General features: G+C 71.2%; 45 protein-coding genes (1 of these 45 running past the window's edge). 17 read left to right on the forward strand and 28 right to left on the reverse strand.

All coding sequences use genetic code 11. The features are described from left to right. Positions 1 to 356: 356 nt before the first annotated feature. From ACF09C_RS15650 to thyX, 3 genes are all read right to left on the reverse strand, one after another. Positions 357 to 2,042 (reverse strand): ribonuclease J, encoded by a 1,686-nt coding sequence (locus tag ACF09C_RS15650; protein WP_392092018.1) that lies wholly within the window; start codon positions 2,040 to 2,042, stop codon positions 357 to 359. A 120-nt stretch (positions 2,043 to 2,162) separates the two neighbouring features. Continuing rightward, positions 2,163 to 3,062, reverse strand: coding sequence for a 4-hydroxy-tetrahydrodipicolinate synthase (gene dapA / locus ACF09C_RS15655; RefSeq protein WP_392092019.1), 900 nt, complete (start codon positions 3,060 to 3,062; stop codon positions 2,163 to 2,165). A gap of 178 nt (positions 3,063 to 3,240) precedes the next feature. Further along, a complete protein-coding gene (gene thyX / locus ACF09C_RS15660) occupies positions 3,241 to 3,990 on the reverse strand; it encodes an FAD-dependent thymidylate synthase (protein WP_392092020.1) in 750 nt (249 codons plus the stop codon). A gap of 198 nt (positions 3,991 to 4,188) precedes the next feature. On the opposite strand from thyX, the gene ACF09C_RS15665 reads away from it, so the two are divergent. Both ACF09C_RS15665 and ACF09C_RS15670 read left to right on the forward strand, forming a co-directional pair. After that, positions 4,189 to 4,428, forward strand: a complete 240-nt coding sequence (locus ACF09C_RS15665; RefSeq protein ID WP_362426828.1) for a hypothetical protein — start codon at positions 4,189 to 4,191, stop codon at positions 4,426 to 4,428. Between the two features lie 95 nt (positions 4,429 to 4,523). Then, positions 4,524 to 5,087, forward strand: coding sequence for a hypothetical protein (locus tag ACF09C_RS15670; protein ID WP_392092021.1), 564 nt, complete (start codon positions 4,524 to 4,526; stop codon positions 5,085 to 5,087). On the opposite strand, the gene ACF09C_RS15675 is transcribed toward ACF09C_RS15670, so the two are convergent. The 6 genes from ACF09C_RS15675 to eccD form a co-directional block, all read right to left on the reverse strand. After that, complete coding sequence (locus ACF09C_RS15675; protein ID WP_392092022.1) at positions 5,077 to 5,529, reverse strand: hypothetical protein; 453 nt, start codon at positions 5,527 to 5,529, stop codon at positions 5,077 to 5,079. The two genes, ACF09C_RS15670 and ACF09C_RS15675, sit on opposite strands and share 11 nt — an antisense overlap. A 5-nt stretch (positions 5,530 to 5,534) precedes the next feature. Further along, a complete protein-coding gene (dapB, locus tag ACF09C_RS15680) occupies positions 5,535 to 6,287 on the reverse strand; it encodes a 4-hydroxy-tetrahydrodipicolinate reductase (protein ID WP_392092023.1) in 753 nt (250 codons plus the stop codon). Between the two features lie 17 nt (positions 6,288 to 6,304). Further along, positions 6,305 to 7,684, reverse strand: coding sequence for a M16 family metallopeptidase (locus tag ACF09C_RS15685; protein WP_392092024.1), 1,380 nt, complete (start codon positions 7,682 to 7,684; stop codon positions 6,305 to 6,307). Next, complete coding sequence (locus tag ACF09C_RS15690) at positions 7,681 to 9,903, reverse strand: polyribonucleotide nucleotidyltransferase (RefSeq protein ID WP_392092025.1); 2,223 nt, start codon at positions 9,901 to 9,903, stop codon at positions 7,681 to 7,683. The genes ACF09C_RS15685 and ACF09C_RS15690 overlap by 4 nt, the downstream gene beginning before the upstream one ends. Before the next feature lie 281 nt (positions 9,904 to 10,184). Further along, the gene (gene rpsO, locus ACF09C_RS15695) at positions 10,185 to 10,475 is read right to left on the reverse strand and encodes a 30S ribosomal protein S15 (protein WP_147979976.1); all 291 of its coding nucleotides are present in this window, start codon (positions 10,473 to 10,475) and stop codon (positions 10,185 to 10,187) included. A 225-nt stretch (positions 10,476 to 10,700) separates the two neighbouring features. Continuing rightward, positions 10,701 to 12,176 carry a type VII secretion integral membrane protein EccD gene (gene eccD, locus ACF09C_RS15700; RefSeq protein WP_392092026.1) on the reverse strand — a complete coding sequence of 492 codons (1,476 nt, stop codon included), beginning with the start codon at positions 12,174 to 12,176 and terminating at the stop codon, positions 10,701 to 10,703. Between the two features lie 171 nt (positions 12,177 to 12,347). On the opposite strand from eccD, the gene eccCa reads away from it, so the two are divergent. From eccCa to ACF09C_RS15725, 5 genes are all read left to right on the forward strand, one after another. Next, positions 12,348 to 16,301, forward strand: coding sequence for a type VII secretion protein EccCa (gene eccCa, locus ACF09C_RS15705; protein ID WP_392092027.1), 3,954 nt, complete (start codon positions 12,348 to 12,350; stop codon positions 16,299 to 16,301). 161 nt (positions 16,302 to 16,462) lie between these two features. After that, entirely contained in the window at positions 16,463 to 17,122 is a 660-nt protein-coding gene (locus ACF09C_RS15710; protein WP_392092028.1) for a hypothetical protein, read from the forward strand. An 81-nt stretch (positions 17,123 to 17,203) separates the two neighbouring features. Further along, the gene (locus ACF09C_RS15715) at positions 17,204 to 17,641 is read left to right on the forward strand and encodes a hypothetical protein (protein ID WP_392092029.1); all 438 of its coding nucleotides are present in this window, start codon (positions 17,204 to 17,206) and stop codon (positions 17,639 to 17,641) included. 46 nt (positions 17,642 to 17,687) lie between these two features. Further along, on the forward strand, positions 17,688 to 20,030 hold the full coding sequence (locus tag ACF09C_RS15720; RefSeq protein ID WP_392092030.1) for a hypothetical protein: 2,343 nt from the start codon (positions 17,688 to 17,690) through the stop codon (positions 20,028 to 20,030). A gap of 72 nt (positions 20,031 to 20,102) precedes the next feature. Beyond that, positions 20,103 to 21,050 carry a hypothetical protein gene (locus tag ACF09C_RS15725; RefSeq protein WP_392092031.1) on the forward strand — a complete coding sequence of 316 codons (948 nt, stop codon included), beginning with the start codon at positions 20,103 to 20,105 and terminating at the stop codon, positions 21,048 to 21,050. 79 nt (positions 21,051 to 21,129) lie between these two features. Here ACF09C_RS15725 and ACF09C_RS15730 read toward each other — a convergent pair whose 3' ends face one another. Genes ACF09C_RS15730 through ACF09C_RS15740 form a run of 3 tightly spaced genes read right to left on the reverse strand, consistent with a single transcriptional unit; the run spans position 21,130 to position 26,386 of the window. Beyond that, entirely contained in the window at positions 21,130 to 23,232 is a 2,103-nt protein-coding gene (locus ACF09C_RS15730) for a protein kinase (RefSeq protein ID WP_392092032.1), read from the reverse strand. A gap of 29 nt (positions 23,233 to 23,261) precedes the next feature. Further along, complete coding sequence (locus ACF09C_RS15735) at positions 23,262 to 25,457, reverse strand: PQQ-binding-like beta-propeller repeat protein (RefSeq protein ID WP_392092033.1); 2,196 nt, start codon at positions 25,455 to 25,457, stop codon at positions 23,262 to 23,264. 5 nt (positions 25,458 to 25,462) lie between these two features. Beyond that, entirely contained in the window at positions 25,463 to 26,386 is a 924-nt protein-coding gene (locus tag ACF09C_RS15740; protein WP_392092034.1) for a serine/threonine protein kinase, read from the reverse strand. A gap of 302 nt (positions 26,387 to 26,688) precedes the next feature. Between ACF09C_RS15740 and ACF09C_RS15745 the strand changes: the two genes are divergently transcribed. After that, positions 26,689 to 26,922, forward strand: a complete 234-nt coding sequence (locus tag ACF09C_RS15745) for a DUF397 domain-containing protein (RefSeq protein WP_362426872.1) — start codon at positions 26,689 to 26,691, stop codon at positions 26,920 to 26,922. Positions 26,923 to 27,012: 90 nt separating this feature from the next. On the opposite strand, the gene ACF09C_RS15750 is transcribed toward ACF09C_RS15745, so the two are convergent. The 7 genes from ACF09C_RS15750 to eccB form a co-directional block, all read right to left on the reverse strand. Then, on the reverse strand, positions 27,013 to 27,321 hold the full coding sequence (locus ACF09C_RS15750) for a WXG100 family type VII secretion target (protein WP_392092035.1): 309 nt from the start codon (positions 27,319 to 27,321) through the stop codon (positions 27,013 to 27,015). Between the two features lie 16 nt (positions 27,322 to 27,337). Continuing rightward, a complete protein-coding gene (locus ACF09C_RS15755) occupies positions 27,338 to 27,664 on the reverse strand; it encodes a WXG100 family type VII secretion target (protein WP_362426878.1) in 327 nt (108 codons plus the stop codon). A gap of 63 nt (positions 27,665 to 27,727) precedes the next feature. After that, positions 27,728 to 28,906 (reverse strand): S8 family serine peptidase, encoded by a 1,179-nt coding sequence (locus ACF09C_RS15760; RefSeq protein WP_392092036.1) that lies wholly within the window; start codon positions 28,904 to 28,906, stop codon positions 27,728 to 27,730. 85 nt (positions 28,907 to 28,991) lie between these two features. Then, the gene (locus ACF09C_RS15765) at positions 28,992 to 30,302 is read right to left on the reverse strand and encodes a hypothetical protein (protein ID WP_392092037.1); all 1,311 of its coding nucleotides are present in this window, start codon (positions 30,300 to 30,302) and stop codon (positions 28,992 to 28,994) included. 20 nt (positions 30,303 to 30,322) lie between these two features. Continuing rightward, positions 30,323 to 30,730: a hypothetical protein gene (locus tag ACF09C_RS15770; RefSeq protein WP_392092038.1), complete on the reverse strand. Its 408-nt coding sequence runs from the start codon at positions 30,728 to 30,730 to the stop codon at positions 30,323 to 30,325. A gap of 141 nt (positions 30,731 to 30,871) precedes the next feature. Beyond that, positions 30,872 to 32,125 carry a type VII secretion-associated serine protease mycosin gene (gene mycP, locus ACF09C_RS15775; RefSeq protein WP_392092039.1) on the reverse strand — a complete coding sequence of 418 codons (1,254 nt, stop codon included), beginning with the start codon at positions 32,123 to 32,125 and terminating at the stop codon, positions 30,872 to 30,874. 10 nt (positions 32,126 to 32,135) lie between these two features. Beyond that, the gene (gene eccB, locus ACF09C_RS15780; RefSeq protein ID WP_392092040.1) at positions 32,136 to 33,692 is read right to left on the reverse strand and encodes a type VII secretion protein EccB; all 1,557 of its coding nucleotides are present in this window, start codon (positions 33,690 to 33,692) and stop codon (positions 32,136 to 32,138) included. A gap of 192 nt (positions 33,693 to 33,884) precedes the next feature. On the opposite strand from eccB, the gene eccE reads away from it, so the two are divergent. The 8 genes from eccE (at position 33,885) to ACF09C_RS15820 (ending at position 45,662) form a co-directional block, all read left to right on the forward strand. Then, entirely contained in the window at positions 33,885 to 35,213 is a 1,329-nt protein-coding gene (gene eccE / locus ACF09C_RS15785) for a type VII secretion protein EccE (RefSeq protein ID WP_392092041.1), read from the forward strand. 245 nt (positions 35,214 to 35,458) lie between these two features. Further along, positions 35,459 to 36,139 carry a hypothetical protein gene (locus ACF09C_RS15790; RefSeq protein WP_392092389.1) on the forward strand — a complete coding sequence of 227 codons (681 nt, stop codon included), beginning with the start codon at positions 35,459 to 35,461 and terminating at the stop codon, positions 36,137 to 36,139. Positions 36,140 to 36,364: 225 nt separating this feature from the next. Further along, complete coding sequence (locus ACF09C_RS15795; RefSeq protein WP_392092042.1) at positions 36,365 to 39,592, forward strand: SCO5717 family growth-regulating ATPase; 3,228 nt, start codon at positions 36,365 to 36,367, stop codon at positions 39,590 to 39,592. Positions 39,593 to 39,770: 178 nt separating this feature from the next. After that, complete coding sequence (locus ACF09C_RS15800; protein WP_392092390.1) at positions 39,771 to 41,648, forward strand: ABC transporter substrate-binding protein; 1,878 nt, start codon at positions 39,771 to 39,773, stop codon at positions 41,646 to 41,648. A 12-nt stretch (positions 41,649 to 41,660) separates the two neighbouring features. Further along, positions 41,661 to 42,725 carry an ABC transporter permease gene (locus ACF09C_RS15805; protein ID WP_392092043.1) on the forward strand — a complete coding sequence of 355 codons (1,065 nt, stop codon included), beginning with the start codon at positions 41,661 to 41,663 and terminating at the stop codon, positions 42,723 to 42,725. Then, positions 42,722 to 43,627 carry an ABC transporter permease gene (locus tag ACF09C_RS15810; RefSeq protein WP_392092044.1) on the forward strand — a complete coding sequence of 302 codons (906 nt, stop codon included), beginning with the start codon at positions 42,722 to 42,724 and terminating at the stop codon, positions 43,625 to 43,627. The genes ACF09C_RS15805 and ACF09C_RS15810 overlap by 4 nt, the downstream gene beginning before the upstream one ends. Beyond that, positions 43,624 to 44,592: an ABC transporter ATP-binding protein gene (locus ACF09C_RS15815; RefSeq protein WP_392092045.1), complete on the forward strand. Its 969-nt coding sequence runs from the start codon at positions 43,624 to 43,626 to the stop codon at positions 44,590 to 44,592. The genes ACF09C_RS15810 and ACF09C_RS15815 overlap by 4 nt, the downstream gene beginning before the upstream one ends. Continuing rightward, positions 44,589 to 45,662 (forward strand): oligopeptide/dipeptide ABC transporter ATP-binding protein, encoded by a 1,074-nt coding sequence (locus ACF09C_RS15820; RefSeq protein ID WP_392092046.1) that lies wholly within the window; start codon positions 44,589 to 44,591, stop codon positions 45,660 to 45,662. Before ACF09C_RS15815 ends, ACF09C_RS15820 begins: the two co-directional genes overlap by 4 nt. Positions 45,663 to 45,720: 58 nt before the next feature. Here ACF09C_RS15820 and ACF09C_RS15825 read toward each other — a convergent pair whose 3' ends face one another. From ACF09C_RS15825 to rimP, 9 genes are all read right to left on the reverse strand, one after another. Then, on the reverse strand, positions 45,721 to 46,677 hold the full coding sequence (locus ACF09C_RS15825) for a bifunctional riboflavin kinase/FAD synthetase (RefSeq protein ID WP_392092047.1): 957 nt from the start codon (positions 46,675 to 46,677) through the stop codon (positions 45,721 to 45,723). A 31-nt stretch (positions 46,678 to 46,708) separates the two neighbouring features. Beyond that, a complete protein-coding gene (locus tag ACF09C_RS15830; RefSeq protein ID WP_392092048.1) occupies positions 46,709 to 50,335 on the reverse strand; it encodes a trypsin-like peptidase domain-containing protein in 3,627 nt (1,208 codons plus the stop codon). A 224-nt stretch (positions 50,336 to 50,559) separates the two neighbouring features. Then, on the reverse strand, positions 50,560 to 51,459 hold the full coding sequence (gene truB, locus ACF09C_RS15835) for a tRNA pseudouridine(55) synthase TruB (protein ID WP_392092049.1): 900 nt from the start codon (positions 51,457 to 51,459) through the stop codon (positions 50,560 to 50,562). Continuing rightward, positions 51,459 to 51,908, reverse strand: coding sequence for a 30S ribosome-binding factor RbfA (gene rbfA / locus ACF09C_RS15840; RefSeq protein ID WP_361603499.1), 450 nt, complete (start codon positions 51,906 to 51,908; stop codon positions 51,459 to 51,461). Before rbfA ends, truB begins: the two co-directional genes overlap by 1 nt. A 29-nt stretch (positions 51,909 to 51,937) precedes the next feature. Next, positions 51,938 to 52,231, reverse strand: a complete 294-nt coding sequence (locus ACF09C_RS15845; protein WP_362415579.1) for a DUF503 domain-containing protein — start codon at positions 52,229 to 52,231, stop codon at positions 51,938 to 51,940. A gap of 141 nt (positions 52,232 to 52,372) precedes the next feature. After that, entirely contained in the window at positions 52,373 to 55,471 is a 3,099-nt protein-coding gene (gene infB, locus ACF09C_RS15850) for a translation initiation factor IF-2 (RefSeq protein ID WP_392092050.1), read from the reverse strand. A 147-nt stretch (positions 55,472 to 55,618) separates the two neighbouring features. Continuing rightward, entirely contained in the window at positions 55,619 to 55,897 is a 279-nt protein-coding gene (locus tag ACF09C_RS15855; protein ID WP_392092391.1) for a YlxR family protein, read from the reverse strand. A gap of 137 nt (positions 55,898 to 56,034) precedes the next feature. Further along, complete coding sequence (gene nusA, locus ACF09C_RS15860; RefSeq protein WP_392092051.1) at positions 56,035 to 57,042, reverse strand: transcription termination factor NusA; 1,008 nt, start codon at positions 57,040 to 57,042, stop codon at positions 56,035 to 56,037. A gap of 2 nt (positions 57,043 to 57,044) precedes the next feature. Next, a complete protein-coding gene (rimP, locus tag ACF09C_RS15865) occupies positions 57,045 to 57,542 on the reverse strand; it encodes a ribosome maturation factor RimP (RefSeq protein WP_392092052.1) in 498 nt (165 codons plus the stop codon). 122 nt (positions 57,543 to 57,664) lie between these two features. On the opposite strand from rimP, the gene ACF09C_RS15870 reads away from it, so the two are divergent. Further along, a protein-coding gene (locus ACF09C_RS15870; RefSeq protein WP_392092053.1) for a hypothetical protein crosses the window boundary here: on the forward strand, positions 57,665 to 57,671 show its 5' end (the start). Its footprint extends 758 nt past the window's final position; only the first 7 of its 765 coding nucleotides appear in the window; its start codon is at positions 57,665 to 57,667; its stop codon lies beyond the right edge, outside the window.

The following is a 57,671-nucleotide window of genomic DNA, read 5'->3' on the forward strand; positions in this document are numbered from 1 at the left end:
GTTGATTTTTGGCACGCTGTTGAGTTCTCAAGGAACGGACGCTTCCTTTGTACTCACCCTCTCGGGCTTTCCTCCGGGCTTTTCCCTTCGGTCTTACGTTTCCGACTCTATCAGATCTTTCCGATCCGATTTCCTCGGTGCTTTCCAGCTTCTCGGTTTTTCCCGATCTGCTTTCCGGCGTTGATCCGACTTTATCAGAAGTTCTGAGTCGGATTTCCCGCCCCGTCCGGTCGGCCTATCGGGCACACAGAGGTGCCGGGCTTCCCTTGCTGGCGGAGACGTAAACGTACTGGAGCGGGGCGCCCCGATGCAAATCGAGGTGCCCCGCTCTCAGTTGGCGCTGGTCAGGAGGTCGTTCAGACCTCTACGACGACCGGGAGGATCATCGGGCGCCGGCGGTAGGTGTCGGAGACCCACTTGCCGATCGAGCGGCGGATCAGCTGCTGGAGCTGGTGGGGCTCGACCACGCCGTCCTGGAACGACTTGTTCAGGGCCTGCTCGACCTTCGGGATCACCGCGTCGAACGCGGAGTCCTCGATGCCGGAACCGCGGGCGTGCACGTTCGGGCCGCCCACGATCTTGCCCGTCGAGGAGTCCACCACCACGAAGACCGAGATGATGCCCTCCTCGCCGAGGATGCGGCGGTCCTTCAGGTGGGTCTCGGTGACGTCGCCGACCGAGAGGCCGTCGACGTAGACGTAGCCCGCCTGGACCTTGCCCACGATCCTGGCCTTGCCGTCCACCAGGTCGACGACGACGCCGTCCTCGGCGATGACGATGTGGTCCTTGGGGATACCCGTCATCGCGCCGAGCTCGGCGTTGGCACGCAGGTGGCGCCATTCGCCGTGGACCGGCATCAGGTTCTTCGGGCGGCAGATGTTGTAGAAGTACAGCAGCTCGCCGGCCGAGGCGTGGCCCGAGACGTGGACCTTGGCGTTGCCCTTGTGGATGACGTTGGCGCCCCAGCGGGTCAGGCCGTTGATCACGCGGTAGACCGCGTTCTCGTTGCCCGGGATGAGCGAGGACGCCAGGATCACGGTGTCGCCCTGGACGATCCGGATCTGGTGGTCGCGGTTGGCCATCCGGGAGAGGGCCGCCATCGGCTCGCCCTGGGAACCCGTGCAGACCAGCACGACCTCGTCGTCAGGGAGGTCGTCCAGGGTCTTCACGTCCACGACCAGGCCGGCCGGAACGCGGAGGTAGCCCAGGTCGCGGGCGATGCCCATGTTGCGGACCATCGAGCGGCCGACGAAGGCCACGCGGCGGCCGTATTCGTGGGCCGCGTCGAGGATCTGCTGGATGCGGTGCACGTGGCTGGCGAAGCTGGCCACGATGATGCGCTTCTGGGCGTTGGCGAAGACGTTCCGCAGGACGTTGGAGATGTCCTTCTCCGGCGGGACGAAGCCCGGGACCTCGGCGTTCGTCGAGTCGGACAGCAGGAGGTCGATGCCCTCCTCGCTGAGCCGCGCGAAGGCGTGCAGGTCGGTCAGCCGGCCGTCCATCGGGAGCTGGTCCATCTTGAAGTCGCCGGTCGCGACGGCCATGCCCGCAGGGGTGCGGATGGCGACCGCGAGGGCGTCGGGGATGGAGTGGTTGACGGCGACGAACTCGCAGTCGAAGGGGCCCAGCGCCTCCCGGTCGCCTTCCTTCACCTCGAGGGTGTAAGGGCGGATCCGGTGCTCCTGGAGCTTCGCCTCGATGAGGGCGAGGGTCAGCTTGGAGCCGATGAGCGGGATGTCCGGCTTCAGCCGGAGCAGGTACGGGACGGCGCCGATGTGGTCCTCGTGGCCGTGCGTGAGCACGATGCCCTCGACCTGGTCGAGGCGGTCCTTGATGATGGTGAAGTCGGGCAGGATCAGGTCGATGCCGGGCTGCTCCTCCTCGGGGAAGAGGACGCCGCAGTCGACGACGAGCAGACGGCCGTCGAACTCGAAGACCGTCATGTTGCGGCCGATCTCACCGAGCCCGCCGAGCGGGATGACGCGCAGGCCGCCCTTGGGCAGCTTCGGCGGGGCGCCGAGTTCAGGATGCGGATGACTCAAAAGACTCTCCTCACCACACACGCCACGTACCGCTTGGGCACGTGGCGCGCATGACATTCGTGCACTTGCTGTTGTCAGTCGATCGTTGGTCGATCGGATATTCAGTTGTGAAGTCTGTGGTTACAGCTCTACCCCGCCGGCGGCGAGATCGATCTTGAGCTGGGCGGTCTCGTCCGCCGAGAGCTCCACGAGAGGCAGCCGCAGGGGGCCGGCCGGGAGGCCCTGGAGGGCGAGGGCGGCCTTGGTGGTCATGACGCCCTGGGTGCGGAACATGCCGGTGTAGATCGGCAGGAGCCGCTGGTGGATCTCGGTGGCCTTCTGGACCTCACCGTTCAGGTGGGCGTCGAGGAGGGCGCGGAGTTCCGGGGTCACCACGTGGCCGACGACGGAGACGAAGCCGCAGGCGCCCACGGAGAGCAGCGGCAGGTTGAGCATGTCGTCGCCGGAGTACCAGGCGAGGCCCGAGCGGGCGATGGCCCAGCTGGCGCGGCCGAGGTCGCCCTTGGCGTCCTTGTTGGCGACGATCCGGGGGTGCTCGGCAAGCCGGACGATCGTCTCGGTGTCGATCGGGACGCCGCTGCGGCCGGGGATGTCGTAGAGCATCACCGGGAGCTCGGTGGCGTCGGCGATGGCCGAGAAGTGCCGGTACAGGCCCTCCTGCGGGGGCTTGTTGTAGTACGGCGTGACGGCGAGCAGGCCGTGCGCGCCGTCACGTTCGGCCGTGCGGGCGAGCTCGATGGAGTGGTGGGTGTCGTTGGTGCCGATGCCGGCAACGACGTGCGCGCGGTCGCCGACCGCCTCCAGTACCGCCCGTACCAGCTCCGATTTCTCCGCGTCGCTGGTGGTCGGGGACTCGCCGGTGGTGCCGTTGATGACGAGGCCGTCGTTGCCCGCGTCCACCAGATGGGCGGCGAGTCGCTGGGCACCGTCGAGGTCGAGTGCGCCGTCAGCCGTGAAGGGCGTGACCATGGCGGTGAGGACCCGCCCGAAGGGGGTCTGCGGAGTGGAGATCGGAGCCATGGGTAACACGCTACTCGCTGCTCATCGCCCGGTGTCCCCTCGGGGGACGTGAGAAAGGGAGCCCGGCACTGCCTGCTCGGGGGTTCAAGCAGTGCCGGGTCCGTTTGATCAGCCTAGATGAACTTCGTGAAACGTCGCAATACGGACACTTCGCGTGACTAGGTCGTACATCTGTGCTTTATGGGGCCACACGGCCGTTCTTGTTGAAGGCGGCGTGGGTCAGCGGCATGAGCTCGGCCCAGTGCTGCTCCATCTTCTCGCCGACCATCTCGATCTCCCGCTGCGGGAAGGACGGCACCTTGGCCAGCTCGTGCTGGGTGCGCAGGCCGAGGAAGTGCATCAGCGAGCGTGCGTTGCACGTGGCGTACATCGAGGAGAAAAGACCGACGGGCAGGACCGAGCGGGCGACCTCGCGGGCGACACCGGCGGCGAGCATCTCCTGGTACGCCTCGTACGCCTGGACGTACGAGTCCTCCATGACGCGGCCGGTCAGCTGCTGCTGGGCCTCGGTGCCCTCGACGAAGACGTACTTGCCGGGGCGGCCCTCCTGGACGAGCTTCCGGGAGGCGTCGGGGACGTAGAAGACCGGCTCCAGCTCCCTGTAGCGACCCGATTCCTCGTTGTACGACCAGCCGACGCGGTGCCGCATGAACTCGCGGAACACGAAGATCGGGGCGCTGATGAAGAAGGTCATCGAGTTGTGCTCGAAGGGGCTGCCGTGGCGGTCCCGCATCAGGTAGTTGATGAGCCCCTTGGACCGCTCGGGGTCCTTCTGCAGCTCGTCGAGCGACTGCTCCCCCGCGGTGGAGACGCGGGCCGCCCACAGCACGTCCGAGTCGGCGGCGCTGTGCTTCACCAGTTCGACGGTGACGTCGCTGCGGAAGCTGGGCTTGAGGTCTGCGGCGTCTGTTGAGGGGGTGTCGGTCACCGGCGGGTCCTTCCGAAGTGCGTCGCTCGGGCGGCGCCCACTCTACGGGGAGTCACTGACAGCGCAGTCCGTCGCCTGCTCCCCCACCCACCCGGACGACTTTCTTTGGCCAATTCGGGGAAATCGGGCACCGAATGGTGACTTCGCTCGTCTCTCACTGTGACACCGCGCACCACGACCCCAAGGAGAGTGGCCCCCATGTTTGGCCGGCGAGAGGCTGTCCCGTTCGCGTTCGTCGCAGAGGCCGACCGCTTCCGCAGTAACGTCACTCCGCCGCCGAGGGAGCGCCTCACCGTCTCCGAGGTCGTGGGCCGTACGCTGGTCGGGCTGACCGTCGTGGCCGGTCTCGTCGGCTCGTTGCTCTTCGGGATGCCGTCCATGCAGTCCGGCGGAGCCGACGGCCATCGGCAGCAGTCCGAGGCCTCCGACGGCCGCTGAGCAGTTCGGCCCCCCTGAGGTGGCCAGGTCGAGACCACCTGGGTAGCCTCACCGGGCACAGCCCCTTCGAGCGTGCTTGTGAGTGAGGATCAGTCGTGCCCCTGCCCTTTCTGACGGCCGACCGCGCTTTTGACGCCACCGACGACGTCGCGCTGCCGTTCGACGACCACGACGAGTGGCGTCGGCCCTACCGCCCCGGCCCGTGGCGCGTGGGCGCCTCGGCGCTCGCGCTGCTGGTCGCGTCGTTCGTGCTGTTCGCCGCGGTCATCATCACCGCCGCCGGGGCGGTGAGCGGCGCCGCCGTCACGTTCGGCCTGGCCGCTCTCATCATCGGCTCCGCGCTGCGGATGCTGCGGGTGGGCACCTGGGTCAGCCGGCACGGTGTGCGCCGGGTCGGCTTCTTCTCCACCTCCACCGTGGCGTGGGCCCGGGTGACGCATGTGCGCACGACGCAGCAGCCGGTGCGGTGGTTGGGGCTGCCCCGCACGGTGCAGGGTCAGGCGCTGGTGCTCGGGCGGCAGGGCGGTGAGCAGCTCAACCTGCTCACCGACCACAACGCCGACTTCCTCTCCCGCGTCGAGGCGTTCGACCGCGCGGCCGACACCGTCGAGGCGTGGAACGCCGAGTACGGCGTCGCCCCGGTGCCGGCTACGCGCTGACCGGGCGGCCGGCGTGCAGCGCGATCGCGCGCTGCATCGCCTTGCGGGCCCGCGGGGTGTCGCGGGCGTCGTGATACGCGACCGCGAGCCGGAACCAGCAGCGCCAGTCCTCGGGAGAGTCCTCGGTCTCGGCACGTCGCTTCGCGAAGACCTCGTCGGCCGAGTCACGGTCGATCCGGCCACCGGCCGTGCGCTTCAACTCGTCGACCGGCAGGCCGCCTTCGGCCTCCAGCTCGCGCGCGAGCCGCTGCGCGTTCCGCGCGAACGCGGTGTTCTTCCAGAGGAACCAGCCGCCCACGCAGGGCAGCAGGAACGCGACCGCTCCCATGCCCATGGCGGCCGGTTCGCCGGTCAGGATGAGCAGTACGCCCTCCATCGCCACCACGCCGAAGACGAGGACGAGGACGGTGGCGAGGAAGACGTACGTGATCTTTCCACCCATGACGGTCAGCCCAGGTCCAGGAAGTGTTCCAGGCCGAAGGTGAGGCCCGGAGCGGTGACGACGCGGCGGGCGCCCAGGAGGATGCCCGGCATGAAGCTGGAGTGGTGCAGCGAGTCATGACGGATCGTCAGGGTCTCGCCCTCGCCGCCGAGCAGCACCTCCTGATGGGCCAGCAGACCCGCGAGACGGACGGCGTGGACCCGGACGCCGTCGACGTCCGCGCCGCGGGCGCCGTCCAGGGCCGTCTCCGTCGCGTCCGGCTGGGCGCCGAGGCCGGCCTCGCGGCGGGCGGCGGCGATCAGCTGGGCGGTCCGGGTGGCGGTGCCGCTGGGGGCGTCGACCTTGTGCGGGTGGTGCAGCTCCACGACCTCGACGGACTCGAAGTACGGAGCCGCGATCTGGGCGAACTTCATGGTCAGCACAGCGCCGATGGAGAAGTTCGGGGCGATCAGGACGCCGGTCTCCGGAGAGGCGGCGAGCCAGGTGTTCAGCTGCGCGAGGCGCTCCTCGTTCCAGCCGGTGGTGCCGACGACCGCGTGCATGCCGTGGCGCACGCAGTAGTCGAGGTTCTCCATCACCGAGGCCGGGGTGGTCAGCTCGACGACGACCTGGGCGCCCGCCTCGGCGAGCGTCTCCAGCTTGTCGCCGCGGCCGAGCGCCGCGACCAGTTCCATGTCCTCGGCGGCCTCGACGGCCCGCACGGCCTCCGAACCGATACGGCCCTTGGCTCCGAGGACCGCCACGCGCAGCTTGCTCATGCTCTTGTGAACTCTCTCTAGGAGACGGATTCCTGCAGGCGTGCCGCCTGCTTGTCCTTCAGCGGCCCTATGACGGACAGCGAGGGCCGCTGTCCGAGCACATCACGGGCGACCTCGCGGACCTCGTCCGGGGTGACGGACGCGATCCGGGCGAGCATGTCGTCCACCGACATCTGCGTACCCCAGCACAGCTCGCTCTTGCCGATGCGGTTCATCAGCGCGCCGGTGTCCTCCAGGCCGAGGACGGTCGAGCCCGAGAGCTGGCCGATCGCGCGGGCGATCTCGTCGTCGGTGAGCCCGTCGGAGGCCACCTTGTCGAGCTCGTCGCGGCAGAGCTTCAGGACGTCGTGCACCTGGTTCGGGCGGCAGCCCGCGTACACCCCGAAGAGGCCGCAGTCGGCGAAGCCCGAGGTGTACGAGTACACGCTGTAGGCGAGGCCGCGCTTCTCCCGTACCTCCTGGAAGAGGCGGGAGGACATGCCGCCGCCGAGGGCCGTGTTCAGCACGCCCAGCGCCCAGCGGCGGTCGTCGGTGCGGGCCAGGCCCGGCATGCCGAGGACCACGTGGGCCTGCTCGGTCTTGCGGCCGAGGATCTCGACGGCGCCCGCGGTGCGGATCGTGCGCCGGCCGTCGCGGGGGGCGACGGGGACCGCGTCCGTGCGGGACAGGGCGCCGGCCTTCTCGAAGGCGCGGCGGACCTGGCGTACGACGGTGGCGTGGTCGATGTTGCCCGCGGCGGCGACGACCAGGTGGGTCGGGTCGTAGTGCTTCTTGTAGAAGCGGGCGATCCGACCGCGGTCGAGGGCGTTGATGGTGTCGACGGTGCCCAGGACCGGGCGGCCCAGCGGGGTGTCGCCGAACATGGTGTGCGCGAACAGGTCGTGCACGACGTCGCCCGGGTCGTCCTCGGTCATCGCGATCTCTTCGAGGATGACACCGCGCTCGGCGTCGACGTCCTCGTCGAGGATCAGCGAGCCGGTCAGCATGTCGCAGACCACGTCGATCGCCAGCGGCAGGTCGGTGTCGAGGACCCGCGCGTAGTAGCAGGTGAACTCCTTCGCGGTGAAGGCGTTCATCTCACCGCCGACCGCGTCGAGCGCGGAGGAGATGTCGAGGGCGCTGCGCCGCTTGGTGCCCTTGAAGAGGAGGTGCTCCAGGTAGTGCGTGGCGCCGTTGAGCGTGGGCGTCTCGTCGCGGGAGCCGACGTGCGCCCAGATCCCGAAGGTGGCGGAGCGTACGGACGGCAGGGTCTCGGTGACGATCCGCAGGCCGCCGGGGAGGGTGGTGCGGCGGACCGTGCCGATGCCGTCCTTGCCCGGGAGAAGCGTTTGGGTACGGGCGACGGCCCGCCCCTCCGAAGAGGGGCGGGCCGTCGTCACGGAACTACGGGACGTCACTGGTCGGTGTCGTCCTTCGCGTCCTCAGCGGCAGCGTCCTCGTCCGCGATCACGGGGATCAGGGAGAGCTTGCCGCGCTGGTCGATCTCGGCGATCTCGACCTGGACCTTGGAGCCGACCGCGAGCACGTCCTCGACGTTCTCCACGCGCTTGCCACCGGCGAGCTTGCGGATCTGCGAGATGTGCAGCAGGCCGTCCTTGCCCGGGAGCAGGGACACGAACGCACCGAAGGTGGTGGTCTTGACGACCGTACCCAGGTAGCGCTCGCCGACCTCCGGCATGGTCGGGTTGGCGATGCCGTTGATCGTGGCGCGGGCGGCCTCGGCGGCCGGGCCGTCGGCGGCACCGATGTAGATGGTGCCGTCGTCCTCGATCGTGATGTCGGCGCCGGTGTCCTCCTGGATCTGGTTGATCATCTTGCCCTTGGGGCCGATGACCTCGCCGATCTTGTCCACCGGGATCTTGACGGTGATGATGCGCGGCGCGTTCGGGGACATCTCGTCCGGAACGTCGATCGCCTCGTTCATCACGTCGAGGATGTGCAGACGCGCGTCACGGGCCTGCTTCAGCGCGGCGGCCAGGACCGAGGCGGGGATGCCGTCGAGCTTGGTGTCGAGCTGGAGCGCGGTGACGAAGGTCTTCGTACCGGCGACCTTGAAGTCCATGTCGCCGAAGGCGTCCTCCGCACCGAGGATGTCGGTGAGGGCGACGTAGTGGGTCTTGCCGTCGATCTCCTCGGAGATCAGACCCATGGCGATACCGGCGACGGGGGCCTTCAGCGGCACACCGGCGTTCAGCAGCGACATGGTGGAGGCGCAGACCGAGCCCATGGACGTCGAGCCGTTGGAGCCGAGAGCCTCGGACACCTGGCGGATCGCGTAGGGGAACTCCTCGCGCGTCGGCAGCACCGGCACGATGGCGCGCTCGGCGAGCGCGCCGTGGCCGATCTCGCGGCGCTTGGGCGAGCCCACGCGGCCGGTCTCACCGACGGAGTACGGCGGGAAGTTGTAGTTGTGCATGTAGCGCTTGCGGGTCACCGGGGAGAGGGTGTCCAGCTGCTGCTCCATGCGGAGCATGTTGAGGGTGGTGACGCCCAGGATCTGGGTCTCGCCACGCTCGAACAGCGCCGAGCCGTGCACGCGCGGGATGGCCTCGACCTCGGCGGCGAGCGTACGGATGTCCGTGATGCCGCGGCCGTCGATGCGGACCTTGTCCTTGATGATCCGCTCGCGGACCAGCTTCTTGGTCAGCGCGCGGTAGGCGCCGGAGATCTCCTTCTCGCGGCCCTCGAAGGCCGGGAGGAGCTTCTCGGCGGCGAGCTCCTTGACGCGGTCGAGCTCGGTCTCGCGCTCCTGCTTGCCGGCGATGGTGAGCGCCTGCGCGAGGTCGTTCTTGACGGCGGCGGTGAGCGCCTCCAGGACGTCGTCCTGGTAGTCGAGGTAGACCGGGAACTCGCCGGTGGGCTTGGCGGCCTTGGCGGCGAGGTCCGACTGGGCCTTGCAGAGGACCTTGATGAAGGGCTTCGCGGCCTCGAGACCGGCGGCGACGACCTCCTCGGTCGGCGCCTCGGCGCCGCCCTTGACGAGCTCGATCGTGCGCTCGGTGGCCTCGGCCTCGACCATCATGATCGCGACGTCGCCGTCCTCCAGGACGCGACCGGCGACGACCATGTCGAAGACGGCGTCCTCGAGCTCGGTGTGCGTCGGGAACGCGACCCACTGGCCGTTGATCAGGGCGACACGGGTGCCGCCGATCGGGCCGGAGAAGGGCAGGCCGGCCAGCTGCGTGGAGCAGGAGGCGGCGTTGATGGCGACCACGTCGTAGAGGTGGTCGGGGTTGAGCGCCATGATCGTCTCGACGATCTGGATCTCGTTGCGCAGGCCCTTCTTGAAGGAGGGGCGCAGCGGGCGGTCGATCAGGCGGCAGGTGAGGACGGCGTCCTCGGAGGGGCGGCCTTCCCGGCGGAAGAAGGAGCCGGGGATCTTGCCGGCCGCGTACATCCGCTCCTCGACGTCCACCGTGAGGGGGAAGAAGTCGAGCTGGTCCTTGGGCTTCTTCGACGCGGTGGTCGCGGAGAGGACCATCGTGTCGTCGTCCAGGTACGCGACGGCGGAGCCGGCGGCCTGCTTGGCCAGGCGGCCCGTCTCGAAGCGGATGGTGCGGGTGCCGAAGGTGCCGTTGTCGATGACGGCCTCGGCGTAGTGGGTCTCGTTCTCCACTAGCGGTTTCTCCTACGTGTTCGTCTTTTCGTCCGTCGGCCCGTGTGGCCGGGGACGGTGGTGGAGGAGAAGCGCGCCTTCGGATGCGGGCCGGTCTTCGATCGAAGCACCCGGGGATTCTTGGGGTCCGGGGGCCACTACCGAGGACCGGCGGCGTGCCGGCGGCTTCTCGCTCGTGATGTGTCGTTGTGCGACCAGACTAAGTGCCGGTCGGTACATCGCGCACGTACAGCAAAGGGAGCGGCCCCCTAAAAGTGGGAACCGCTCCCTTCACGGCGTACTTACTTCGCACCGCCGGCCGCACCGCGGCGGATGCCGAGGCGGTCGACCAGGGCACGGAAGCGCTGGATGTCCTTCTTGGCCAGGTACTGCAGCAGGCGGCGACGCTGGCCGACCAGGATCAGCAGACCACGACGGGAGTGGTGGTCGTGCTTGTGCTGCTTGAGGTGCTCGGTGAGGTCCGAGATGCGGCGGGAGAGCATCGCGACCTGGACCTCGGGGGAGCCGGTGTCGCCCTCCTTCTGGCCGAACTCGGCGAAAATCTGCTTCTTCGTAGCGGCGTCGAGAGACACTCGGTACTCCTCTTGGTGTTCGTGCGCCCACGAGTGCCCCTGGTCTTGGTCTCAGGGGAGCTTCCGTGACTCGGAGGCGAAGGTCCGATGAGCGCAGCTCCCAGAGAATCCGGGTGCGCGTACACAAACGGCCGTCACACAGCGTACCAGGTGAGCGGAGGGGGCCAGGTGGGGCCGGGCCGGGGCCCGGCCGGGGGCCTGGGTGGGTGACCCGGCGGGGCCCGTCTACTTGCTGGTCAGGGAGCGGGCCGCCATGAAGACGTCCAGGACCGCGAGGCAGAGCGGGACGAGGGAGAGCAGGACGACGCCCTCGGTCAGGTCGAGCAGGCGCCCCCAGAAGGGGGAGAGCCCCTTCCTGGGGATGATCAGCCCGATGGCGGTGACCAGGGCGGCGCCCGCGGCGACGGCCGCGGTGAGCCAGATCGTACGGATGTCCAGGCCGCCGCGGTCGCCGTGGATCAGCAGGTCCTTCACCAGGTCGGCCGGCGGGTTCAGGGAGAGGCCGAGGACGAGGAGCGCGATGGCGGCGATACCGGCGACCAGGGCGCAGGCGACCTGGGAGGTGTAACGGAAGAGCCGGGCGCGCAGCAGCATCGCCAGGCCCGCGGCGAGGGCGAGGAGCTGGCCCCAGACGTTCCCGGCGAAGCCGAGGACGGCGGCGGAGCCGACGACGACGGCCGCGCAGCCGCCGACGAGGCCGAGGAGCATCTCGTGGCCGCGGCGGGCCTGCAGCGCGATCCGCTCGCCGTCGACCGCCTGGGCCTCCTCCGCGCCGCGGCCGGGCTCGGCGAGGAAGTCGTCGTCGGCGGCGCTGCGCGGGGAGGCGTAGCCGATGGGCAGCCGGGCGAAGCGGGCCGAGAGGCCGGGCAGGAAGGCGACCAGGCCGACGGCGACAGGGGCGCAGACGGCGGCGGTCCCGGTGGCGGAGGCCTCGGTGACGATCGCCAGGAAGGTGGCGACGGTGCCGACGGTCGCCAGGAAGGTGGCCGCCACGAAGGGGGCGTCGCCGCTGGGAGTGAGGGCGACGAGGGTGACGGAGGCGACCAGGACCGTCACGCAGCCGAGCAGGAACTGCAGGCGCCCGGGGCCCTGGCCGGCGTCGGGGCCGACGATGCCGGAGCCGGCGATGAGCAGCAGCGGCAGCGCGCCGAGCCCGAGGGCGATGGCGGTGGCCCGGTCGGCGTAGACCCGGGCGCGGACCCCGGCGAAGGCGGTGAGCAGGACGCCCACGGCGCCGGCGACCACGCCGGGGAGGCTGTGCATGTCGTGCCGGACCGGGTCGGCGAACCACAGCACGAAGCCCATCAGGACGAGCAGGAGCACACCGCCGACGAGGCCGGCGCCGCGCAGCAGGTCGTCGCTCCACAGGTGGCGGTCGCGGGTGACGGCCGAGGCGACGGCGTCGGAGACGTCGTCGAAGACGGCGGGCGGCAGCGACTGGGCGAACGGGCGCAGCGAGAGGACCTCGCCGTCGAGGACCCGCTGGGCGACGAGCGTGCGGGCGCCGTCGAGGACGGTGCCGTCGCGGCGGACCAGGTGGTAGCCGGTCGGGGTGCCGGCCGCCTGGGTCTGGCCGGTGAGCCGCAGGATCTCCGGGTAGACGTCGGCGACGGCGATGTCCTCGGGGAGTGCGACGTCGATACGGCTGTCCGGCGCCACGACGGTGACGCGGCAGAAGCCGGTCCCTACGGTCGTACTCACGTCTCTGAACCCCCTGATTCGCGGTTGCGCACGGTGCGCGCGCCACCCTACCGGGGAGGGACCCGAGTGCCTGCAAGTAGGATCGCGGTCTCGTGGGGGAGGCCGTCGCTCGGGGGCGCCGGTGCGGAACTCCCGCGCGAAGTCCGCCCGTAACGAGGGATTGATGCGCCGGTGAGCCAGATCGTCGTCAAACGCCCGCCGAGGTCCCTTCCTCCGGAAGTACCCAGTGAGGAACTGGTCCTGGAGGCTCCTCCGGAGCTTCCCCGAGGGCAGCAGGAGGGCATGCTGATGCAGCTCCTGCCGATGCTCGGCATGGGTTCGTCGGTGGTCTTCTTCTTCATGCCTGGAGCCCATCCGTTCATGCGGATCATGGGCATCCTGATGCTCGTCTCGACGGTCGGCATGGTCATCGCGCAGCTCGTGCGGTTCCGCAGGGGTACGCAGGGGCAAATGGCGGATGTCCGGCGCGACTACCTCAAATACCTCGCGCAGACCCGGCGTACGGTCCGGCGCACGGCGCGCAGGCAGCGGGACGCCCAGCTCTATCTGCACCCCTCGCCCGAGCAGCTGTGGTCCGTGGTGGCCGAGGGCTCGCGGTTGTGGGAGCGCCGGGTGGGCGACAGCGACTTCGCGCAGGTACGGATCGGGCTCGGCGCCCAGCAGTTGGCGACGCCGCTGGCCGCGCCGGACACCGCGCCGGTGGACGAGCTGGAGCCGCTGTGCGCGGGCGCGATGCAGCAGTTCCTGGCCGTGCACGGCTCGTTGGACGGGCTGCCGATGGCGGTCTCGATGCGGGCGTTCTACCACGTGACGGTCTCCGGTGAGCCGGAGGCGGCCCAGGCCGCGGCGCGCGCCCTGGTCTCCCAGCTGGTGACGCTGCACTCCCCCGACGACCTGATGCTCGCGGTGGTGGCGGCGCGGGGTGCGCAGGAGCGCTGGGACTGGACGAAGTGGCTGCCGCACACGCAGCTTCCGGGCCAGGTCGACGGGGCGGGCACGCGACGGCTCTTCGGCGACGACCTCGGTGAGCTCGAGTCGCTGGTCCGCTCGCGGCTCGACGGGCGGCCCCGGTTCAGCCGGGACAGCCAGCCGGTCCTGGACCAGCCGCACATGGTCGTGGTCCTCGACGGCGGGATGGTGCCGCCGGACTCGCTCCTGGCCGCGCCGGAGGGCCTGCAGGGCGTGACCATCGTCGAGGTCGTCCACGGTGAGCTGGACGAGCCGCGCGGCGGGCTCTCGGTGATCGTGCGGCCCGGGCGGCTGCGCCTGGAGTCGGGCGGCGGCTTCGCGTACGAGGGGGTGCCGGACGGGATGTCGCCGGCGGCCGCCGAGGCGCTGGCGCGCCAGCTGGCCCCGCTGCGGATGGGGGGCGGCGACGACGACGAACCGCTGCTCGCCAACCTGGACTTCACGGATCTGCTGAACCTCGGCGACGCGGCGTCGGTGGACGTGGCGCGGACCTGGCGGCCGCGGTCGGTGGCCGAGCGGCTGCGGGTGCCGATCGGGGTCGGCGAGGACGGCCAGCCGATCATGCTCGACCTGAAGGAGGCGGCGCAGGAGGGCATGGGGCCGCACGGTCTGTGCGTGGGCGCGACCGGTTCCGGCAAGTCGGAGCTGCTGCGCACGCTCGTGCTCGGTCTCGCGGTGACGCACTCGTCGGAGACGCTGAACTTCGTCCTCGCGGACTTCAAGGGCGGTGCGACGTTCGCGGGCATGTCCCAGATGCCGCACGTGGCGGCCGTGATCACCAACCTGGCCGACGACCTCACGCTCGTCGACCGCATGGGCGACGCGATCCGCGGCGAGCTGCAGCGCCGTCAGGAGCTGCTGCGCTCCGCGGGCAACTACGCCAACATCCACGACTACGAGAAGGCGCGGGCGGCCGGTGCGCCGCTGGAGCCGCTGGCCTCGCTGGTCCTGGTCATCGACGAGTTCTCCGAACTGCTGACGGCGAAGCCGGACTTCATCGACATGTTCATCCAGATCGGCCGGATCGGCCGTTCGCTGGGCGTGCATCTGCTGCTGGCCTCGCAGCGCCTGGAGGAGGGCAAGCTCCGGGGCCTGGACACGTACCTCTCGTACCGGATCGGTCTGCGGACGTTCTCGGCGGCCGAGTCACGTACGGCGATCGGCGTGCCGGACGCGTACCACCTGCCGTCGGTGCCGGGTTCGGGCTATCTGAAGTTCGGTACGGACGAGATGACCCGGTTCAAGGCCGCGTACGTCTCGGGGACGTACCGGACGGGCGGGCCGCGGCTGGAGGCGGGGGCGCTGCCGATCGAGCGGCGCCCGGCGGTCTTCACGGCGACGCCGGTGCCGGTGGTCTACGCGGCGCCGGACCCCGCGTACCTGGCGGCGCGGCGCGAGGAGGAGGACGACGCGCTCGCGGACACCGTCCTCGACGTGATCGTGCGCCGTCTGGAGGGGCAGGGCGTGCCCGCGCACCAGGTGTGGCTGCCGCCGCTCGACCAGGCGCCCTCGCTGGACCAGCTGCTTCCGGGGCTCGCGCCGACCGCGCACCGCGGTCTGACGGCGACGGAGTACACCCGTCCCGGCGGTCTGACGGTGCCGCTCGGCCTGATCGACAAGCCCTTCGAGCAGCGGCGCGAGGTGCTGTACCGGGACTTCTCCGGCGCGGCGGGCCACATGATGGTGGTCGGCGGTCCGCAGTCGGGCAAGTCGACGTTGATGCGGACGCTGATCTCGTCGTTCGCGCTCACCCACACCCCGGCCGAGGTGCAGTTCTACGCCCTCGACTTCGGTGGTGGCGGTCTGGCGTCGCTGGCCGAACTGCCGCACGTCGGCGGGGTGGCGTCCCGGCTCGACCCCGAGCGGGTACGGCGTACGGTCGCGGAGGTCCTCGGCGTACTGAACCGGCGCGAGGAGTTCTTCCGCGCGCACTCCATCGACTCGATCGCCACCTACCGGCGCAAGCGGGTCGCGGGTGAACTGCCGGGAGAGCCCTGGGGCGACGTGTTCCTGGTCATCGACGGCTGGGGCGGTTTCCGCAACGAGTACGACATGCTGGAGGGGATCGTCTCCGACATCGCGGCGCGCGGTCTCGGCTACGGCATCCACGTCGTCATCACGGCCGCCCGGTACATGGAGGTCCGTGCGGCGGTCAAGGACCAGATGCTGAGCCGTCTTGAGCTGCGCCTCGGTGACGTGATGGACTCGGAGTTCGACCGGAAGGTGGCGGCGAACGTCCCGACGGGCGTCCCCGGCCGCGGTCAGGTGCCGGAGAAGCTCCACTTCATGACCGCGCTGCCGCGGATCGACGGCTCGGGCTCCTCGGACGACCTCTCGGTCGGCACGGAGGCCTTCGTCGCGGCCGTACGGGGCTCCTGGACGGGTCCGGTGGCGCCGGCGGTCCGGCTGCTGCCGCACAAGCTGCCGGCCGACCAGCTGCCGAAGGGCTTCGAGTTCCCGCAGCACGGCATCGCGTTCGGCATCGACGAGACGCGCCTGGAGCCCGTCTTCGTCAACTTCGACACCGACCCGTTCTTCCTGATCTTCGGCGAGAGCGAGTCCGGCAAGACGAACCTGCTGCGGCTGTTGGCCAAGCAGATCGCGGAGCGGTACTCCCCCGACGAGGCGAAGCTCGTCGTGGGCGACTACCGGCGGGCGCTGCTCGGCAGCCTGCCGGAGGAGCACCTGCTGGAGTACGCGCCGATGGCGAGCTCGATGCAGATGCACATGGAGGCGCTGGCCGGCGTCTTCGCGCGGCGCCAGCCGCCGCAGGACGTGACCCCGCAGCAACTGCGGGACCGCAGCTGGTGGTCGGGGCCGCAGGTCTTCATCATCGTCGACGACTACGACCTGGTGGCCACGAGCGCCGGCAACCCGCTGGCCGCGCTCGCCGAGTACCTGCCGTTCGCCCGGGACACCGGCGTCCGCTTCATCATCGCGCGCAACAGCGCCGGTGCCTCGCGCTCGATGTACGAGCCGTTCATGCAGCGCATCAAGGAGCTGGGCGCGCAGGGCGTGGTCCTCTCCGGCGACCCGCAGGAGGGCGACCTGCTCGGCAGCGCCCGCCCGCGGCCGATGCCGCCGGGGCGGGGCTACTTCGTGGGGCGGCGGGGCGGGTCGGCGCTGGTGCAGACGGGGCGGTTGGCGGAGAGGTGACGGGCGGCCCGTCCGGTCCGGCTCGTGGCTCGCTCTCGGGGGCGGGGCTGCGACAACGATGTTGGACGTGAGCACTTCAGAAGTGCAAACATCTCGGTGACCGGGGGCCCGGCGGCCTTCGCTTCTCCGCCCTCCGCACAACCGACAAGGGAGAACCTCGCATGACAGTCCGTAGGCGCATGGCGCCGGGCGTCCGTTCGGCCGCGGCGATCGCGTTGGCGGCCCTGACGCTGGTCGGTTGCGGTGCGGAGGACGGGTCGGTGGAGAAGGCGAACGACGAGCTTCGCTCGACGTCGTTCCACTCCTCCGGGACCACTACGGCGTTCAACGACGGTACGCAGGAGGCCTGGTGGGATCCCGATGAGGGGTTCCGGCTGAAGGCGTCGTGGACCGGCGGCTCCGGCGAGATGTTCTGCAAGGACGGCAAGACGTACACCCATGCGACTCTCCTCGCCAAGGGGTTGAAGGAGAAGGGGCAGTCGATCACGGTGCCCGACGAGCTGGCCGCCGTGTTCGTGACCTCGGAGACGGACGGGGGCTGCGAGACGTACTTCCAGATCCCCAAGGCGGCGGAGCACGCACCGGAGGAGGACCGCACGTCGCAGGGCAAGCTGACCCGCGCCTTCTCCGTCTCGGTGGGCACCGCGCGGGACACGTACTACATCGAGTCCGACACGTCGCGTCTCGTACAGCTGGTGTCGGGCCGGAACGGGGTGTTCAGCACCACGGAGTACGACTCCTTCGGGGAGAAGTTCTCGATCACGCTGCCTTCGGACGCCGACACGATGTCCATGGACGAGTTCCGCAGGCAGGCCACGTAAGGCGGGGCGGTCGCGCCAGTTCTCGGGCACGGCGCTCATCACAGGTGTGGCCCTGCACGGGCCAGGAACGGGGAGGTCGGTATGGGGTTCGACGAGGAATGGGACGCGCTGCGTTCGCAGGCGGCGGAACGTCAGACGACGAGCATGCAACTGAATCAGCTGCCCGCCGACAGGTCGGGGCCGACGGGTGGTGAGACGGGGACCTTCGCGTCGACGCCCGGGGAGAAGAAGGCCGCAGCGAACACGATCGAGAACGAGTTGGAGGGGAAGACCAAGAACGCCACCGACTGGGCCGATGAGGCGTCGAACAATGCGATCAAGGCATTCGACGGGTGGGACACGGCCGCGGGCCTGAAGAAAGTGCAGGAGACCTGGGACCAGCAGGTGAAGGTCCTGATGGGACGGCTCTCCGCGGAGAAGTTCGCGCTGAGGGGCGCGAACAACTACGTCCTGGGCAATGAGATCGACATCAACTCCCAGTTCGCACCGATCGCCAAGTCGGGGCTCGACGGCGTATAGGTTCCGGGATTTCGTCTCACCGACACCTCACGGGGAAGCAGGACGCATGCTGACGTACTACGAAGTCATGACGACCGACTTCGGCAAGCTCACCACGGCCGCGGAGAAGTGGGACTCCATGGCCGGCGAGATCAAGAAGGTCGAGGACCGATACAAGGACACGGTCCAGAAGATCGTCATCGGCCCGAACTGGACCGGTGTCAGCGCCGGTGTCGCAGGAACCAACTTCGCGGGGACCCGCTACGAGTACAGCGCGGCGCAGATCCAGGCGAAGGCGATAGCCTCGCTGCTCCGCGACGCCCACACTCAGTTCGTCGACCTCAAGAAGAAGCTCGAATCCGCGCGGGCCGAAGCCGTCGAGGCCGGAATGTTGGTCTCGGAACAGGGCAACGTCACGTTCGACTACGCCAGCCTGACAGAGTCCGAGCGGCGTGCGTACCGGAACGACCCCGACGGTCAGACGGTGGTCCGTGAATCCGTCGCCAAGTGGCAGAAGCACATCGACGACCGGGTGAAGGTCGTCTCGGACGCCGACGAGGGCGTCAAGATCGCCCTCGAAGCCGCGGTTGTCGACAGCAACAAGGACGCGTTCGGAAAGGGCAAGGACGACCAGCTCAACGGCTTCAACGCCGGAGCGCAGGGCGACATCGAGGTCTATGAAGCACGCAACGCCGAAGAGATAGCCACCCGTATCAACAGTGGCGAGAAGGTATCCGCCGCCGACTATGCGGAGCTCAACCGCGCTTTCCGCGACAACTCGGACAACAAAGCCTTCAGCCAGACCTTCATCGGCGGTGTCGGCGCCGACGGCACGATCAAGCTGGCGAACGCGCTGAACAACCGGGCGCACTCCGGTGACGAGTCCCAGCGCGGCCTGTACCGCGACACGAACAAGGGGCTCTCCGACACCCTGGCCGGGGCCACGATGGTGCCCGACTTCAAGGGTGCCGACGGCAAGAAGCTCGCCTACGGGACGAAGGCGTACCAGGACGCCTTCACCGACTGGTCCAAGACGTCGGACGCGCGGTTCTACAACGACTTCATGGGCGACCTGAAGAAGGCGGGCGTCGCCAAGTACGACCTCGACGTGGCCGGCGACAAGATCTCCGTCGGTACGGGACACGGCCAGGAGATCCGCGGCTACCAGGGCCTGGCCACCCTCATGCAACAGGGCGGTGGCTACTCCCCGCAGTTCCTCGGCGACGTCACGGACGACATGATCGCCGCCGAGAAGAAGGACAAGGGCATCTGGGACCTGCACGGCTCCTTCGACGGCAAGGAGGACGGCTGGTTCAAGAACGACCCCGTCGACGGTGTCCTCAACGTCATGAGCCGCGACCCGGAAGCGGCGACCGGCTACCTCGATCCGAGCGCCGACGGTGACAAGGACCGACTGCAGTACCTCCTCAAGGACCGCGACTGGGACACCGTCAACACGACGGACTGGCGCGGCAACATCGAGACGACGGGCAAGGACACCTCCGACAAGGACGTCCGCTCCGGCCTCGGTCTCGCCCTGGAGGCCGCCACGACGGGGCACACGCCTCTCAAGCCCGGCCAGGACCCGTGGCCGGCCACGCCGCACACCGAGGCGCAGGCGCGCATCATGCACGACGTCATCGGCACGCTCGGCCCGGACCAGAGCGTCCATGAGAACCTGCGCGAGCCGCTGGCCCGTTCCCTGGCCTCGTACACCGCGGACACGCACGAGATGCTGGCTGGCCTGGACGCCGACTACGTCAAGGCGGCCGGAACAGGGTTCTTCAAGGAGGGCGACACCACGCACCTGGCCGTGCCCCAGGACGATCTGGTGCAGTTCATGCGCGGACTCTCGGAGGACCCGGAGGCGTACGGCACCCTCCACAAGGCCGAGTCCCGGTACATCGACCTCTCGCTCGAGCAGATCCCGGAAGGCGCCAAGGGCGCCGAAATGACCAACCCGCTCAACAAGGCGGGTACCGCTCTGGGCGCGATGGCCTCCATCCGGGAGGACGTGATCAACGACGGCCGGATGGCGGGCTACAGCGAGGCGGACTGGAAGGCCAAGATCGCCTACCACGTCATCGGTGGCGCGGTGACGCCTCTCTACTTCACGACCGCGGGCGGCGTCTCCATCGCCTTCGGTGACTCCCTGCAGCGCGGCGTGGACACATGGGCCTGGCAATGGGGCAACGAGATGAAGGCCCAAGTGGACGCGAAGGCGAACCCGGCCATCGCGGACAACTACCTGTCCGTCAACACGCAGGTGCCGATTCTCGTCAGCGACTGGGCGACCGGACGACCCGACATCCCCGACGCCGATGTCCAGAACTACACACGCAACGTCCTGGACGGACGGGTCCGCGGTACGGAAACCGCTCAGAAGTACCTGACGGACACGACGAACTGACCTGGCTGTCGACGGAAAGGAATGAGGGCAAGCATGACTGGGCGTACTGCGCGCCGAACCACGCCGTTGACGGTGGTCATCGTTGTCGGGGTGTCTCTGGCGCTGCTGGGCGGGATCATCACGTGGTTCGTCGTCGGCCGGGACTCGTCGTCGTCCACGTGCAACGGTCTGGCCGAGAGCGAGCGGGTTGAGCGGTCCTTGGGGGCGGCCGTGCAGCCCGGCATGAGCTGCGCCGCGTTCGGTGAGGCCATCGTGAAGGCGACGGTGAACGGCGAGCCCGGACGCCACAGTCAGCAGCAGGCCCAGGCTTTGAAAGACGTCCTGTTCGCGGTCGGGTTCACGCAGCCGAGCGACTTCACCCTCGATCCCGCGCTGCGGCTCCCGCTCGCGACCGCGTTGGCGGATTACACCGCGGACGTACACGAGATACTCGCCGCCCTCGACAGCAAGTACGTCGTCGAGGGCGATCAGTTGGCCCCGCCTTGGGAGTCCGGCGGGACCTATCACCTCTCCGTGCACGGAGACTTCTTCCGGGACGTCGTGCGTGCGATCTCCGAGGACCCCCGCGCCTACGCTCTACTGCGCGCGGCCGAGACCCGGCACGTGGCGCGGGAACTGGCCGGTGTCCCCCATGACGCGAAGGAGGCGTCCCTCTCCTTGCCACCGACCAAGAGCGCTCGCGTCCTCGGTGTTCTCGACGGTATCGCAGCAGTGGCTGTAGACCGCCTGGACGAAGACGAGGCGCGAGCCTGGCGTGCGAGGGCCGTGGCTGAGCTCGAGCGTGGCCTGGCCGCCCCGGCGGGAGAGGGGAACGACCCCGACGACCGCCTTACGGCCGCCTGGCTCCAGAGCTTCGAGGGAACCGGGGCGGAGGGGCGCTTCGATCACCTGAGGACTCAGGGCGTCGATCTCGCCCGGATCTGGCTGAAGAGCAGGAACACGGACGAGGCGACACAGGAGAGCGTGCTCGCCGAAGTCGAAGGCAGCGCCCTCACTGGCTTCAAGGAGATCGAGTCGTGAGCGCGGGCGTCGGGCAGTAGTAGACCTCAGCATCGCTGCGGCTCGGCGGGCGGGACAACGCCGAGCCGCACGACGTCGTTCAGAACACGGGCAGGGCGCTCAGTGAGGTGCCGTCCATGAGGAACACGCGGTTTCCGTCGCCCGTGATCCAGTAGAGGTCGGGGGTCTTGATGATGCGGAACACCCACGGCGGACGGCCTTCGGACGAGAGGTCGATGACGTTGATGCCTCCTTGCTTCGTGTTGACCGCGACCGACCAGAGTCCGTTTCCCTGCACGACGAGCGGGCTGGGCGGATCGCACTGGAAGAGGCCGGCGTACGCCCAGTCGCTCGGCTTTCCGTCCCGGAGGTCGTAGCGGAGCGGGGATCCGAGGAAGGACGCGTACACGTGTCTGCCGTCGAGGGTCGGCGGGCCCCAGAAGGCGGCTTCGGCGTTCGGCGTTCGGGGGTTCTCGGCCGTCCAGCGTTCCTTTCCGTCGACGACGTCGACGACGGTGAGGTTCCTGCCGGTCATGCAGAGGGAGCCCCCGGACAGGGCGAGTTTGGCGCGGGTGCCTTCGGCCTGGTCGTGTCGGTCCCAGACCTTGCGGCCGTCGGCCGTGGCGAGGGCGATGACATCCCCCTCCTCCGTGCCGATCACCAGGCGGCCCTGCCCCGCCACCCCACGCGACAGGGCCTTCGTGCCGAGATCCGAGCCGACGTCGACCGTCCAGCGGATCTCGGCGTCGGACTGGCCGATGCTGCGCACGCGCCTGTCCTTGGTGATGACATAGACGGCGTCGTCGTCCGCGGCGAGGAGGGAGGACGCCTCCGCGGGGGACGTCCACTTCGGCTCTCCTGTCGAGGCGACAAAGGTCCTCAGCGTGCCGCTCCGGTCAGTGGCCGCGATCAGGCGGTCGGAGAGTGACAGATACCGCTGCGCGGACACGGTCTCCGGTGCCGACCACCGGAGGCTGCCGTCGACGACTCCACGCGCGGCGATGCCGCCCCCCGGTGCACCGACGATAACGACGTCCCGTACCGGCAGGGGTGCGGGCGTCGGGTCTCCGAGCGCCGAGGAGACGCTCCAGAGGGGCTCGGGCGTCTCGCCGAGGACGTAGTCCCCCTTCGTCGGGTCCAGGACACGGGCCTTCGGGGTCTCCACGGCCGGCGGGATGTCGAACGGGCCGCCCGCGCCGTTCGACCGCCGGCTCCACCACGCGGCGGTACCGCCGCCCACGGCGAGCACGGTCCCGCCGACGGCCAGGCCCGTCAGCAGGCGCCGGCGCGAGACGGATCGTGGTGCGACCCCGCCCGGCACCGTGGTCAGCTGATGGAGGGAGCGCCCACGGGCCGCGATGTCGCCGGCGATCGGTCCCCGCTTCCAGGCGCGTTCGGCGCCCCGCGGCGGGGCGAACGACTGGATGATCTGGTCCGGCAGCGGCCGGTACGCCGGGTCCGCGGCGAGGCACGGCCCGATCAGCGGCTGGAGCACGGGCGGTACGCGGTCCAGGCGGGGCGCGCCGTGGACCACCTCGTACTGCACGGCGGCGACGTGCGCGCCTTCGTACGCGTGGTGTCCGCTCGCCGCGTACACCAGGACCGCGCCCAGGGAGAAGACGTCGGCCGGTGGGCCGACACGTCGGCCCAGGACCTGCTCGGGCGCTCCGTAGCCGGGGGTGACCGGGATCTGGCCGGTCGTCGTGAGGGTCAGTCCGTGTTCCGGGCGGGCGATGCCGAAGTCGATGACGCGCGGGCCCGTCGAGGTGAGCACGATGTTGGCCGGTTTCAGGTCGCGGTGGACGAGGCCGGCGGCGTGGATGTCCCGGAGCGCGTGGGCGAGCGCCGCCGCGAGGGCGCGTACCGTCGGTTCGTCCAGCGGTCCGTGGGCGTGAACGGCGTCGGCGAGTGTCGGACCGGTCAGGTACTCGGTGGCGATCCACGGTCGCCCGCCCTCCGTCCGGGCGTCCAGGACGCGAGCCACGGAGCCGCTCACGACCGTACCGGCCATCTCGGCCTCGCGGACGAAGCGACGTGCGAGGTTCTCGTCGTGCGCCAGGTGGGGGTGCAGCACCTTCACGGCGGCCGCGCGGCCTTCCCCGTCCTGGCCGACGTAGACCTTGCCCATGCCTCCTTCACCGAGCACGGCGAGGATGCGGTACGGGCCCAGTCGGATCGGGTCTCCGGACTCCAGCGGCTTCATTGCGTAGGACGCTTTCTGTGGGGGTGAGTTCAGGCGAGGGGGTACGCGGCCGCGTACTCCTCGCCGATGGCGATGAGCCGCTTGGCGGAGGTGTGGGTGAAGTACCGTCCCTTGGCCGCCTTCAGGGGACGGGAAGAGACGCCGGTGCGGATGTCCGCTGCCACGAGCCCGGACGAGGACCTGCTGTACACGGAGGCGATCCCGACCACAGGAGGGTTGGCGAGGTCCTCGGCCGTGGCGGCGCGGCTCTCCGCCCAGCGCAGGGTGCCGCTCGCGGCGTCGAGCGCGACAAGGCCGCGGCCTTCCTCCACCGCGTAGACGACACCGTCCTTGACGGCCGCGGGGCCGAAACGTGCTCCCGGCGTCCGCCCTTCGAAGCGCCAGGCCGTCCCGCCGTCGGTCAGACGGAGCGCGAGCAGTTCACCGGCCGCCGGGTACACGTGCTTGTCGTCCACCGCGAGTTGGGCCCTGTCGAGAGCCGGCCGCTCGCTCTCGAGCGGCCGATTCCACAGCGCTCTGCCGGTCGCCGCGTCGCGTACGACGAGGCTCGGTACGCCGTCCGCGGACTGCTGGACGAGGACCAGGTGCTCGCCGGTGACCTGGGAGGACAGACAGTGCAGGCGCTCGGACTTGTCCGGCCGTGCGGGCAGCGGGGTCTCCCAGAGCTTCCTTCCCGAACCGGTCTCGACGGCCAGCAGGAACCACTGCTGGTCCTTGCGGAAACCGACCCTCTCGTGCGGGCCGCGGCCCGCTGCCAGGAAGACGGCGTCGCCCGTCGCGCCGAGCAGCTGGGTCCCGTAGAGGATCGCCCTGAGGTCGTCGATCTCGCAGAAGGGGTCGTCGAGCTTTCCGGTCGCCGGATCGACCGTGGAGAGGGTGAGCGGATCGGTCTCTTCGAGCGTGTAGTCGGCGGCATACATCCGCCTGCCGTCCGTGGCCATGCGGCGCCTGAAATAGACCTCGGGGTCCGCCCACTTCGTCTCTCCCGTGAGGGGATCCAGGCCCTGCACCCCGTACTCCCCCATGACGAGCAGTCCGTCGAGGACGAGCGGCGCGGGGAGGATGAGGGGGTTGAAGTAGCTGGTGCTCACCTGCCAGGAGAGGTCCCACTTGGGCTGCTGCGGAGCCGCGGTGGCGGGTGGCTTGGGATCGGTGTCGTCCTGGTTCCCGAGCAGGACCCAGGCACCGGCGCCCACCGCCGCCGCTCCGAGCGCGGAACTCCCGCCGATGGTAAGGAGCTTGCGGCGGGAGAGCGGAGAGGCGACCCTCGGGGTGCCGTTCGGGTCCGGGTTCGGGACGGTTTCGGCGAGGGCCTGTTCAGGTGGGGACGGAAGGCGGTGCGGCTTGGCCCGCCACACGCCGCCGGCGCGGCGGGCGACCTCCATGAGCAGGGGCTCGGGGAGGTAGTCGGCGAAGTCGCCCTGGTCGCGTCCGAGTTGGGTGGCGAGTTCGGTGGTCGCGGGGCGGTCGGCGGGGTTCTTGCCGAGGCAGCGGGCCAGGATCGAGACCAGCCGCGGCGGGACCGCGCCGAGGTCGGGGTCGGCATGGCGGACGCGGTAGAGGAGGTCCGCGTGCTGTCCGGCGCCGAAGGGGCCCCGGCCGGTCGCCGCGTAGGTGAGGACCCCGGCGAGGGCGAAGACGTCGCCCGCGGCGGTGTGTTCCTGTCCGGTCGCCTGCTCGGGGGACATGTAGGCGGGCGTACCCGCGGCCGCACCGGTGCGGGTGAGACGGTCGTCGCCGATGGCCCTGGCGATACCGAAGTCGATGACCTTGGGACCGTCCGCGGTGATCATGATGTTGGAGGGCTTGAGGTCCCGGTGGACGACGTCCGAGGCGTGGAGCTGCGCCAGCGCCGCGCAGAGCCGTACGCCCAGCGCCCGTACGGCGGTCTCGGGAAGCGGACCGGCGAGAGCCACGGCGTCGTCGAGAGGCGGGCCGAGCACGTACTCGGTGGCCAACCACGGGGTTTCCGCGAGCGGGTCGGCGTCGAAGACCCGGGCCCCGTGGACGGGGCCGATGACACGGGCCGCGTCCACCTCAAGCCGGAAGCGGGCACGGATGGCGGGGTCGGTGGCGATACGCGCGTGCATGGTCTTCAGCGCCGCCGTTCGCCCGGTGTCCGAACGGGCGAGGTAGACCGTTCCCATGCCGCCGCTGCCCAGGCGGGCGATGAGGCGGTACGGGCCGAGGCCGGCGGGGTCGTCGTGGGTGAGCGGAGAGAACATCGGCGTCAGTCAGTCCAGATCGGCGACGGGCGGGAGTTCGGCGGAAGTTCGGCAGCGAGTACCTGCGCCGACTGGCGTGCCAGCCAGGCGACCACCGCCGCCGGCAGGGGAAGGGGGGCCGCCGCGTCCAGGGCCGTGGCCTGATGCGCCGCCGGAGCCGTGGGGGCAGCCGTACTCGCGCCCGGGTTCAGATGGGCGAGGACCTCGTGCGCCTGGGGGCGGGTCGCGGGATCGCGGGAGATGCAGGCCGGGATCAGGGTGCGGAGGAACACGGGGAGTTCCTGGCGTTCGGGGACGGTGTGGCCGGTGCCGGCGTACGCGAGCACCGCGCCCAGGGCGTACACGTCGCCCAGCGGGCGCGGACGCCCCCCGGCGGCCTGCTCCGGAGCGAGGCTTCCGGCTTCGAGGCCGGGCAGCCCGTCGCGTCGCTCGCCGTCCGGTGCGGCGGCCCGTACGGCCCCGTAGCAGCACAGGCGCGGCCCCTCGGTGGTGAGCAGGACGGCTGCCGGGGAAAGCCCCGCGTGCGTCACGCCGCGAACGTGCGCCGTGGCCAGCGACTGGGCGAGGGCGGTGCCCAGGGCCCGTACGAAGGGTTCGGGCAGCGGCCCGCCGTGCGCCCGCAGGGCGGCGGGAAGCGGGAGCGAGGGGACGTACGGCGTCGCGCTCCAGGGAAACTCCGCCGTGCCACCGGTCTCCTCCACCGGCTGGAACCCCGGGATCGAGAGCCGACGGGCCTCCTCCGCCTCGATGGCCCAGCGGCCGGGGTCGGCGGCGGCGTGCGGGCGGGCGGCGAGGTACGTGCGGTCACCGTCGACACCGCGCACGATGAACCGGCGTGCGGGCACGGGCTGCTCGGAGTCCGCGTCGAGGCGGGCCAGGGTGACGAAGGATCCAGCCCACGGAGGGTCGCCGTGGCGTAGCCGCGACATTTCACGCACCCCTGCAATCTGTTGTTGAGCCTGGACGAGCCTACTTGAGCGCTACTGCGAGGGCCGGAGCGGGTACGGGAGCAGTGCGGGGCCCGAGGCGGCAGGTGGATTCCGGAGGTTCAGAGGTTCAGGGAGGTTCAGAGGTTCAGGGAGGTTCAAAGGATCCGGGAGGTCCAAAGGATCCGGGAGGTCCAAAGGATCCGGGAGGTTCAAAGGTTCAGGTGACAGGGGACCCTCTCGACGCCGATCATTGACCTGCAAGGACGTTCCACGTTCCGCCACCGCACGAAGGGGCCGGCCAGATGGGCACTCAGCAGGAGAAGGACGAGCTGTACGCGCTCGACATCAGCGACGTCGAGTGGCAGGGCGCGCCCGGCACGAGCCCCGACGAGGAGCGCGTGGAGATCGCCCATCTCCCGGGTGGAGCGGTCGCGATGCGCTCGTCGCTCGACCCCGACACCGTTCTGCGCTACACGGAGGCCGAGTGGACGGCGTTCGTCCTGGGCGCGAAGGACGGCGAGTTCGACCTGACGTAGGTCGCGCGGGATTGCCGCCACGCAGTGGAAGGGGCCCGTTCCGGGTGGAACGGGCCCTTCGCGCGTGCCGCACGGCATTCCGCCGTGGGGTCAGAACCCCTCGGTGAACAGGCGCGAGGCCTTGATGTCCGTGCCTCGGTAGCTGTCCTTGCCCTGCTCGATCTGCTTGGCGACGAGTTCGAGCCGCTCCTTCATGTCCGTGGCGCGCTTCTTGTACTTGCCCTGGAGGATCACGTACTCCGCGTGGGCCTCACCGTCCCAGGTGTCGGTGACGACCCGGAGGGCGGCGTTCATCTCTTCGAGGTCCTTGATGATGTTCGAGGAGACGACCCGGAGGCGGTTCGCCATCTCCTGGACGCTCTCGTACCGGACCTTGGTGTTCTGGTCGATGCCGGACATCGTGCTCTCCTCGGGCTCAGATGTTGTTCAGCGCGGAGTTGTTGGCCTTGAGGGTCTGGTACACCTCGAAGTCGTTCGCCGCGCTCAGGTTCTTGGTCTCGTTGACCGCCGTGAGCAGCACGTTGAGCAGGCGGCGGATGGTGTCGTGGTCCTCGTTGAGAAGCGACTGCGCCGTCTTGAAGCCGGCGGCACCGGCACCCGTCCAGCCCGCGTGGACCGTTTCGAGGATGTTGGCCATCTCGCGGGCCTGCTTGGAGACCTCTTCACCGGTCTGCATGATCTTGTTCTTGGCCTGGGTTACCGGATCCTCGGCAAGCCCGAACCCACCTGCGGGGCTGGTCATGTGACGCTCCTCGTTGTCGGGAAGTGCTCGTGCTCGTTGCGCGTACGCGTAGCTCAGCTCTGGCTACGCTCTCCTGTTGCGTCTGCCTGCCGTCACGACGACGCCGATGACGACGGCGACGACCGCGACGGCACTCACGGCGATGCCCCAGAGCGGGAATCCGCCCTCGTCGGGCCGGGCCGCGGACTCAGGCTTCTTGGATTCCTGGTCCGGCCCGTTGGTGCCGCTTGCCCCCGTGCTGTCAGGAGAGGGGGAAGTCTGAGGTGTGGGCGACTGCGACTGCGTTTTGTCCTGTGCCTGCTGCTGCGCGGTGAGCAGCGGGTTGACGTTCGGGTCGCCCGGGTTGCCCTTGCCCTCCAGGAGAACCTGGGCGGGCCGGATGGAGCCCCAGCCGATGTACTTGCTCGGCACCTCACCGACGTGGCCTGCGGTCTCCATCATGACCCGGAGGACCTGGTTGGCGGTCCAGTCGGGGTGCGCGGACCAGATGAGGGCGGCGGTGCCGGAGGCGATGGCGGTGGCTTGGCTTGTGCCCCAGCCCGCGCAGTACTTCGACTTGTCGTCCGTGCAGCGCCCGGGGATCTCTACGCCTGGGGCGGCGAGTGCCAGGTGGTCGCCGTAGTTGGAGAACTTGGCGACCTTGCCCTTCGTGTCGAGGGCGCCGACGGCGACCACTCCGGGGATGGCTGCGGGGTATTGCGGGTTCTCGAATCCGTCGTTGCCGGAAGCCGCGAAAATCAATGCCCCCTTCTGCCCCGCGTAGCTCACTGCCTCCTGCCACTCCTGATCTTCCTCCGGATCAGCAGGGCCACCCGACGAGATGTTGATGACACGCGCGCCATTGTCTACGGCGTAGCGGATCCCCTTCAGAGTCGCGCCGTTTCCGAAGAAGGCCTGATCACCCGTCCTAACAGGAAGGATCTTCGCATCGGGGGCGATTCCCTTGATACCACCACCGGCTCCGCTGCCCGCGATGGCGATAGCCATGTTCGTGCCGTGCCGGTCGTCCTCCCGCTCATCGAGGCGACCGGGCCCTCCACCGGCGTCGTAGAAGTTGTAGCCGGGCAACACCTTGCCGCGAAGCTCCGACACCGTCGAGTCGACTCCGGTGTCCAGTACTGCGACGGTCATGCCTTTACCCGTGGCGACCTTCCACAGATCGTCCGCCTTCATCGCGTCGAGGTACCACTGACGTCCGCGCATGTCTTCCGCCTGCGCCGCCGGAGCCGCGATGGTCGACATCGCGACGACAGCGCTCAGTACACCGAGTGAACCCGCCGCGCGACGGCAAGAGACTCGGACAAGCTGGGGCATGGACGAAGCACTCCTAGTCGATGACAGGCGGGACGATCTGGCGTCGGCCCGTGGCCCACGTCTCCTCGTCCTCAGTTAGATAGTCAGGCCGGGAACGACTCGTGCGGCGCTCCTCCTCGCCCCGCTCGGTCGAGGTCGGGCGGACCAGGCCAGTGCCACCCGGGGTGAATGCCCGAGCACCGGACCCGGTGGGATTCCCAACGGTGCCACCTGGCTGTACGGCCAGCCGTCGGCCCACCGCACCGCTGGCGTTGCCACCCGGAGCGCCGTGCATGCCCGCGCCAGGCCCGTGCGCGCCCGCCGCTCCGCGAGCGTACTGAGCAGCGCGTTCCTCGCCGATCACCGGGCCCATCGGCAGGCGCGGCCCCTGGCCGGGAAGCGGCGTACGGCCAGGCACCTGGCGGCCGCCTGTGATGCCTTCCGCACGTGGCGGTGTCGCGAGCGGGCTGGGGCCCTTCAGGCCGCCGTTGGCAGGACCCGGAAGCCCCGGGTTCCCGCGAGGCGGACCCGAGGTCGGCTGTGGTGCAAGGGGCGGCAAGGGGGGCGTCGGCGGACCGGCCGTTGTCACCGGCGGCGTGGTCGGCGGTTGCCCGGTGGTGCGGGGCGGAGCCTCCGGCGTGACTGTCACGGAGTCAAGGTTGGTGTTCACCTCAGATTCCGGCACCCTCTGTGCAGCGGGAGGCACGGCAACGTCAGGGACTGTCCGCCCCGGGGACGCACCATCACGTGTCCTGGTCGACGACTGGTCGACATCAGTAGCGCCTCCTCCGGCGGAAGCCCCAAAGGTTGCGCCGCCAGTGGCATTCGGCCCGTACGCGTACTCGCCGCCCCGGTCTTGCCCCCCAAGTGGCTTGAACTCCGGCTCTCGCTCCGCCCCCATCCGCTCCCGCGTCGCGTCGTAGTACGACGACAGACGCTCCAGCTGGTGGATCGCCTCCTGGAGCTTCGGGCCCGTTTCCGACTCGATGCGGGCCTTCTCCTTCTCCGGGTCCGCGAAGCACATGCCCGCCGGCTTCGGGACCGCGGCCTTAGCCTCGGAGAGGGCCTGGCCCGCGCGCTGCATCTCGTCCGCCACGACCTTGGTGAAGTCGCCCAGGACGAGCGTTTCGGTGGCCACGCCACCGGCCCAGGTGCGGAACGCGTTGCCGCCTTCGCCCTCCCACTGGACACGGCTGACGTACAACCGCAGGTCCGCGGCGATGTCCAGGATCTTCGGGACCGCCGCCGCCAGCGCCGAGCCGGTGGTGGTGATCTCCTCCGGCTTGGCGGACGCGATCATCGCGTAGAGGGCGTCCAGGGACTTCCCCTCGAACTCTCCTGCCATGGTGTTGCCACTCCCCCCGTTTAGCTGAATCCGCCGGTGTCGCCCGTGTCCTTGGCGGGCTGCTCGGGCTTGTCCTTGTCGGTGCCCGTTCCCTCGCCGCCCTGGCGCTCGCGGTACTCCTCCTGCGTGCGCTTCTGGATCGCGGCGTACCGCTCGCGTTCCTCCTCGTCCACGCCCGCGTAGCCCTTGTCGGCGATCGTCGCCGCGAGGCCCATGCCTTCGATCGTCTCGCCGAAGGTTCTGGTGAGCTCTTCGAGTCGGGTGCGTACCTTTTCGTATGCACTGTGCAGTTCCGTCGCGGCCGTGAATCCCGTGCCGTACGAAGCCGCCGTGACCTTCTGCTCGCCGATCTTCGTGTGCTCGGCCGGCGAGCCCTGCAGTTCCTCGACGAGCTTCTGCATGCGTGAGTAGAAGCTCTGGAGAGTCACCTCTCCGACTTCCAGCCCCTTGTTGCCGCCCCCGCCCGGCCCCGTCATCTCAGTGCCCCCTCGTCAGGCTCATGAACTCGTTCACCACTCTAGCCATTTGGTACGACAGTTCCAATTGCAAAGCTGGATCGTTGACGCCGCTCATCCGGCCGGTCTCCGGCTCCGGCGTCGGCTGTCTCTGATGACCGTCGCCGTGCCCGCGACCACGGCCACCAGGACGACGCCCACGCCCAGGGCGTACGTGCCGATGCGCTCCGCCCGTTCCTGGGGGGTCTCCGTCATCGCCAGGTGGGCCGGTTCCGGGGCCGGGGGCTTCGGTGGGGCCGGGTCGGGGACCGGGGCCGTCGGGGCCGGGTCGGGGGCGTCGGACAGGGCCCGTACCGGGTCGACCACGCCCCAACCCACGTGGTTGTCACGGCCGTTGACGGACCGTACCGCCGTCTGTTCGATACGGGCCACGATCTGGGCCGGGGTCCACTTCGGGTGCTTGGCGCGCAGGAGCGCGGCGACGCCCGAGACGTACGGGGCCGAGAAGCTCGTGCCGTTGTCGACGCACTGGCCGCCGCCGGGGACCGTGGAGACCATGTCGACGCCCGGGGCCGCTACGCCCACGAACGTGCCGGATTGAGAGAACTCCGCCCGTTCGTTGTTGCGGTCCGAGGACGCCACCGCGAGGACGCCCGGGAAGGCCGCCGGGTATGTGTTCTTGAGCTTGCCGTCCATGCCGTCGTTCCCGGCCGAGGCCACCACCACTACGTTCTCCGCCAAGGCTCGGGCCACCGCCCTGCCCATCGCCGAGTCCTCGCTCAGGGCCTGGGTGGTGTCCTGGGAGATGTTGATGACGTCGGCGCCCTTGTCGACCGCGTGGTCGATCGCCAGGGCCATGGTGTCCGACTTGCCGCTGTTCTTCTCGTCGTTCTGGCGGATCGGGATGATCGTCGCCTCGGGCGCCAGGCCGACGAAGCCCGTCCCGACCCGCGGGCGGGCGGCGATGATGCCGGCCACCTTGGTGCCGTGTCCGACCTCGTCGACCGTGCCGTCCGTCTTACCCCGCTGGGAGTCGTCCGCGCCGCCCGGGTTGTCCTTGTCCGGCTTCAGGTAGTCCTTGCCGGACTTGGCGTCCACCGCCGACTTGAGCTGCGGGTTGACGTCGTCCACGCCCGTGTCGATGACCGCGACCCGTACGCCCTTGCCCTTGGTGTCCTGCCACAGCTCGTCCAGCAGGACCCGCTGGAGGGACCAGGGGATGCCCTCGATCTGCTTCTTCATCGGGAACGTGCACTCGCCGCTGCCGTCGAGGGCCAAAGAAGGCTGCGCGGCCGACGCCGGCGGCGCCGCCAGCAGCGCCGTCAGCGTCGTCGCCGTGAGCCAGGAGAGTTTCCGGGTCGTCGTCATCCGGCGCCCCCTACGAACCCTGCGGCTGACGCGCGCTGTTGGTGTCCAGCCTCGGGCCCTTCGACAGGAACTCCGACCAGGCGATCGGCACCAGGACCGGGGTGACCTTCTCGTAGCCGAGACGGGTCTGCGCCTCGCTCGGTTCCGGGCGGCCGTCCGTCGGCTGCTTGGTGCCGTCGCCGCTGCCGATGTCGGAGCGTGCGGCATCGCTGTCGCCGTTCGCCTGGACCGCGTACCGCAGTCCGGTGTCCGTGACCAGGAAGAGCGAGCCGTCGGGCTTGGTCTGGTTGCCCTGGACCTGGGTGTAGAGCAGGCCGCTGCCGGGGGTGACGTACGTGCTGGTGCCGCCGGCCGTGATCTCGGCCGGGTACTTCGTACCGGCCCAGGTCGTGAGGGTCGTGCTGCCCTTGTCGTCGACGCTGTTGAGGACGCTGCAGATCGTGTCCCGGGCGCCGGCCCCCGTCTCGGCGTTGATCTGCTGCGACTTGCGGGTCGGCCAGCGGTACTGGGTGCCGAAGGTGGTGGCGTCCGGGGTGAAGGAGGCCGCGTCGACGGTGGTCACCCGGCCGTCCATGTCGAGCGGGTCGGTCTGCGGGGAGTTGATGAGCAACCAGGCCGTGAACTCGGAGACCGGCTGCACCTTGCCCGGCAGGACGACGTAGTGCTGCGGCCCGGAGCCGGTCTGCGCCAGCAGGACCATGCCGACCCGGTCCTCGGTCTGGCTGAGGCCGCCGCCGACCCCGGCGGACGCGCCCACCCGGCCCGGGATCTGCGGGAACGCGATGGGGCTGCCGGTGTGCAGGGTGGCCAGCCAGTCGTCGGTGACCTGCTGCGGCTCCTTCTGGAGGCCGACCAGGGCGGTGGTGAGTCCGGCGGATTCGTCGGGCGCTCCGGGGATCAGGTACTTCGTACCCCGGTGGTCGACGAGGTAGCGGGCGCTGCCCTTCTGCCCCTTGACGTACATGACCTGGCCGTCCTTCAGCCGCCCCGCGCCCTCGGTGCGGCTGAAGTCCCGCTGCGCGAAGACGAACGTGGCCTTCTGGACGCTGCTCCCCTTGCCGCCGCCCGGCTGTTCGCACACGGCCCACCGCTTCGCGGTGCCGGCGTCGCCCGGGGAGGGGAGCCGGTCGGGGGCGTAGGGGATGCCGAGGATCGGGCCGCGCGGCGGCGTGCCGGCATCGAGGACCTCGTCGGCGACCTGGATGACCGAGAAGGCCTGGGGGGTGAGGAGGAGGCGCGCGGAGGCGAGGTTGAGGACCGGGTGGAGCAGGGTCTTGCTGTCCTTTCCCTTGCCGGTCGTGAGGACGACGTACCGGGTCGTCGACTGCTTGCCGACGATCACCTTCGTGCCGGGCTTGTCCCAACCCTTCGGGGCCTTGGGGCTGAACATGCCCCAGGCGCCGAAACCGGCCAGGACCAGCGCGCCGACGATGAGCCCGGGCACGACCGCCCGCAACGGCCTCGGCGCCCCTTCCTCGGTACCGGAGGGAGAAGGTTGGAGGAATGCGGCCACCGTGCGCTTCTTCGCAAAGGTGTACGCGTTGAGCTCATCCCGCCGTGATGCCATGAGTCCCCAATTTTCGTCAGGCGCAGTCTCCGCCGGCGTCTTCACGGGTTCTCCACACCCGGGCTCCAGCTGTCGGACCGGCCCCTACTATGCCTGCTGTCTCCTGGCGCCCAGGGGGCGGGTAGGGTGATCCGGCCGCCAAAGCACGGGCGAGCGAGGGTGATCGGGACGGATTTGGGGGGATTCTCGATGATGGCATCCGCGACGCGGACACGACCGCGATCCGCGACGCCCGCCCGCTCGTCCCGTTCTGTCCCCTCCCCCGCGACCGGTGCGCCGTCCGCCGTCTCGCCGCGCCTTCAGGCCCGGCCGGGACACTTCGGATCATTCCGATTGCAACAACTCGTCCTGATCGAGGGCGCGGTCGCCCTGCTGCTCGTGGCATGGGTCGTCGAGCCGATGCTGCTGGTCCCTGCCGGGCTCCTCGCGGCGGTGCTTGTGCTGCTCGCGGTCGTGCGCAGGCACCGCCGTTCGATGCCCGAGTGGCTCGGTACGTTCCTGACCCTGCGGGCGCGTACGCGCCGCGCCGCCTCCTTCGTCGTGCCGGAGGGTACGGAGCCGGGGCTCGCCCCGGTCGTGGAGTGCGACCCCGCGCTGCGTACCTACACGTACAGCGACCGCGACCGCCGTCCGGTCGGGTTGATCGGCGACGGGACGTTCCTGACCGTCGTCGTGCGGGTCGACGCGGAGACCACGGCGCTGCGCCCGGATCGCGCGGCGCGACCACTGCCGGTCGGGCTCCTCCGTGACGTGCTGGAAGTGGACGGGATCCGGCTGGAGTCCGCGCAGATCGTGCAGCACACCCAGCCCGCGCCCGCCCCGCATCTGCCGGCGCAGTCGATGGCCGCGCTCAACTACGGCCCGCTGCAGGCGCAGACGGGTTCTCCGGCGGTACGGGTGACCTGGGTGGCCCTCAAGCTCGACCCGGAGCTGTGCCCGGAGGCGGTCGCCGCGCGCGGTGGCGGCCTGGTGGGCGCGCAGAAGTGCGTGGTGCGGTCGGCGGACCAGCTGGCGAGCCGGCTGGCCGGTGCCGGGTTCCGGGCGACCGTGCTCACGGAGCAGGAGCTGACCGCCGCGCTCGCCACGTCGACCTGCGCGAGCCCGGCGGCGATCACACAGGCCGGACGCGGGCAGGCGCAGGCTCGGCGGACCCTGGAGACCGCGCGGACCTGGCGGGTCGACGACCGCCGGCACACGACGTACTGGGTGGGGCGCTGGCCGCACCTCGGCGGCGCCGGCGGCACGGGCGGCCCTGGCGCGTCGATGCCGCAGCTGATCGCGCTGCTGACCTCGCTCCCCGCACTCGCGACGACCTTCAGCCTGACGCTGAGCGGCGGTGACCGCCAGGAGGTGACGGTGGCCGGGCACGTACGGATCACCGGGCGCAGCGACGAGGAGCTGGTGGCCGCGCGGCACGAACTGGAGCGTGCGGCGCGCGGGGTGAAGACGGGTCTGGTACGGCTCGACCGCGAACAGGTGCCGGGCATGCTGGCCTCGCTGCCGCTGGGGGGTGCGCGCTGATGTCGTTCTCCGGTCCTCATCACTCTGGTTCGAATCCGACTCCGGCTCCGAGTCCGCAGCATCAGGCGCAGCCACAGGCCGGTTTCCATCCCGTTCTCGTTCCCGCTCCCGCCCCTGCTCCCGTTCCCGCTCCCCTTCCCGGCCCGGGTGCGCCCGCCGCCGCCGGCGGCGGTTCGCGTGGGCGGTCCGCGGGCAGGCCCCGTCGGGGTGCGGGGCGGAGCGCACGGCCCCGGTTCGGTTTCGGGCTGATCGGTCCGCGCCGCGACCGGCACTCCGTACCACTGGACCAGCTCGGCGCGCTCAGCGTGCCCGTCGGCGACGACGGCATGGTCATCGGCGTGGACGCCGAGGCCCGGCCCGCCGTCCTGGGCATCAACCGGCCCACTCCGTACGACGTGACGCTCATCGGCGGCCTCTGGACGGCCCAGGTGATGGCGCTGCGGGCGGCCGCGACGGGCGCGCGGGTCGCGGTGGAGACCGGCCGGGCGCAGGTCTGGGCGTCGCTCGCGCAGGCCGCGGGCGGCGGTCAGCCGTGCATCACGCTGCACGACGTCGGCCGGGTGCCCCCACAGGGCGCGTCGGCCGGCAGCCCGGTGGTCGTGGTGCGGGACTGCGGCATGCGTCCGCCGCGCGGCCGCGTCGTCTCGGGGCCCTGGCAGTCGGTGGTGACACTGCTGCCGTACCTGAGCCCCGTGGCACCCCGCCTGCTGGAGAAGTCCTCCCTCGTGGGGATCCAGCGCGTTTCACCGGATGAGGCCACGCAGATCGGCCGGATCATGGGGTTGCCGAGCGCGGAGTCGGAGGCGTTGTCGACGCTCGCGGACGGGGTGACGCTGTGGTGTACACCGGGTGACCGCCAGTTCGTCATGACCCAGGCGACCGAGGCCGAGACCGGATTGTTGGGCAGCGCGCGCCGGATGGACTGATCGGCACGAGCCATCAATTCCGTCCGTTTTTGTATGGATTTGGAGCGCCCCGTGGCGCTGTGGAGTTCACTCTGCGGTGCGCGCAGGTCACTTGGGGGCGATACGTGACCTACGGGACAGCCGTGTACGGGCGATCGGGCCTGCCCGCCACACACGGTTGGCGATTAGGGTGGGAGGGCCCGCCCACGACAGCACAAGGGTGCGCGACCACACCAGGAGGCAATAGTGAACGGCGATCGGGACGAGATCCACGGGGGTTGGAATCCATCCGCCGATGATCAGTCCGACGCGGATCCCGCCGAGATGACGGGTGAGTTCACCATCGACTACACCCCTCCGGCCTGGTACACGCAGAACGCGGGGGGAAGCGGTGGTGCGGGTGGTGTGACGCCACCGCCGCCGAGCGGTGCGCCCGTTGCCGTCCCGGGGCTCCCGGCGGGCAGCGGCTTCGAACCCGAGGCGGCTCCGCAGGCGCCTGTTCCGCCGGCTGCGATGCCTGTTCCGCCGCTGCCGACGCCTGTTCCGCCGCCGGCGATGCCGGGGATGCCCATGGCGCCGGGCGCGGTTCAGCCGACGGCTCCTGGTCAGCCGGTGGCTCCTGGCCAGCCCGGGCCCGTGCAGCCGGGTGCGGTTCAGCCCGGTGCCGTGCAGCCCGGTGCCGTGCAGCCGGGTGCGGTGCAGCCGGGTGCCGTTCAGCCCGCGACGCCGGTCGACCCCGCGCCCGTGCAGCCCGGCCCGGTTCAGCCGGGTGCTGCCGCTGACGCCGGCCCGGTCGCTCCGGTCGCCTCCGCCGCGCCCGCCGACGGCGCGGCCTCCGGCAACGGCGACATCGAGAGCGGCGCGACGATGCGCTTCTCCTCGGCCGCGCTCAAGCGCGAGATGGCGGAGATCGCCGAGCGCGCGGCCGGAACGGCCGCCCCGGAGGACGCCGCGCCCGCCGCGCAGCCGACCGCCGACGCGGGAAACGCCCCTCAGCCTGACGGCGGTTACGCCCTCCCGCTGCCCACCCCTGTCCCGGCGCCGGAAGCCGAAGCGGCAGCGGAAGCCGCGGAGGCTCCGCAGGCGGCCGGGCCCTCCGACGAGGACGCCCAGCCGGGCGAGCCCGCGGCCGAGGCGCGGGAGCCCGAGCCGGTCGACGCGGCTGCCGTGGCGCCGCCCGCCGCGGCCGAGCCGCAGGACGCCGTGCCGCCCGCCGTACCGCCGGTGCCCGTCGCTCCGACGAACCCCGTCGCCCCGCAGGGCGCCGAGGGGCTGCCGCCGCTGCCGCCGTCGTTCCAGCCGGCGGCTCCCCCTGCCGTACCCCAGTGGCCCGCCCAGGCACCGGCGGGCGACCAGCCCGCACCGCCGCCCGCGGTGCCGCAGCCCGCCGGCTGGCCGGCGCAGCCGACTCCCGTACCGCCGCAGGGTGGTTACGGCTTCCCGCAGCCCGGCCTGCCGCAGCCGCTGCCGCAGCCCGTCGCGCCGCAGGCGGCCGACGCCCCCGCGCCGCAGGGCGGCTACGGCTTCCCCCAGCCCGGCCAGCCCCAGCCGCAGCCGGGTCAGCCGCAGCCTGGCCTGCCGCAGCCCCTGCCCACCCCCGTACCCCCGCAGGCACAGGGCGGTTACGGCTTCCCGCAGCCCGGTCAGCCGCTCCCGCAGCCCATCCCCCCGCAGGCAGCCGACGCCCCCGCACCGCAGGGCGGCTACGGCTTCCCCCAGCCCGCGCAGCCCGGACAGCCGCTCCCGCAGCCCATCCCGCCCCAGGCAGCCGACGCCCCCGCACCGCAAGGCGGCTACGGCTTCCCCCAGCCCGGCCAGCCCGGGCAGCCCCTCCCGCAGCCGCTGCCCACGCCCGTGCCTCCGCAGGCGCAGGACCCGGCGCAGCCGCAGGGTGGTTACGGCTTCCCGCATCCCGGGGCCCAGCCCGCCGCCCCGGGTCAGCCGCAGCACGAGGCGCAGCAGTTGCCGCCGCAGGCGGCGCCCGTCGATCCGCGGAGCGGTGCCGGGTGGCCCACTCCCGTCGCGCACGACCAGCGTGAGCGGTCCGTGCCGGGGGCTCCGCTCGGGTACACCGCGGCCGTCGAGCTCTCCTCCGACCGGCTGCTGCGCAACAACAAGCAGAAGGCCAAGTCGAGCCGTAACCCCGGCCCGTCCGCCCGCTTCAAGCTCGGCGGGAAGCGGGAGGAGGCCGAGCGGCAGCGGAAGCTCGACCTGATCCGTACGCCCGTCCTGTCCTGCTACCGGATCGCGGTCATCTCGCTCAAGGGCGGTGTCGGCAAGACCACGACGACCACCGCGCTGGGTGCGACCCTCGCCAGCGAGCGGCAGGACAAGATCCTGGCGATCGACGCCAACCCCGACGCCGGTACGCTCGGCCGTCGCGTGCGGCGCGAGACCGGGGCCACCATCCGTGACCTCGTGCAGGCGATCCCGTACCTGCACTCGTACATGGACATCCGCCGCTTCACCTCGCAGGCGCCCTCCGGTCTGGAGATCCTCGCCAACGACGTGGACCCGGCCGTCTCGACCACGTTCAACGACGAGGACTACCGGCGGGCGATCGAGGTCCTGGGCAAGCAGTACCCGATCATCCTCACCGACTCCGGTACCGGTCTGCTCTACAGCGCCATGCGCGGTGTGCTCGACCTCGCCGACCAGCTGATCATCATCTCCACGCCATCCGTCGACGGCGCCTCCAGCGCGTCCACCACGCTCGACTGGCTCTCCGCCCATGGGTACGCGGACCTGGTGCAGCGCTCGATCACGGTCATCTCGGGGGTCCGCGAGACCGGCAAGATGATCAAGGTCGACGACATCGTGCAGCACTTCCAGACGCGGTGCCGGGGTGTCGTCGTCGTACCGTTCGACGAGCACCTGTCGGCGGGTGCCGAGGTCGACCTCGACATGATGCGGCCGAAGACCCGCGAGGCGTACTTCCACCTCTCGGCGATGGTGGCCGAGGACTTCGCGCGGGCGCAGCAGGTCCAGGGCCTGTGGACGGGTGACGGCGGCCAGGGTGGCGGCGTGCCGCCGCAGATGGCCCCGCCGGTCCCGGGTCAGCAGATGCCCGGCCAGCCCATGCCCGGCCAGCCCATGCCGGGCCAGCAGATGCCCGGTCAGCAGGGGTACGCCCCGCAGGGCATGCCCGGTCAGCCCGTCCCTGGTCAGCCCATGCCAGGCCAGGCCGACCCCGGTCAGCAGCCGTACCCGCCGCAGCAGGGTCAGCCGTACGCGCCCCAGCCGTACCCGCAGCCCCAGCAGCCCCAGCCGTACCCACAGGCGCCGGGCCACCCCCAGCCCTACCCGCCGCAGCACGAGCAGCCTGGCGCCCCGCAGGGCTGGCAGCAGCCCCCGGCGCAGGCTCAGCCGCAGCCGCAGGCGCCGGTGGATCCGAACGCTCCGGTACCGCAGCCGGGTTGGCCCCAGCAGACGCAGCAGACGCCTCCGCAGGCTCCGCCAGCCCCTCAGCAGTAGGGCGTCACAGGAGTAGACCAATGAGGCCCCGCACCGGCTCCCCGGTGCGGGGCCTCATTGCATTACCGCAGCCCACAAGGGGTTTGAGTCATCGTTGACGATGCTTGTCCACCGCTGATAAACCTTCGCTTCACCAGTTGGCGCCCAAGATCCACGACGCGAGGTACGTCCTATGGTCATGGTCACGAAGGTCCCGCCCCGCCCCGCAGCCCCACGCAGACGCGCTCCCCGACGACTCCCCCGGCTGCTCCTCGCCGCAGGCGTCACCGCCACCACGCTCATGGCCGTCCCCCAGGTCGGCGCCCCCTCCGCGCACGCCGCCGAGGGCGACGGGAAGAGCGGGGGCACCACCCTCACCGTCGCCGTCTCGCAGAGCGTCGACTCCCTGAGCCCGTTCCTCGCCCAGAAGCTCGTCTCGACGAGCATCCACCGGTTGGCGTACGAGTACCTGACCAATTACGACGCGAAGGACGCCAAGCCGATCCCGGGGCTCGCGACCGAGTGGACGTCCTCGCCCGACAAGCTGACCTGGACGTACACGATCCGCAAGGACTCGAAGTGGTCCGACGGGAAGCAGGCCACCGCCGAGGACGCCGCCTGGACCTTCAACAAGATGATGACGGACGAGAACGCCGCCACCGCGAACGGCAGCTTCACGGCCAACTTCAAGAAGGTCACCGCGCCCGACCCGCAGACGCTCGTGATCGAGCTGAAGAAGCCGCAGGCGACGATGACGGCCCTGGACGTGCCGATCGTGCCCAAGCACGTCTGGGAGAAGGTCGGCGACTTCTCGAAGTTCAACAACGACAAGCAGTTCCCGATCGTCGGCAACGGCCCGTTCGTCATCACGGACTTCAAGGTCGACCAGTACATCAGGATGAAGCCGAACAAGAGCTTCTGGCGTGGCGCACCCAAGTTCGACGAGCTGGTGTTCAAGTACTACAAGGACGGCGACGCGGCCGTCGCCGCGCTGCAGAAGGGCGAGGTGTCCTTCGTACCGAACCTGACGCCCGCTCAGGCCGCCGCCCTGAAGTCCATGAAGAACATCAAGGTCAACGACGCCCCCGGCCGGCGCTTCTTCGCGCTCGCCACCAACCCGGGCGCGCGGGCGAAGGACGGCAAGACCTTCGGCAACGGCCATCCGGCGCTGCTCGACCCGGCCGTACGGAAGGCGCTCTTCCTCGCCGTCGACCGGACCACCATCGTCGACAAGGTCTTCCAGGGCCACGCCGTCGAGGGCGAGGGCTACATCCCGCCCCGCTTCGGCTCGTACTTCTGGAAGCCGAGCGCCCAGCAGAAGCTCGGCTACGACCCGGCCAAGGCCGCACAGCTCCTGGACCAGGCCGGCTACAAGAAGAACGGCGACGGGAAGCGGGCGGGCAAGGACGGCAAGGCCCTGGACTTCCGGATCCTGTGCCACGCCACCGACCCGAACGACAAGGCGATCGGCAAGTACCTCCAGGAGTGGTGGGGGGCGCTCGGCATCGGGCTGAAGGTCGAGTGCCTCGACAACGTCAGCGACCCGTGGGTCAAGGGCGACTACGACCTCGCCTTCGACGGCTGGTCGGTCAACCCCGACCCCGACTACGTCCTGTCGATCCACACCTGCGGCACACTGCCCGCGACCCCGAAGGACACCGGCGCGACCGACAACTTCATCTGCGACCAGAGCTTCGACGCGCTCTACGCGCAGCAGGCGGTGGAGTACGACGCCGCCAAGCGGGCGGATCTGGTCAAGCAGATGCAGTCCCGGCTGTACGACACGGGGTACATGAACATCATGGCCTACCCGAACGCCCTCGAGGCGTACCGCACGGACCAGATCAAGTCCATCACGACCATGCCGGCCGCGGCAGGCAACCTCTGGGGCCAGGACGGCTACTGGAGCTGGTGGTCGGCCGTGCCGACCACGTCCGCCGCCGGTTCCGAGTCCGGCTCGGGCGGTGGTTCGTCCGCCGGGGTGATCGTCGGCATCGGCGCGGCCATGGTCGCCGTGGTCGGGTTGGGGATCTTCCTCTCGATGCGGCGCCGCTCCTCGGCCGACGACCGCGAGTAGACGAGCAGAGCCGTGACGACAGCGAGCACCCCCGCCGACGTGGCGCGGACCGAACCGGTCCGCGCCACGGACGGCGCCTCCTCCCGTACCGGTACGACGCTCCAGTACCTCCGCTACGTGGCCGGCAAGCTGGGCGGCGCGGCCGTCTCGCTCTTCGCCGTGCTGGTCACCAGCTTCTTCCTGTTCCGGATCATCCCCGGCGACCCGGTCAAGGCGATGACCCACGGCATCCCCACCTCGGCCGAGCAGCTCGCCACCCTGCGGCGCCAGTTCGGCCTCGATCTGCCGCTGTGGCAGCAGTTCACCGACTACTGCGCGAAGGCGCTGAGCGGCGACCTCGGCACCTCGTACCAGTTCCGCGCCCCGGTCGGCGAGCTCATCGCGCAGAAGCTGCCGGCGACGCTGCTGCTGACCGGGGTCGCCGTGGTGCTCTACTCGGCTCTCGGGCTCTGGCTCGGCACCCGCTCCGCCTGGAACCACGGCCGCCTCGGGGACAAGATCAACACCGGCGTCGCGCTGACCCTGTGGTCCGTGCCCTCGTTCTGGCTCGGACTGCTCCTGATCATCGTCTTCTCCGTCGGCATCGGCCCGATCCCGGGGCTCTTCCCGACCGGCGGCATGGAGTCGGGGACGGGCGAGACGGGCTTCGCGTACGTCCTGGACGTCGCCCACCACATGGTGCTTCCGGTGGTGACGCTTGTGGCGGTCGGCTACGCCCAGACGCTCCTGGTGATGCGCTCCTCGCTGCTCGACGAGATGGGCGGCGACTATCTGACGACCGCGCGGGCGAAGGGGCTGCGCGACGACGTCGTACGGCGTCGGCACGCCGTACCGAACGCGCTGCTGCCGACGGTCACCATGATCTTCATCAACCTCGGCCATGTGGCGGCCGGTTCGATCCTGGTGGAGACGGTGTTCTCCTGGCCGGGGCTCGGCGGGCTCTTCTACCAGGCGCTCAGCGTGCCCGATCTGCCGCTGGTGCAGGGCCTGTTCGTGGTCTTCGCCGGCGCGATGATCGTGGCGAACCTGATCGCCGACCTGCTCTATCCGCTGCTCGACCCCCGGGTGGGCCGATGACCTCCTCGTCCTCGTCACTCTCCTCTCTCGCGTGGGAACGCCGGCGCGGCACGGTCTCCCGCTTCTGGAAGCAGTACCGCACCCACCGCGCGGGCCTCTACGGTCTCGCCGGGCTCGCCCTGATCGCGCTGCTCGCGCTCACCGCCCCGCTGACGGTCGGCGCGGACGTCCAGTCGGTGACGAACGCGCCCGGTACGGCCCTGGAGTCGCCGAGTGCCGAATTCCCGCTCGGGACAGACCAGTTCGGGCGGTCGCTGCTCGGTCTGCTGATCTGGGGCGCGCGGATCTCGCTGCTCGTCGGGCTGCTCGCGGCGGTGCTCTCGGTCGCGATCGGCACCCTCGTCGGGATCATCGCCGGGCACTACGGCGGCTGGTTCTCGACGGTCGTCATGCGGATCACGGACTGGTTCCTCGTGATGCCGACGCTGGTCCTCGCGATCGTGCTCGCGACGGTCATGTCCCGTTCGATGTGGACGGTGATCCTCGCGATCGGCGTCACCAGCTGGCCGACCACGGCCCGCCTTGTCCGCGCGCAGACGATCGCGGTGGAGTCCCGGCCGTACATCGAGCGGGCCACGGCCCTCGGCGGCGGACACGGGCACATCATGAGCCGGCACGTGCTGCCGAACGTGATGCCGCTGGTGCTCGCCCAGACCACGCTCGGCATCTCGACCGCGATCCTCACCGAGGCGACGCTGGCCTTCCTCGGCCTCGGCGACCCGACGGTGGTCTCCTGGGGCGGCATGCTCCAGGACGCGCGGGAGGCGGGCGCGGTGTCGTCCGGCCACTGGTGGTACCTGGCCCCGCCAGGGATCGCGATCGCCCTTGTCGCGCTGGCCTTCACGCTGTGCGGGCGGGCGGTCGAGTCCGTGCTGAACCCGAAGCTGGGGGTGGGGCGATGAGCCTCCTGGAGGTACGGAACCTGAGCGTGACGTACGGCTCGGGGGCGGGCGCCGTCCCCGCCGTACGGGGCGTCGACCTCACTCTCGCCGCCGGGCAGAAGCTCGGGGTCGCGGGCGAGTCGGGGTGCGGGAAGTCGACGATGGCGCTGGCGCTGCTGCGGCTGCTGCCCGCCTCCGCGCGGCTGAGCGGCCAGATCCTGCTCGACGGCGAGGACGTCCTGGCCATGAAGTGGGGTCGGCTGCGGGCGGTGCGCTGGGCGGGCGCGTCGATCGTCTTCCAGGGCGCCATGCACTCGCTGAACGCGGTGCGCCGGATCGGCGACCAGATCGCGGAGCCGATGCTCGTGCACGGGCGGCCGACGCCTGCGGCGGCCCGCAAGCGGGTCGGGGAGCTCCTGGAGCACGTCGGTCTGCCGGCGGCGCGCGCGGCGGCCTACCCGCACGAGCTGTCCGGTGGTCAGCGGCAGCGGGTGATGATCGCGATGGCGCTCGCCTGCGATCCGCGGCTGATCGTGGCGGACGAGCCGACGACGGCGCTCGACGTGATGATCCAGGCGCAGATCCTGCGGCTGATCGAGCGCCTGGTGGCCGACGACGACATCAGTCTGCTGATGATCAGCCACGACCTGGCGGTCCTCGCCGACACCTGTGACCGGCTCGCGGTGATGTACGCGGGGCGGGTGGTGGAGGAGGGCCCGGCGCGGGCGGTGTACGACGCGGCGGAGCACCCGTACGGGCGGGCGCTGTCCTCGGCGTTCCCGAGGATCGGCGACCCGGCGTCCCGGCGGGCGCCGCGCGGGCTGCCCGGCGACCCGCCCGACCCGGCCGACCTGCCGGGCGGGTGCGCGTTCCATCCGCGCTGCCCGGTGGCGGTGGCGGACGTGTGCGGGACACGGGACCAGGAACTGCGGGACGCGGGCGCGGGGCGCCGGGCGGCCTGCGTACATGTGGGGAGCGGCTCATGAACCCGTTGACACCGGACGGCGCTCCGTCGGGGGCGGGTGCCTCCTCGGTGGCCGGTGCGTCGGTCGTGACCGAGGTTCCCGCGTCCGAGGCCGTTCCGCTGCTGTCGGCGCGCGGACTGCGCGTCACCTTCCCCGGTCGGCGGGGCGCGCCCGCCGCGCGCGCGGTGGACGGGGTGGACCTGGACATCGGCCCCGGGGAGATCGTGGCGCTCGTCGGCGAGTCGGGGTGCGGCAAGACGACACTGGCGCGCTCGCTGCTCGGGCTCGTGCCGCCGACGGCGGGAGCGGTCGCCTTCGCCGGTGAGCCGCTGGCGCACACCTCGCGCGCGCTCAAGGCCTACCGCAGGCGGGCGCAGCTGGTCCTGCAGGACCCGAGCGGCTCGCTGAACCCGCGGCACACCGTGTACGACGCGGTGGCCGAGGGGCTGCGGATCCACGGCCACGCCGGGGACGAGCGGGCGGCGGTCGCCGAGGCGCTCGCCCGGGCCGGGCTGCGCCCGCCGGAGCGGTTCTTCCTGCGGTACCCGCACGAGCTGTCGGGTGGTCAGCGGCAGCGCGTCGTCATCGCGGGCGCGCTGGTCCTGCAGCCGGAGCTGATCGTCGCGGACGAGCCGGTGGCCTCGCTCGACGCGTCGGTACGGGGCGAGATCCTGGCGCTGCTGCTACGGCTCAGGGACGAACTGGGGCTCTCGGCGCTGGTCGTGACCCACGACCTGGGGCTCGCGTGGAACATCGCGGACCGGGTCGCGGTGATGTACCTGGGCCGGATCGTGGAGACCGGGACGGTGGAGTCCGTCCTGACGGCCCCTCGGCATCCGTACACCCGGGCCCTGTTGTCGGTGCTGCCCGAGTCCGAGGGCGCGCCGGTGGTCCTGACGGGTGAGCCGCCGGACCCGGCCCGTATCCCGTCCGGCTGCCGCTTCCACGCCCGCTGCCAGGTCCTCGCCTCGGGTGAGGCGGCCCCGGTGGCGGACCGTTGCCGCACCGAGGACCTGCCGGTCCTCCCCGGCGGCGGCGTCCGGGGCGTGGCCTGCCACTGGGTGGATGCGGGCGCGGGGGCCGACGGATAGGCGCGCGCCCGGCGGGTCTCGTCGTGCGACGGGACCCGCCGGGCGGCGGGGCGGCTCCTCAGTTCTTCCGGTCGTACGCCCCGGTGAGTTCGCGACTGCGCTGCACGTCCCCGGCCATCGCCGTGAGCAGGTCGTCCAGGGTGTCGAACTTCAGCATGCCGCGTACGTACGCCAGGAAGTCCACGGCCACGTGCAGGCCGTACAGATCGAGGCCCTCGCGGTCGATGGCGTACGCCTCGACGGTCCGCTCGGTGCCGTCGAACTGGGGGTTCGTGCCGACCGAGATCGCGGCGGGCATACGCTCCCCCGCGGCGGTCAGCCAGCCGGCGTACACGCCGTCGGCCGGGATCGCGGTGTGCGGGAGCGTCTCGACGTTGGCCGTCGGGAAGCCGAGCTCGCGGCCGCGCTGCGCGCCCCGGACGACGATGCCCTCGACGCGGTGCGGGCGGCCCAGGATCTCGGCGGCGCCCTCCACGTCGCCCTCGGCGACCAGTCGGCGGGTGAGCGTGGAGGAGAACGGGTCGCCGCCGCCCGCCGTCCCGCTCACGAACAGGTCGATGACCTCGACCTCGTAGTCGTAGGTGGCACCGAGTTCGGTGAGGAAGCCGACGTTGCCCGCGGCACGGTGGCCGAAGCGGAAGTTCGGTCCCTCGATGACGGCCTTCGCGTGCAGCTTGTCGACGAGGACCTTCACGATGAAGTCCGCCGGGGAGAGCTGGGAGAACTCGGCCGTGAACGGCAGGACGAGGACCGCGTCCACGCCCAGCTCCGCCATGAGTTCCGCGCGGCGGGGGTGCGGGGCGAGCAGCGGCGGGTGGCTGCCGGGCCGCACGACCTCGGAGGGGTGCGGTTCGAAGGTGACGACGACCGAGGGAACGCCCAGTTCACGGGCGCGCTCGACGGCCCGTCCGATGATCAGCTGGTGTCCGCGGTGCACACCGTCGTAGGAGCCGATGGTGACGACGCTGCGCCCCCAGTCCTGGGGGATGTCCTCCAAGCCACGCCAGCGCTGCACTGTGACCGCTCCTCGTCCGCCTGTTCGCCGATTACGCAGGTCTAAGACTGCCATGCCCACGGCCGTCGCCCCGCATCGGCATGGATCTGCCGAGCCGCTCGACCGTGCGGCGGGTGCTGGGGCCGACGACGACGGCCCAGTCGTCGGGTGCGGCGGCCAGCCAGCCGGCCAGTCGGTCGGCGAACGCGGGCACCTCGTGGGCCAGCTCGACGAGCCCGCGGTCGAGGCGGGTGGCGCCCTCGGGGGTGCGGACGAGGAGCAGCCCCGTGCGGTGGACCAGCTCGCGGGTGCGGACCTCGGGGCGCCGTTCGCAGTCGAGGGCGGCGGCCCGCAGCAGCGCGTCGAGGACGGTCAGATCCCGTGCGGCCCCGTACCGCTCGTGGTCGAGGAGTACGTCGAGGAGTTCGGTGCGCATCAGCCGGGAGGCTCCGCTGCCGGGGGCGGCGAGCACCGGGGCGAGGGCGCTGCGGACCTCGGCGGGACGGCCCCGGATCAGCCCGCAGACCAGCGGGAAGAGGACGGCCCGGGCGGCGGGCCCGTGTTCGAGGCGGCGGTCGACGAAGGCGGCGGCGTGGCGGGCGCCGTCGGGGTGGCGGTCGACGTACCCGCGGACCAGGTCGGCGGCGCGGCGGGCGAGGGCGGGGGTGGTGACCTCGGCGAGCGCCCGCAGGACGGCCCCGGCGTCCTCGCCCGGGCCGTGCAGCCGGGCCCGGAGGGCGGCGAGGACGGGTTCGGGGTGGGCGGCGATCGCGGTGGTGAGCGCTTCGGCGGGGACGCGGGGGTCGGCCAGGGCGCGGGGCAGATGGCGGGAGCGGGTGTGCGGGTCGCGGACGAGGAGGCCGAGGGCGGCGCCGTGCAGCGCGGCGTCTGCGGGGCGGGCGAGCAGGGCGAAGGCGGCGTAGCGAAGGAGCTCGCGGTCGGGTCCGGTCGTGGCGTACGGGGTGACGAGGGCGCCGTAGGTGGCGGCGGCGGCGCGGCGGGCGGGTCTGCCGTCGTCGTGGGCCCAGCGGTCGACGGCCCGGCAGAGGGCGGCCGGCTCGTCCTCGGCGAGCGCGGCGAGCAGCCCGTCGGCCAGCGGGTGCGCGGTGGCGACGAGCGCCTCGCACAGGTCGTCGACGGCGAGGTGGCGGTGGGTGTGCAGCAGGGCCTGGGCGGCGGTGCCGACGGTGGCGTCCGGGGCGGCGCCCAGGGCGCGGCCGTCGCCGAACCAGCGGCACAACAGCGGCTGGACGCCCCGGGGCTCGGCGACGAGCCGTTCGGCGACGACGTCGAGGAACCGGGGCGCGGTGTGCGTGCCGGGCGGCGGGTCGGCGGGCACGATCCGCCGCAGCAGGTCGAACCGCTCCCCCTCGCCGACCCGCAGCGCCGCCCAGAACGCGGGCCCGAAGAGGGTGGAGGGGGCGGGGGTCGAGGCGGTGGCGGTGGCCGAGGCCGCGGATCTCGCGTCCGGTCCCTGCCGGGGCGCCGGGACGCCCGCCGAGCCGGGGGCGGTCGCCGGGCCGGAGACCCCCGCCGGATCCGGAGCGGTCGCCGGGCCGGGGACGGCCGGGCGGCTGCCCAGGTGGTCGGCCAGGTGGCGGAGGGTCGGTAGGTAGGGCCTGGGGTCCGGGAGGCCGAGCAGGGTCCCGTGCAGGAGCCGGGAGGCCCACCAGGTGGCTTCGGTGGCCGTCCGGCCCTCCGCGCGGAGCCGGTCGAGCGCCTCGACCAGGTCGGTCAGCCGGTGCCCGAGCGGGTCGGCGCCGTGCTCGCGGTCCATCAGGAGGAGGGCCTGGACGACGGGGCCGATCCGGTGACGCGGTACGGGGAGGGGGTCGGGGGCCCCGGCCGTGTGCGGCGTGCCGGGACGGGCCGGGAGGCGCACCGGCGCGCCCTCGCCCCGGCGGTGGACCAGCGCGCGCAGGGCCGCGTCGACGTCCAGATGGGCGCCCTGGATCCAGTCGGCGAGCTCCTCGTGGCCGAAACGGTACCCGGAGCCGGCCGGGACGAGGAGCCCTTCGGTCAGGACGGCGGAGGCCCAGCCGGTCCGCCACGGGAAGACCTCCTCGAAGGAGCCGCGGTCCAGTTCCCCCTGGCCGGGCCCCAGGCACCTGCGGGCGGCCTCGTGGACCTGCCCGGCGACCCGCGCCGCGAGCCGGCGCACGGCAGTGCCGCGCGGGACCGGGCGGGTGCCCGCGGCGATCCGTACCGCGATCCGCAGGCACATCAGGTCGAGATGGGCCCCGAAGACCTCCTCCCGCCCGGGCCTGCCGGGCGCGCCCCCGGGCACGGCCGCCCGCACCTCGGCGAGCAACCGCAGGACGAGCGGGTGCCGGGCGTCGTCGGCGGCCAGATCGCCCGTCGCGAGCCCGTACCGCTCCCTGGCGAGCGCCGCCTCGTCCTCGGTGAGGTCGCCGAGCGGTACGGCACGGTGCGTGGACTCCGCGGCGTGCGGGCGGGCGGCCCCCTCCCAGAACTCCGGTCGGCAGCCGAGCAGCAGCCGGCCGCCGTGGTCGCGGAGCCAGGCTTCGGTGCCCGTCGTCCAGGCCGGGAGCCGGTGGGCCAGGGCGGGGGGCATCTCCTCCGGGCCGTCGAGGACGACCAGGAGGGGGCGGCCCGCCGTGCGCGCGAGCGCGGCGGCCCGTTCGGGGGTGGCGGTCGACATGTCGGCATGGACACCGGAGGCGGTGACGATCCGGCCCGCCTGGCGCAGGGCGCGGCCCACGGCGTCGGCGACCGAGGCGTCGTCGGCGCGCAGGTCCGCGCCGCGCAGCCAGATCGTGGGGGCGGGTTCGGCGCTCCGGGCCCGCTCCGCGCAGTGCGCGGCGAGGGCGGTGGTCCGTCCGGTGCCGGGCGCGCCGACGAGGGCGAGGACCAGGGTGTCGGACGCGGTGAAGGCCGTGAACTCCCGTGCGCAGTCGGCCCGTTCGACCGGCGGCGGCCACGCCGAACGGCTGCCCGCGCCGCCGGCCGCTCCGGCGGCTCCGGCGGCGGTGGCGGTGGTGTGGGCTGTCGCGGTCGCCGTGGCGGTCGCCGTCAGTTCCAGGACGCCCGCCAGGTTGAGCTCGCGGCCGTAGCACGGCGCGGTCGCCGCGTTGCGCCGCAGCAGCTCGGCCAGCGGGCCCACGGGCGGCAGGGGCAGCGCGTATCCGGCGGCCCGGTGGTCGCCGTGCAGCGCGGTGCCGAGGACGCCGAGGACGGCTCCGGTCGCCGGGTCCACGACGGGCCCGCCGGTGGCCTGCCCGCCGAGCCGCAGGGCGTCGGCGCCCTCGGTGCCGATGGCCAGCTCCCAGGCCGCCCGGCCGAGGGCCTGCCGCCTGCCACCGGTGGCGTACGTGACGGGTGCCGTGCCGAGCACCCGCGCCTCCCGCCAGCCGTGCGCCGCGATCCTTACGTACGTCCCGGCCTCGATCTCGGTCCGCGCCGAGACCGGCAGCGGACGGACCCCGATCCCCTCGGCCCGCAGCAGGGCGAGGCCGGAGCCGGGCAGCAGGGTGACGGCGTCGCCCTCGGCGAACCGGTCGCGCTCGCCGGGGACCCGCAGCAGGATCCGCGCGAGTCCGTCCACGGCCTCGTGGCTGGTGACGACCGTCCCCCGGTCGTCGGCCACGAAGCCCGTCCCGCGGGGGCGGCCCGCCGGATCGCAGATCCGTACCAGCGTTCCGAGGTCCCCGCTTCCCATAGGTCGACGGTAGGTCGGCGGTGATCACCGCGAGAACCACACCGGCCGAACGCGCCCCCAAGCGCTCCCCCGTTTCACTCCGAGCGCCTGCCCGATGGAGTGAAAACGACGATCGGAATGGATAACACTCCTCTGGGGGAGGGGAACGTGGGGCGGCACGCATGCGTGCCGCCCCACGAAATACCGTCGCGATGTACCCGGACGCGATCGAACGCGACCGGGCCTCAGCCGAAGACGGCCAGGCTCTTCGCCTTGCCCTTCTGCTCCTCCACGAGGGCCAGCAGCCGCCCGTCCGGACCGAAGACGGCCACCGGCCCCTCGGGGTACGCCGGCATCTCCAGACGTACGCCGTTCAGCAGCAGCCGGCCCCGCTTCTCGTCGACGTCCCAGCGCGGGAACGCCGCCGAGGCCGCGTCGGCGACCGGCATGACCGTCAGCTCCTCCTGGAGCTGGTCGAGCGTCCGCGCCGAGTCGAGCTTGTAGGGGCCGACCCGGGTACGTCGCAGCGCGGTCAGATGACCGCCCACGCCGAGCCCGGCGCCCAGGTCACGGGCGAGCGCCCGGATGTACGTACCGGAGGAGCACACCACCGAGACGACCAGGTCCACGACCTGCGTGCCGTCCTCGGCGACGGCCTCCCGGACGTCGTACACCCGGAACGAGGAGACGGTGACCGGCCGCGCCGGGATCTCGAACTCCTCGCCGCCGCGCACCCGCGCGTACGAACGCTTGCCGTCGATCTTGATGGCGGAGACCTTCGACGGCACCTGCATGATGGCGCCGGTCAGCTCGGCCACGCCCGCGTCGATCTGCTCGCGGGTGACCTTCGACGCGTCCACGGACGCCGTGATCTCGCCCTCGGCGTCGTCGGTGATGGTCGTCTGGCCGAGCCGGATCGTGCCGAGGTACTCCTTCTCGGTCAGCGCCAGGTGACCGAGCAGCTTGGTCGCCCGCTCCACACCGAGGACGAGGACGCCCGTCGCCATGGGGTCGAGCGTTCCCGCGTGGCCGACCCGGCGGGTCTTGGCGATCCCGCGCATCTTGGCCACGACGTCGTGCGAAGTGAAGCCCGACGGCTTGTCGACGATGACAAGCCCGTCGGGCGTCTTCCCTGCGTTGCTCATCAGGCGGTGGTGCCCTCTTCGTCCTCGTCCTCGGGCTTGCGGTACGGGTCGGCCTCGCCGGCGTACTTCGCGCCGGAGGACGCCTCGCGCACGGCCGCGTCGGAGGCCCGCGCCTTGTCGAGGAGGTCCTCGATCGTCTTCGCGGTCTCCGGGAGGGCGTCCGCGACGAAGGTCAGCGTCGGGGTGAACTTCGTCCCCGCCGCGGCACCCACGGCGGACCGGAGGATGCCCTTGGCGCTCTCCAGGCCGGCGGCCGCGCTGGCCCGCTCCTCGTCGTCGCCGTAGACCGTGTAGAAGACCGTGGCCTCCCGCAGGTCACCGGTGACGCGGGTGTCCGTGATGGTCACGTGCGTACCCAGGCGCGGGTCCTTGATGCCGCGCTGCAGCTTCTCGGCGACCACCTCCCGGATGAGGTCCGCCAGCTTCTTCGCCCGCGCGTTGTCGGCCACTGGTCCTTCTCCTTCTTTGCCTTGCTCATTCAGTCTTCATCAGTGTGGAGCCTGCGTCGCACCGACAGCAGCTCCACCTCGGGCCTCGCCGCGACCAGCCGCTCGCAGCGGTCCAGCACGTCCGACACGAACCCCGCGTCCCCGGCCACCAGAGCGACCCCGAGACGGGCCCTGCGATGGAGGTCCTGGTCGCCCACCTCGGCCGCGCTCACGGAGAACTTGCGCTGGAGCTCGGCGACGATGGGCCGGACGACGGAGCGTTTCTCCTTCAGCGAATGAACGTCGCCGAGGAGCAGATCGAAGGACAGAGTCCCCACGTACATGTAGTGCCGGATGTCCCGCCGGTTCGGGTTCGGTGGCCTGCCAGGCCCTCGCTTGGCAGGAACACCAGAACCGTACACGCAACGGCCGGGGCCGATCGACGGAATACTTTCCGCCGACCGGCCCCGGTACTACCGCTGCCGTCAGGCGCGCGGCTTCTCGCGCATCTCGTACGTCGCGATGACGTCGTCGATCTTGATGTCGTTGAAGTTTCCGAGGTTGATACCGCCCTCGAAGCCTTCGCGGATCTCGGTGACATCGTCCTTGAAGCGGCGCAGACCGTGGATCGTGAGGTCCTCGGCGATGACCTTGCCGTCGCGGACGAGGCGCGCCTTGGTGTTGCGCTTGACCTCGCCGGAGCGGATGAGGACACCGGCGATGTTGCCCAGCTTGGACGAGCGGAAGACCTCGCGGATCTCCGCCGTACCGAGCTCGACCTCTTCGTACTCCGGCTTGAGGAGGCCCTTGAGCGCCGCCTCGATCTCCTCGATGGCCTGGTAGATCACCGAGTAGTACCGGACGTCGACACCCTCGCGCTCCGCCATCTGCGCCGCACGGCCGGCAGCCCGGACGTTGTAGCCGATGACGATGGCGTCGGAGCCCATGGCCAGGTCGATGTCGGACTCGGTGACCGCACCCACACCGCGGTGCAGGACACGGATGTCGACCTCTTCGCCGACGTCGAGCTGGAGCAGCGAGGCCTCGAGAGCCTCGACCGCACCGGACGCGTCGCCCTTGATGATGAGGTTGAGTTCCTGGACCAGACCGGCCTTGAGCACCTTGTCGAGGTCCTCGAGGGACACCCGGCGGACGCGCTTGGCGAAGGCGGCGTTGCGCTCACGCGCAGCGCGCTTCTCGGCGATCTGACGCGCCGTACGGTCCTCGTCGACGACCAGGAGGTTGTCGCCGGCACCCGGCACGTTGGTGAGACCGAGCACCAGGACGGGAGTCGACGGGGCCGCCTCCTCGACGTTGTTGCCCTTGTCGTCGAGCATCGCCCGGACACGGCCGTACGCGTCGCCGACCACCACGGTGTCGCCGATGCGCAGCGTTCCGCGCTGGACGAGGACGGTCGAGACGGCACCGCGACCGCGGTCGAGGTGGGACTCGATCGCGATGCCCTGCGCGTCCTGGTTCGGGTTGGCCCGCAGGTCGAGCGAGGCGTCCGCGGTGAGGACCACGGCCTCGAGCAGGGAGTCGATGTTGAGACCCTGCTTGGCGGAGATGTCGACGAACATGGTGTCGCCGCCGTACTCCTCGGCCACCAGACCGAACTCGGTCAGCTGACCGCGGACCTTGGTCGGGTCGGCGCCCTCGACGTCGATCTTGTTGACCGCGACGACGATCGGCACGTCGGCCGCCTTGGCGTGGTTGAGCGCCTCGATCGTCTGGGGCATCACACCGTCGTTGGCCGCCACCACGAGGATCGCGATGTCGGTCGACTTCGCACCACGGGCACGCATGGCGGTGAACGCCTCGTGACCCGGGGTGTCGATGAAGGTGATGGCCCGGTCCTCGTCGTTGACCTGGGTCGTGACCTGGTAGGCACCGATGTGCTGGGTGATGCCGCCGGCCTCGCCCGCGACGACGTTGGTCTTGCGGATGGCGTCGAGCAGTCGGGTCTTTCCGTGGTCGACGTGACCCATGACGGTGACGACCGGCGGACGGGAGACCAGAGCCTCTTCGCCGCCCTCGTCCTCGCCGAACTCGATGTCGAAGGACTCGAGGAGCTCGCGGTCCTCCTCCTCCGGCGAGACGATCTGAACGGTGTAGTTCATCTCTTCGCCGAGCATGGTCAGCGTGTCGTCGGAGACGGACTGCGTGGCCGTGACCATCTCACCGAGGTTCATCATCACCGCGACGAGCGACGCCGGGTTGGCGCCGATCTTCTCGGCGAAGTCGGTGAGGGACGCACCGCGCGACAGGCGAATGGTCTCGCCGTTGCCGCGAGGCAGCATCACGCCGCCGACCGACGGGGCCTGCATGGCCTCGTACTCCTGGCGCCTCTGACGCTTCGACTTGCGACCGCGACGCGCGGGACCACCGGGACGACCGAAGGCACCCTGCGTGCCACCACGGGCACCGGGACCACCGGGACGGCCACCGAAGCCGCCGGGACGACCGCCGAAGCCGCCGCCACCGCCGCCGGGACCACCCGGACGACCGCCGCCGCCACCGGGACCGCCGGGACGGCCGGCGAAGCCGCCGCCGCCACCACCGGGACCGGCCGGACGGCCGGCGAAGCCGCCGCCACCGGGACGACCGCCGCCGCCACCCGGACGACCACCGGGGCCACCGGGGCCACGGCCGCCGGGGCCACCACCGGGACGCGGGCCGGCAGCGGGACGCTGCGGCATCATGCCCGGGTTCGGACGGTTACCGCCGGGCGCGCCGCCCGGACGGGGAGCCTGCGGACGAGGCATGCCACCGGGGGTCGGACGGGGGCCGCCCTGACCCTGGGGACGCGGGGCGCCACCGGGGCCGCCCTGCGGACGCGGGGCACCCGGAACGGCACCGCCGCCGGGACGGGGGGCGCCGCCACCCGGACGGGGCGCCTGCGGGCGCGCCATTCCGGTGGAGCCACCCGAGGTGAAGGGGTTGTTGCCCGGACGAGGACCGGCCGGACGGGCACCGCCCGGACGCGGAGCGCCCTGGCCCTGCGGACGCGGGGCACCCTGGCCCTGCGGACGCGGCGCGCCCTGACCCGGACGGGCCGGACGCTCGCCGGTGGGCCGGGGGCCCGGGGTGGCGCCACCGGGGCGCTGACCGGCGGCGGGAGCCGACGGAGGCGCGGTGAACTCGGGGGCGGCCGGAGCCGGCGTGGCCGGCTTGGGCGCGGGCTTCGGGCCCGGGCGGGGGCCCGAGGCGGCCGGAGCCGGAGAGGGGGTGCTGCTCGCGGGGGCCGCCGGCGTGACCGGGGCGGCCGGGGCCGCGGGCGCGGCGGGGGCCGGCTTGGGGGCCGGTGCGCCGGGCTTGGGGGCAGCGGGACGTGCCGCGGCGGCCGGAGACGGCGCCGCGGGCTTCGCGGGGGCGGCCTTACGAGGCGCGCCAGGCTTCGCAGCGGTCTTGCCGGCGCCACCGCCGGGACCCTGCAACGCATCAGTCAACTTGCGCACGACCGGCGCCTCGATCGTCGAGGACGCCGAACGGACGAATTCACCGAGTTCTTGGAGCTTGGCCATGACGACCTTGCTCTCCACACCGAACTCCTTGGCGAGTTCGTATACCCGGACCTTAGCCACTTCGCTCCTTTTAGGTCCGGTTACCGCCGGACCGTCGCTACTTCATGGGCGTACTCATCGCGTACTCATCGAGTGCTCATCGCAATCTCGACCTACTTCCAACTCGCGAGGTACCTGACCGCACGGTTATCCGTGCCGTACTTCTTCTTACGGTGCTGCCTGCTCGACATGAAAGCGGATTTCCGCCGTTTCGAGCGGACCCTGGACCTTGAAGGCCCTCGGGAACGCCCGGCGGCGGACCGCCAGGTCGAGACAGACCGAGGCGGGGTGCAGATACGCACCCCGGCCGGGCAGCGTACCGCGATGATCGGGGACGCACGCGCCCTCGACCGCCACGATGCGCAGCAGATCGCTCTTGGCCGCTCGCTCCCGGCATCCCACACAGGTTCGCTCAGGGCACGCTCGGTCTTGCGTCCGGCCAGACACGCTTAAGTCTACCTCCCCGTAGCGACCCCACCCGTTTGGGGCAAGAATCGAACGGTCGTCTGTCGTGATCTCGCCGTCGCACCACGTGACGACGGCGAGATTCATTCCCCGGGACCCTCGCGGGTCCCTCGGTGCGCTCAGTCCCGGGCGCGCGCGTCCTCGGACGGCTGCTCGGTGTCCGGCCGGATGTCGATGCGCCAGCCGGTGAGCCGGGCGGCCAGGCGGGCGTTCTGGCCCTCCTTGCCGATCGCCAGCGACAGCTGGTAGTCCGGCACGGTCACCCGGGCCGAGCGGGCCGCCAGGTCGACGATCTCGACCTTGGAGACCCGGGCCGGGGAGAGCGCGCTGGCCACCATCTCGGCCGGGTCGTCGGACCAGTCCACGATGTCGATCTTCTCGCCGTGCAGCTCCGCCATCACGTTGCGCACCCGGCTGCCCATGGGGCCGATGCAGGCGCCCTTGGCGTTCAGGCCCGAACGGGTGGACCGTACGGCGATCTTGGTGCGGTGGCCGGCCTCACGGGCGATCGCCGCGATCTCGACGGAACCGTCGGCGATCTCGGGGACCTCCAGGGCGAACAGCTTCTTCACCAGATTGGGGTGCGTACGCGAAAGGGTGACGGACGGACCGCGGACACCCTTGGCTACCCGGACGACGTACGTGCGCAGCCGCAGACCGTGCGTGTACTCCTCGCCCGGCACCTGCTCCTGCACCGGAAGGATGGCTTCCAGCTTGTCGTCGAGGCGGACGAGGACGTTCTTCGGGTCCTTGCCCTGCTGCACCTGCCCGGCGACGATGTCGCCCTCACGGCGGGCGTACTCGCCGAAGGTGACGTCGTTCTCGGCGTCCCGCAGCCGCTGCTGGATGACCTGGCGGGCGGTGCTGGCCGCGATCCGGCCGAAATCCGACGGCGTGTCGTCGAAGTCCTTGGGCTCCTGGCCCTCCTCCAGCTCGGAGGGGTCCTCCTTCGCCCACACCGTCACATGACCGGTCTGCCGGTTCAGCTCCACGCGCGCGTGGCGGCGGGCCGAGGGGGTGCGGTGGTACGCGATGAGGAGGGCCGACTCGATCGCCTCGACCAGCATCTCGAAGGAGATCTCCTTCTCCTGTGCCAAGCCCTTCAGGAGCTTCACGTCGATGTCCACGGCTACGCCTCCTCTTCCTTCTTGTCCTTGCGGTTGAACTCGATCTCGACACGCGCCTTGGCGATGTCCGCGAACTCGGCCCGGCGGGCGGTGGGCTTGCGCCCCTTCACGCCCGGCACCTCGAGGTCGACGCCGGTCTCGTCCACGGCGAGGATCCGGGCGACGAGCTCGGCGCCGTCGGTCAGCTGCAGCTTGGCGAGGCGCCCGGTGGCGCGCACGTAGTGGCGGGGCTCGGTGAGCGGGCGCTCCGCGCCCGGGGTGCCGACCTCGAGGGTGTACTCCCCCTCGCCCATCGCGTCGGTCTCGTCCAGCGTCTCCGAGAGCGCGCGGCTCACATCGGCGACCTGGTCCAGATCGGCACCTTCGTCGGAGTCGACGACCACGCGCAGCACCCGCTTGCGTCCCACGGAGGCCACCTCGATCTCTTCGAGGTCGAGTCCCTGCGCGGCGATGAGCGGCTCAAGGAGTGCTCGCAGCCTGTCGCTCTGGGTGGTGCTCATCCGGGTGACTCCTCGGCCGCGTGTGCTGTTGTGGGTTTCGTCGCGTGTCAGACCAAAGGGTATCCGGTCGCGGGGGGTGTTGCCGTCCACGGGCCCGGGGGCCGCGGGTACGCTCGCCAGCGGTGATCT

Origin of the sequence: Streptomyces sp. NPDC014870, assembly GCF_043081505.1 — a bacterium.
GTDB lineage: Bacteria > Actinomycetota > Actinomycetes > Streptomycetales > Streptomycetaceae > Streptomyces.

Excerpts from the sequence above, each read along its gene's own strand:
- eccB (WP_392092040.1), bottom strand. The coding sequence starts at position 33,692 with ATGGCATCACGGCGGGATGAGCTCAACGCGTACACCTTTGCGAAGAAG.
- dapB (WP_392092023.1), bottom strand. The coding sequence starts at position 6,287 with ATGAGCAAGCTGCGCGTGGCGGTCCTCGGAGCCAAGGGCCGTATCGGT.
- ACF09C_RS15810 (WP_392092044.1), top strand. The coding sequence starts at position 42,722 with ATGACCTCCTCGTCCTCGTCACTCTCCTCTCTCGCGTGGGAACGCCGG.
- ACF09C_RS15820 (WP_392092046.1), top strand. The coding sequence starts at position 44,589 with ATGAACCCGTTGACACCGGACGGCGCTCCGTCGGGGGCGGGTGCCTCC.
- mycP (WP_392092039.1), bottom strand. The coding sequence starts at position 32,125 with ATGACGACGACCCGGAAACTCTCCTGGCTCACGGCGACGACGCTGACG.
- ACF09C_RS15675 (WP_392092022.1), bottom strand. The coding sequence starts at position 5,529 with ATGGGTGGAAAGATCACGTACGTCTTCCTCGCCACCGTCCTCGTCCTC.
- ACF09C_RS15815 (WP_392092045.1), top strand. The coding sequence starts at position 43,624 with ATGAGCCTCCTGGAGGTACGGAACCTGAGCGTGACGTACGGCTCGGGG.
- rimP (WP_392092052.1), bottom strand. The coding sequence starts at position 57,542 with ATGAGCACCACCCAGAGCGACAGGCTGCGAGCACTCCTTGAGCCGCTC.
- ACF09C_RS15750 (WP_392092035.1), bottom strand. The coding sequence starts at position 27,321 with ATGTCCGGCATCGACCAGAACACCAAGGTCCGGTACGAGAGCGTCCAG.
- ACF09C_RS15830 (WP_392092048.1), bottom strand. The coding sequence starts at position 50,335 with ATGGGAAGCGGGGACCTCGGAACGCTGGTACGGATCTGCGATCCGGCG.
- ACF09C_RS15735 (WP_392092033.1), bottom strand. The coding sequence starts at position 25,457 with ATGTTCTCTCCGCTCACCCACGACGACCCCGCCGGCCTCGGCCCGTAC.
- ACF09C_RS15720 (WP_392092030.1), top strand. The coding sequence starts at position 17,688 with ATGCTGACGTACTACGAAGTCATGACGACCGACTTCGGCAAGCTCACC.
- ACF09C_RS15760 (WP_392092036.1), bottom strand. The coding sequence starts at position 28,906 with ATGTCGACCATCGCGGCTCCGGCGGCGCAGGCGGAAGACATGCGCGGA.
- ACF09C_RS15800 (WP_392092390.1), top strand. The coding sequence starts at position 39,771 with ATGGTCACGAAGGTCCCGCCCCGCCCCGCAGCCCCACGCAGACGCGCT.
- ACF09C_RS15765 (WP_392092037.1), bottom strand. The coding sequence starts at position 30,302 with ATGGCAGGAGAGTTCGAGGGGAAGTCCCTGGACGCCCTCTACGCGATG.
- ACF09C_RS15715 (WP_392092029.1), top strand. The coding sequence starts at position 17,204 with ATGGGGTTCGACGAGGAATGGGACGCGCTGCGTTCGCAGGCGGCGGAA.
- ACF09C_RS15845 (WP_362415579.1), bottom strand. The coding sequence starts at position 52,231 with ATGTACGTGGGGACTCTGTCCTTCGATCTGCTCCTCGGCGACGTTCAT.
- ACF09C_RS15755 (WP_362426878.1), bottom strand. The coding sequence starts at position 27,664 with ATGACCAGCCCCGCAGGTGGGTTCGGGCTTGCCGAGGATCCGGTAACC.
- dapA (WP_392092019.1), bottom strand. The coding sequence starts at position 3,062 with ATGGCTCCGATCTCCACTCCGCAGACCCCCTTCGGGCGGGTCCTCACC.
- ACF09C_RS15665 (WP_362426828.1), top strand. The coding sequence starts at position 4,189 with ATGTTTGGCCGGCGAGAGGCTGTCCCGTTCGCGTTCGTCGCAGAGGCC.
- ACF09C_RS15710 (WP_392092028.1), top strand. The coding sequence starts at position 16,463 with ATGACAGTCCGTAGGCGCATGGCGCCGGGCGTCCGTTCGGCCGCGGCG.
- ACF09C_RS15730 (WP_392092032.1), bottom strand. The coding sequence starts at position 23,232 with ATGAAGCCGCTGGAGTCCGGAGACCCGATCCGACTGGGCCCGTACCGC.
- ACF09C_RS15745 (WP_362426872.1), top strand. The coding sequence starts at position 26,689 with ATGGGCACTCAGCAGGAGAAGGACGAGCTGTACGCGCTCGACATCAGC.
- ACF09C_RS15740 (WP_392092034.1), bottom strand. The coding sequence starts at position 26,386 with ATGTCGCGGCTACGCCACGGCGACCCTCCGTGGGCTGGATCCTTCGTC.
- truB (WP_392092049.1), bottom strand. The coding sequence starts at position 51,459 with ATGAGCAACGCAGGGAAGACGCCCGACGGGCTTGTCATCGTCGACAAG.
- eccE (WP_392092041.1), top strand. The coding sequence starts at position 33,885 with ATGGCATCCGCGACGCGGACACGACCGCGATCCGCGACGCCCGCCCGC.